General features: G+C 66.0%; 43 protein-coding genes and 1 CRISPR repeat array (1 of these 44 running past the window's edge). Of the genes, 29 read left to right on the top strand and 14 right to left on the bottom strand.

Going from position 1 to position 57,671, the window contains the following annotated elements; translation table 11 throughout:
- Positions 1–523, top strand: partial view of a helix-turn-helix domain-containing protein gene (locus tag RWR81_RS01415; RefSeq protein WP_314453333.1) — the 3' portion only. Its footprint begins 278 nt before the window's first position; the window shows 523 of its 801 coding nt (coding positions 279–801); the start codon falls outside the window, past its left edge; the stop codon is at positions 521–523.
- Positions 524–624: 101 nt separating this feature from the next.
- Here RWR81_RS01415 and RWR81_RS01410 read toward each other — a convergent pair whose 3' ends face one another.
- From RWR81_RS01410 to RWR81_RS01370, 9 genes are all read right to left on the bottom strand, one after another.
- Positions 625–1,311, bottom strand: a complete 687-nt coding sequence (locus RWR81_RS01410) for a CbiX/SirB N-terminal domain-containing protein (RefSeq protein ID WP_314453330.1) — start codon at positions 1,309–1,311, stop codon at positions 625–627.
- Positions 1,308–2,351, bottom strand: a complete 1,044-nt coding sequence (locus tag RWR81_RS01405; RefSeq protein WP_314453327.1) for a sulfite exporter TauE/SafE family protein — start codon at positions 2,349–2,351, stop codon at positions 1,308–1,310. The genes RWR81_RS01410 and RWR81_RS01405 overlap by 4 nt, the downstream gene beginning before the upstream one ends.
- 41 nt (positions 2,352–2,392) lie before the next feature.
- Positions 2,393–3,184, bottom strand: coding sequence for a uroporphyrinogen-III C-methyltransferase (gene cobA / locus RWR81_RS01400; RefSeq protein WP_314453323.1), 792 nt, complete (start codon positions 3,182–3,184; stop codon positions 2,393–2,395).
- Positions 3,185–3,187: 3 nt separating this feature from the next.
- Positions 3,188–4,546 (bottom strand): GTP-binding protein, encoded by a 1,359-nt coding sequence (locus RWR81_RS01395; RefSeq protein WP_314453320.1) that lies wholly within the window; start codon positions 4,544–4,546, stop codon positions 3,188–3,190.
- The gene (gene cysD, locus RWR81_RS01390; protein WP_314453317.1) at positions 4,546–5,550 is read right to left on the bottom strand and encodes a sulfate adenylyltransferase subunit CysD; all 1,005 of its coding nucleotides are present in this window, start codon (positions 5,548–5,550) and stop codon (positions 4,546–4,548) included. The genes RWR81_RS01395 and cysD overlap by 1 nt, the downstream gene beginning before the upstream one ends.
- Positions 5,547–6,341, bottom strand: coding sequence for a phosphoadenylyl-sulfate reductase (locus RWR81_RS01385; protein ID WP_314453314.1), 795 nt, complete (start codon positions 6,339–6,341; stop codon positions 5,547–5,549). The genes cysD and RWR81_RS01385 overlap by 4 nt, the downstream gene beginning before the upstream one ends.
- Positions 6,338–8,041 (bottom strand): nitrite/sulfite reductase, encoded by a 1,704-nt coding sequence (locus RWR81_RS01380; protein ID WP_314453311.1) that lies wholly within the window; start codon positions 8,039–8,041, stop codon positions 6,338–6,340. The genes RWR81_RS01385 and RWR81_RS01380 overlap by 4 nt, the downstream gene beginning before the upstream one ends.
- Positions 8,042–8,531: 490 nt before the next feature.
- Positions 8,532–9,356, bottom strand: coding sequence for a pyrroline-5-carboxylate reductase (gene proC, locus RWR81_RS01375; protein ID WP_314453309.1), 825 nt, complete (start codon positions 9,354–9,356; stop codon positions 8,532–8,534).
- 118 nt (positions 9,357–9,474) lie between these two features.
- Positions 9,475–10,842, bottom strand: a complete 1,368-nt coding sequence (locus tag RWR81_RS01370; RefSeq protein WP_314453306.1) for a Na+/H+ antiporter family protein — start codon at positions 10,840–10,842, stop codon at positions 9,475–9,477.
- Between the two features lie 107 nt (positions 10,843–10,949).
- Here RWR81_RS01370 and RWR81_RS01365 point away from each other — a divergent pair, with 107 nt between their 5' ends.
- From RWR81_RS01365 to RWR81_RS01260, 22 genes are all read left to right on the top strand, one after another.
- Positions 10,950–11,735 carry an SDR family NAD(P)-dependent oxidoreductase gene (locus RWR81_RS01365; RefSeq protein ID WP_314453304.1) on the top strand — a complete coding sequence of 262 codons (786 nt, stop codon included), beginning with the start codon at positions 10,950–10,952 and terminating at the stop codon, positions 11,733–11,735.
- A gap of 168 nt (positions 11,736–11,903) precedes the next feature.
- Complete coding sequence (locus tag RWR81_RS01360) at positions 11,904–12,749, top strand: hypothetical protein (RefSeq protein ID WP_314453302.1); 846 nt, start codon at positions 11,904–11,906, stop codon at positions 12,747–12,749.
- A 154-nt stretch (positions 12,750–12,903) separates the two neighbouring features.
- Positions 12,904–13,851, top strand: coding sequence for an aldo/keto reductase (locus RWR81_RS01355; protein WP_314453299.1), 948 nt, complete (start codon positions 12,904–12,906; stop codon positions 13,849–13,851).
- A gap of 532 nt (positions 13,852–14,383) precedes the next feature.
- Positions 14,384–17,755, top strand: a complete 3,372-nt coding sequence (gene ileS, locus RWR81_RS01350) for an isoleucine--tRNA ligase (protein ID WP_314453480.1) — start codon at positions 14,384–14,386, stop codon at positions 17,753–17,755.
- Positions 17,756–18,184: 429 nt separating this feature from the next.
- Entirely contained in the window at positions 18,185–21,136 is a 2,952-nt protein-coding gene (gene cas3 / locus RWR81_RS01345; protein ID WP_314453296.1) for a CRISPR-associated helicase Cas3', read from the top strand.
- Positions 21,133–22,800, top strand: a complete 1,668-nt coding sequence (gene casA / locus RWR81_RS01340) for a type I-E CRISPR-associated protein Cse1/CasA (RefSeq protein WP_314453293.1) — start codon at positions 21,133–21,135, stop codon at positions 22,798–22,800. Before cas3 ends, casA begins: the two co-directional genes overlap by 4 nt.
- The gene (gene casB, locus RWR81_RS01335) at positions 22,797–23,525 is read left to right on the top strand and encodes a type I-E CRISPR-associated protein Cse2/CasB (protein WP_314453290.1); all 729 of its coding nucleotides are present in this window, start codon (positions 22,797–22,799) and stop codon (positions 23,523–23,525) included. Before casA ends, casB begins: the two co-directional genes overlap by 4 nt.
- 2 nt (positions 23,526–23,527) lie before the next feature.
- Positions 23,528–24,655, top strand: coding sequence for a type I-E CRISPR-associated protein Cas7/Cse4/CasC (gene cas7e, locus RWR81_RS01330; RefSeq protein ID WP_314453287.1), 1,128 nt, complete (start codon positions 23,528–23,530; stop codon positions 24,653–24,655).
- Complete coding sequence (gene cas5e, locus RWR81_RS01325) at positions 24,655–25,371, top strand: type I-E CRISPR-associated protein Cas5/CasD (protein WP_314453284.1); 717 nt, start codon at positions 24,655–24,657, stop codon at positions 25,369–25,371. Before cas7e ends, cas5e begins: the two co-directional genes overlap by 1 nt.
- Positions 25,362–26,048 carry a type I-E CRISPR-associated protein Cas6/Cse3/CasE gene (gene cas6e / locus RWR81_RS01320; RefSeq protein ID WP_314453281.1) on the top strand — a complete coding sequence of 229 codons (687 nt, stop codon included), beginning with the start codon at positions 25,362–25,364 and terminating at the stop codon, positions 26,046–26,048. Before cas5e ends, cas6e begins: the two co-directional genes overlap by 10 nt.
- A 3-nt stretch (positions 26,049–26,051) precedes the next feature.
- The gene (cas1e, locus tag RWR81_RS01315) at positions 26,052–26,990 is read left to right on the top strand and encodes a type I-E CRISPR-associated endonuclease Cas1e (protein WP_314453278.1); all 939 of its coding nucleotides are present in this window, start codon (positions 26,052–26,054) and stop codon (positions 26,988–26,990) included.
- A gap of 41 nt (positions 26,991–27,031) precedes the next feature.
- Positions 27,032–27,376 carry a type I-E CRISPR-associated endoribonuclease Cas2e gene (gene cas2e, locus RWR81_RS01310; protein WP_314453275.1) on the top strand — a complete coding sequence of 115 codons (345 nt, stop codon included), beginning with the start codon at positions 27,032–27,034 and terminating at the stop codon, positions 27,374–27,376.
- 56 nt (positions 27,377–27,432) lie between these two features.
- Positions 27,433–30,273: direct repeats of the CRISPR family, unit length 28 nt; unit sequence GTAAACCCCGCGCGAGCGGGGATGATCC.
- Positions 30,274–30,821: 548 nt separating this feature from the next.
- On the top strand, positions 30,822–31,763 hold the full coding sequence (locus RWR81_RS01305; RefSeq protein ID WP_314453272.1) for an ATP-grasp fold amidoligase family protein: 942 nt from the start codon (positions 30,822–30,824) through the stop codon (positions 31,761–31,763).
- A 246-nt stretch (positions 31,764–32,009) separates the two neighbouring features.
- Entirely contained in the window at positions 32,010–33,353 is a 1,344-nt protein-coding gene (locus RWR81_RS01300; protein WP_314453269.1) for a polysaccharide biosynthesis tyrosine autokinase, read from the top strand.
- Between the two features lie 816 nt (positions 33,354–34,169).
- Positions 34,170–36,095 (top strand): nucleoside-diphosphate sugar epimerase/dehydratase, encoded by a 1,926-nt coding sequence (locus RWR81_RS01295; RefSeq protein WP_314453267.1) that lies wholly within the window; start codon positions 34,170–34,172, stop codon positions 36,093–36,095.
- On the top strand, positions 36,095–37,306 hold the full coding sequence (locus RWR81_RS01290; protein WP_314453264.1) for a DegT/DnrJ/EryC1/StrS family aminotransferase: 1,212 nt from the start codon (positions 36,095–36,097) through the stop codon (positions 37,304–37,306). Before RWR81_RS01295 ends, RWR81_RS01290 begins: the two co-directional genes overlap by 1 nt.
- Before the next feature lie 2 nt (positions 37,307–37,308).
- A complete protein-coding gene (locus tag RWR81_RS01285) occupies positions 37,309–37,989 on the top strand; it encodes a sugar transferase (RefSeq protein ID WP_314453476.1) in 681 nt (226 codons plus the stop codon).
- A gap of 31 nt (positions 37,990–38,020) precedes the next feature.
- A complete protein-coding gene (locus RWR81_RS01280) occupies positions 38,021–38,803 on the top strand; it encodes a glycosyltransferase family 2 protein (RefSeq protein ID WP_314453261.1) in 783 nt (260 codons plus the stop codon).
- 64 nt (positions 38,804–38,867) lie between these two features.
- Entirely contained in the window at positions 38,868–40,019 is a 1,152-nt protein-coding gene (locus tag RWR81_RS01275; protein ID WP_314453259.1) for a glycosyltransferase, read from the top strand.
- 9 nt (positions 40,020–40,028) lie between these two features.
- Positions 40,029–41,135, top strand: a complete 1,107-nt coding sequence (locus RWR81_RS01270; RefSeq protein WP_314453256.1) for an EpsG family protein — start codon at positions 40,029–40,031, stop codon at positions 41,133–41,135.
- 86 nt (positions 41,136–41,221) lie between these two features.
- Entirely contained in the window at positions 41,222–41,563 is a 342-nt protein-coding gene (locus RWR81_RS01265; RefSeq protein ID WP_253186185.1) for a serine O-acetyltransferase, read from the top strand.
- A 111-nt stretch (positions 41,564–41,674) separates the two neighbouring features.
- Entirely contained in the window at positions 41,675–43,078 is a 1,404-nt protein-coding gene (locus tag RWR81_RS01260) for a polysaccharide biosynthesis C-terminal domain-containing protein (protein ID WP_399497809.1), read from the top strand.
- 20 nt (positions 43,079–43,098) lie between these two features.
- Here the strand turns inward: RWR81_RS01260 and RWR81_RS01255 are convergent, their stop codons facing one another.
- A complete protein-coding gene (locus RWR81_RS01255) occupies positions 43,099–44,421 on the bottom strand; it encodes a UDP-glucose/GDP-mannose dehydrogenase family protein (RefSeq protein WP_314453248.1) in 1,323 nt (440 codons plus the stop codon).
- Between the two features lie 382 nt (positions 44,422–44,803).
- On the opposite strand from RWR81_RS01255, the gene RWR81_RS01250 reads away from it, so the two are divergent.
- A complete protein-coding gene (locus RWR81_RS01250; protein ID WP_314453245.1) occupies positions 44,804–46,603 on the top strand; it encodes a folylpolyglutamate synthase/dihydrofolate synthase family protein in 1,800 nt (599 codons plus the stop codon).
- A gap of 14 nt (positions 46,604–46,617) precedes the next feature.
- Here RWR81_RS01250 and RWR81_RS01245 read toward each other — a convergent pair whose 3' ends face one another.
- A complete protein-coding gene (locus tag RWR81_RS01245) occupies positions 46,618–47,403 on the bottom strand; it encodes a hypothetical protein (protein ID WP_314453242.1) in 786 nt (261 codons plus the stop codon).
- A 203-nt stretch (positions 47,404–47,606) separates the two neighbouring features.
- Between RWR81_RS01245 and RWR81_RS01240 the strand changes: the two genes are divergently transcribed.
- Both RWR81_RS01240 and RWR81_RS01235 read left to right on the top strand, forming a co-directional pair.
- Complete coding sequence (locus tag RWR81_RS01240; RefSeq protein ID WP_314453239.1) at positions 47,607–49,295, top strand: alpha,alpha-phosphotrehalase; 1,689 nt, start codon at positions 47,607–47,609, stop codon at positions 49,293–49,295.
- 112 nt (positions 49,296–49,407) lie between these two features.
- Positions 49,408–51,459 carry a glucose PTS transporter subunit IIA gene (locus RWR81_RS01235; protein ID WP_314453237.1) on the top strand — a complete coding sequence of 684 codons (2,052 nt, stop codon included), beginning with the start codon at positions 49,408–49,410 and terminating at the stop codon, positions 51,457–51,459.
- Positions 51,460–51,623: 164 nt separating this feature from the next.
- Here the strand turns inward: RWR81_RS01235 and RWR81_RS01230 are convergent, their stop codons facing one another.
- Complete coding sequence (locus RWR81_RS01230; RefSeq protein ID WP_314453234.1) at positions 51,624–52,355, bottom strand: UTRA domain-containing protein; 732 nt, start codon at positions 52,353–52,355, stop codon at positions 51,624–51,626.
- A 375-nt stretch (positions 52,356–52,730) separates the two neighbouring features.
- Between RWR81_RS01230 and dhaL the strand changes: the two genes are divergently transcribed.
- Together dhaL and ndk are read left to right on the top strand one after the other, a co-directional pair.
- Positions 52,731–53,411 carry a dihydroxyacetone kinase subunit DhaL gene (gene dhaL, locus RWR81_RS01225; protein ID WP_314453231.1) on the top strand — a complete coding sequence of 227 codons (681 nt, stop codon included), beginning with the start codon at positions 52,731–52,733 and terminating at the stop codon, positions 53,409–53,411.
- Positions 53,412–53,495: 84 nt separating this feature from the next.
- Positions 53,496–53,936 (top strand): nucleoside-diphosphate kinase, encoded by a 441-nt coding sequence (ndk, locus tag RWR81_RS01220; protein ID WP_314453228.1) that lies wholly within the window; start codon positions 53,496–53,498, stop codon positions 53,934–53,936.
- 68 nt (positions 53,937–54,004) lie between these two features.
- On the opposite strand, the gene RWR81_RS01215 is transcribed toward ndk, so the two are convergent.
- Entirely contained in the window at positions 54,005–55,249 is a 1,245-nt protein-coding gene (locus RWR81_RS01215) for an ABC transporter permease (RefSeq protein ID WP_314453225.1), read from the bottom strand.
- Complete coding sequence (locus tag RWR81_RS01210) at positions 55,246–56,199, bottom strand: ATP-binding cassette domain-containing protein (RefSeq protein ID WP_314453222.1); 954 nt, start codon at positions 56,197–56,199, stop codon at positions 55,246–55,248. The genes RWR81_RS01215 and RWR81_RS01210 overlap by 4 nt, the downstream gene beginning before the upstream one ends.
- A gap of 199 nt (positions 56,200–56,398) precedes the next feature.
- Here RWR81_RS01210 and RWR81_RS01205 point away from each other — a divergent pair.
- On the top strand, positions 56,399–57,671 hold a 1,273-nt coding region (locus RWR81_RS01205), incomplete at its 3' end, for an AAA family ATPase (protein WP_314453219.1).

Below are 57,671 nucleotides of genomic sequence, written 5' to 3'. Positions count from 1 at the left end.
GGCGCGGCTCCTGGCCGCCGCCCGGGAGGTCTTCGCCGCCAAGGGCTACGAGGGGGCAGCGGTCAGCGACATCGCTTCGGCCGCTGGATTCACCAAGGGCGCCTTCTACTCCTCCTTTCCCTCCAAGGAGGCTCTGTTCCTGGAGGTCGTCACCTGTGGTGAGGAGAGCTCGGGTGAGGACGCTCAGGAGCCGGCGACTCCCGAGCAGTGGAGTGAGCAGCTCCAGGAGCTTCCCATGGAGGATGTTGTCCTGCACCTGGAGACCTGGCTCTACGCGATTCGTCATGAGGACTCCCGCGACAGGCTGGCCGGCACCTGGCGCCGCTGGCTGAGAGAGACCTCCCACCTGGTGGCCCGTTCCCGCGGGCGCCAGGAGCCGAGCCAGCAGGACCAGGAGACGGCCTTCGGGCTCCTGGCGGTGAGCATCTTCGGCCGCGTGAGTGCCGCAGCCACCACCTCGCAGGAGATCGAGCCCATCATCCAGCGCCTGTCCGAGCGGCTCCTTGATACGGCAGACGACTGACACCGCCACTTGCCGAGGGCGACATGTTTCGCGTATGGGGTGCCGAAAAACGGTCACCCTCCGCGAGTAACGCCCGGCTCGGGGGCAGGGTGCGCTCGCGGTCAGGCGATCTGCTCCCGGTAGCGGCGGGCCACCAGCTCGGCGATTGCCGGGTGGTCGCCGATCGGGGCGGCTACGACGTCCGCGCCGGTGGAGTGCAGCGCGTTGTGGAAACGCCCTTCCGCCAGCAGGAAGGTGGCCACACCCACCCGCTTGGCGCCCCGGGCCCGGGCCGTGCTCACCGCGTCGCGGACGCTGGGACTCGCAGCCGAGAGGTAGGCGGGCGTCACCCTTCGACCCAGGAGCGCCTCGAGCCCGCGCGTGACCGCCTCGACCTCCTCCAGCGCCGCCGCCTGACGTGACCCGGCTGCGCCCAGGACCATGTGATCGAGCGCCTCGAGCCCGCCCTGGGGTACGGCCGCCTCATGCAGGCGCTGGGCGAGGGCCTCCACCAAGTGGTCCTCGACCCCAAGGTGCCCGACAACGGTCCCGGAGCCATGACGCTCCACTGCCTTGGGTACGTCATGGAGCACGTGGTAGCCCCGGGCCAGAAAGAAGGGCAGGACCACCGGATCCGCCAGCCCCTTCAGCGCCGTGGCCGGGTCAGGCGGCTGGAGCTCGATGTAACCGGTGCGCACCTCCACCTCCGGCAGGATCGTGCGGACGCGCTCGGCGGTGCGCGACAGCAGACAGGACGGCCCCGGCCGGCGCGAGCCGTGGGCGAGGAGAACCAGAGGACGTGCACTCATACCGGCTCCACCACCAGATCCGCATGCGTGCGGGAACGAGCCGGCTCGACCGGCATCGACCCGACGGGCCCACCGGCGGTGATCGGCTCGCCCGGTACAGCGGCCTCAGGTGCATGGCTGCGCTGATGAGTGGATCGGACCTCCTCAAGCGCCTGATCGGTGTCCTCGCGGGCGTCCTTGGCGCTAGCGCGCGCCTTGCGGACCGCCAGGGCCAGGAAGGCCGCCCAGACCGCCCCGAGCACGCCGTACAACGCGACCCCGGTTCGGGCAGAGGCCTCGGCCCAGGACAGTACGATGCGCAGATTCGTGGCCAGGATCAACCCGCCGACGGCGGTGCCCAGCACTGCTCCGGGCAGACGGGAGACCAGCCAGGCGGAGATCGGTGCGGCCACCAGCCCGCCGGCCAGCAGGGTCAGGACGATCCCGAGACTGATGCCCGCCGTGCCCAGACCGGTGAGGAAACCGGTCGAGGCCGCCACCGTCACCAGGAACTCCGAGGCCCCCACCGAGCCGACCACGGTGCGCGGCGCCGTGCGACCGCCAGTGAGCAGCGTCGTCGTCACCACTGGTCCCCAGCCGCCTCCGCCGGTGGCGTCAACGAAACCTCCCACCAGTCCCAGGGGAACCAGGAGCCGCCTGCCGTGCGGGGAGCGCCGGCTACCGGATCCCCTGGGTGGGTGCAGGGCGAAGCGCCCCAGGACATAGGTCCCCAGCAGAATCAGCAGGCTCGCCGTCACCGGGGTCGCCGCGCGGGTTGACAGATGAGACAGGACCGTGGCTCCGCTGAAGGCCCCCACCGCGCCGGGAAGCCCCAGCCGGACCACCAGACGGGGGTCGGTGTTGCCCAGCCTCCAGTGGGAGGCCCCCGAGGCCAGGGTCGTGCCGATCTCAGCCAGGTGCACTGAGGCCGAGGCCAGTGCCGGGCTCAGCCCGGCCAGAAGCAGCAGGGAGGAGGAGGTCATGCCGTACCCCATCCCGAGGGCGCCGTCGACCAGCTGGGCGGCCAGGCCGACGAGGGCGAGAAGAACAAGCTTGCGCATCAGAGACTCCAGGACATTCGGTCTGCATGCGCCGAGTGGACTCAAGCGGCGGGACTCTCCGGCCGGGTCACCTCGACGACTCGGTCAGCCCAGTAGGGGCTCAGGGTGACGACGTCGCCGATGACAATGACCGCAGGTGCGGTCACGCCGTACCGGGCGGCGACGTCGGCCAGACATCGCAGCTCGGTGGTGGTCACGCGCTGGTCGGTGTGGTAGCCACGCTCGATGATCGCCGCCGGAGTGGCCGCGTCGCTGCCGGCCTCCAGCAGGGAGGCGACCGAGTCCCGCAGCCGGGAGACCCCCATGAGCAGGATGAGGGTGTGATCGCGGCGCTGGGGGAGCACCCCGAGATCCGCATGAGCCGTGATGACCGAGAAGCCGCGCGACAGCCCCCGGTGGGTCACGGGGATCCCCGCCGCGGCGGGCACGGCGATGGCGCTGGTGATCCCCGGGACGACCTCAACGGCGACGTCGGCCGCGCGGCAGGCGGCTGCCTCCTCCCCACCGCGCCCGAGGACGTAGGGATCGCCGCCCTTGAGGCGGACCACCCCTTTGCCGCGCCGGGCCAGGTCGACCAGGAGCGCATCAATCCCCTCCTGGCTCATAACGTGCCGGCCGCGCCGCTTGGAGGCATCGATGACCTCGGTGTCGGGTCCAAGGTCCTCCAGGAGGTCCCGGGGAGCCAGCGCGTCGACGACGACCACATCCGCCTGGCCCAACAGCTCCAGGCCGCGGGCGGTGATGAGGCCGCTGCTGCCCGGGCCACCTCCCACCAGCGCCACCCAGCCGTCTGTGGAGCCAGTGGGTGCATGTGGAGAGATCTCGTGGGTCATGCCTCAGCCCCTGCCTGAGGATGCGGCGGCAGCCGGTTCGCTGCTGCCTGCACCCGCCAGCTGCACCATGCCCGCCCCGAGTGTGCCGCCCTCGTGGGCGTCGATGAGGAGGAAGGCGCCGTCGGACCGGGAGACCGAGTAGTCGGCCAACGGCACCGGCGAGGCCAGACGCAGCCGCACCAGGCCGATGTCGTTGAGCTCGAGGGCGTCCGCCGGCACCGTGGTCAGGTCATCCAGGTCGAGGCGCCCCTCAACGGCGCGCACGATCGCCTGGACCGTCTGGGCACCGTGCTTGAGCAGCACCCGCGCCCGGGGGCGCAGGGGCTCCTCGCTCAGCCAGGACACGCGGGCGTCGACCTCGGTGAGCACCTGGGGCGCGTCCCCCGCCGCGGCCAGGGTGTCACCGCGGGCGACGTCGACGTCGTCGGTCAGGCGAACCGTCACCGACTGGCCCTCAACGGCCTCCTCCAGGCTGCGCTCACCCAGATCGATACCGGCCACATGCGAGCGCCTGCCCGAGGGCAGGATCACCACGGGATCGCCGACGCGCACCGTGCCCGAGGTGATCTGCCCGGCGTAGCCGCGGTAGTCGCGCAGCTCGGGCCTCGGCGCCGCCCCCTGGGGACGGATGACCAGCTGGACCGGGAGGCGGAAGGCGCCCTCGTCGCGGGCGGTGGGCAGGGACTCCAGAAGCCCCAGCAGGGTCGGCCCCTTATAGAAGGGAGTGCTCGCCGAGGTCTCGACGATGTTATCGCCCAGAAGCGCGGAGGTCGGCAGGACGTGGATCTCGGCCACGCCCAGCTCGGCGGCCACGGCGCGGATATCGGCCTCGATGGCCGCGTAGACCTCGGCGGAGAAGTCCACCAGGTCGATCTTGTTGACCGCCACGATGACGTGCGGGACCCGCAGGAGGGCGGCGACCGCCAGGTGGCGGCGTGTCTGCTCCAGGACCCCGTTGCGGGCGTCCACCAGCAGCACGACGACGTCGGCCGTGGAGCAGCCGGTGACCGTGTTGCGGGTGTACTGCACGTGTCCGGGGCAGTCGGCCAGGATGAAGGAGCGCTGCGGGGTGGCGAAGTACCGGTAGGCGACGTCGATCGTGATGCCCTGCTCCCGCTCGGCCCGCAGACCGTCGGTCAGCAGCGCGAGGTCGGCACTGGTCAGGCCCCGATCCAGGCTGACCCGCTCGACGGCGGCCAGCTGGTCGCGCAGGACGGACTTGGAGTCGAACAGCAGACGGCCTACTAGTGTGGACTTGCCGTCGTCGACGCTGCCGGCCGTGGCCAGGCGCAGCAGCGAGCCGGTGGCGGCGGCGTGCGCCTCGGCCTCGGCGGGGATATCGGTGAGGGTGGGGGTGCTCATCAGAAGTAGCCCTCCTTCTTGCGGTCCTCCATGGCCGCCTCGCTCAGGCGGTCATCGGCGCGGGTGGCTCCCCGCTCGGTCAGGGTGGAGGCGGCGACCTCCAGGACGATGTCGTGGTTGGTGGCGGCGGCGGACTCGACGGCGCCGGTGCAGGACATGTCGCCCACGGTGCGGTAGCGCACGGTGCGGGTGACGATCTGCTCGCCGTCGCGCAGCCGGTTGATGCCTCCGGCGGCCAGCCACATCCCGTCACGCAGGAAGACCTCGCGCTCATGGGCGTAGTAGAGGCCGGGCAGGGCGATGTCCTCGCGCTCGATGTAGCGCCACACGTCCAGCTCGGTCCAGTTGCTCAAGGGGAAGACCCGCACGTGCTCACCGGGGCGATGGCGGGGGTTGAGCAGGTTCCACAGCTCGGGGCGCTGGTTGCGCGGGTCCCACTGGCCGAACTCGTCGCGCAGGGAGACGATGCGCTCCTTGGCGCGGGCCTTCTCCTCGTCACGGCGTCCACCGCCGAAGACGCCGTCGAAGCCGCCCTCCTCGATGGCGTCGAGGAGCGGGATCGTCTGAAGCGGGTTACGGGTGCCGTCGGTGCGCTCGCGCAGACGGCCGTCGTCGATGTAGTCCTGGACGCGGGCCACCACGAGCCGCAGACCGAGGTCCTCGACCGTCCGGTCACGGTAGGCCAGTACCTCGGGGAAGTTGTGGCCGGTATCCACGTGCAGGACGGGGAAGGGGATCGGAGCGGGCCAGAAGGCCTTGCGCGCCAGGTGCAGCATGACCACGGAGTCCTTGCCTCCGGAGAACAGCAGGACGGGGCGGCGGCACTCGGCGGCGATCTCCCGGATGACGAGGATGGCCTCGGCCTCCAGGACGTCAAGGATGTCCAGGGCCTCGGCGGCCGTGGGGGCCTCGTAAAGGTCGGAGAGATCGGCCGGTTCGAGGACTGGTGCCTGCGCGGGGGAGGGAGTAGGGACGGGACGGGTGTGGGGCAGGGTGATACTCATAGGTGGATTCCGCATTCTGTCTTGGTGAATCCGGCCCAGCGGCCGGAACGGGGGTCGTCTCCGGGTTTGACTCGCGCCGTGCACGGGGCGCAGCCGATCGAGGGGTATCCGTCGTAGAGGAGCGGGTTGATGAGCACGCCGTGCTGGTCGGCGTAGCCGGTCAGGTCCGCCATGCTCCAGGCGGCCAGGGGGTTGATCTTGACGATCTCGTGGGTGGTGTCCCAGCCGATCAGCGGCGTGCGGGTGCGGGTCGGGGCGTCCTCACGGCGCACCCCGGTGGCCCAGGCCTCGTAGCCGCTCAGGGCCCGGGCCAGCGGCTCGACCTTGCGCAGACGGCAGCAGGCGGCCGGGTCCCGCGACCACAGGTCCGGCCCGTAGCGCTCGTCCTGCTCGGCCACGCTCAGCTCGGGAGCCACGTCGACGACGGTGACATCCATAGTGGCGGCCACGGCGTCGCGGGTGCCCACGGTCTCGGCGAAGTGGTACCCGGTGTCCAGGAAGAGGACGTCGACGCCGGGCAGAACCCGGGAGATCACGTGCGGCAGGACGGCGTCGGCCATGGAGCAGGCCACGGCCAGTGTGTCGGGGAAGTTCTGGGCCGCCCACTGGGCGACGTCGAGGGCCGGGGCATCGTCACCGAGCTCGCGCGCGCCGGCCTCGGCCAGGTCACGCAACTCCTCCGTGGATCTCAGCGGAGCCCTGCCTGCGCCCTGTGACTTCGAGGCGGCAGCGGGATCGCGGTGTGGCGGGCCCAGGGGCACCCGGGCACTCTCTGCGGTTACGGTATTCACTGCAGGGCCTCCTCATCGGCTCGGTGTGCCCACTGGGCGAAGCTCTCCTCGGGGAGACGCTGGTCCAGGTAGCGACGCACCAGGCGTTCGACGTAGTCGGTCAGGCCGGAGGCTGGAACCTTGAGGCCCCGGACCGTGCGGCCCAGGCCGGCCTCTGCGCGCCCGTCGGTAGCCAGGCCGCCGCCCAGGTGCACCTGGAAACCGGGCATCTGCTCGCCATCGACTGTGATGATCTGGCCCTTGAGACCGATGTCCGCGATCTGGATGCGGGCGCAGGAGTTCGGGCAGCCGTTGACGGTCAGAGTGATGCGTCGCTCGAGCTCGGTGTCAGCCAGGCGCGCGTCGAGCTCGGCCGAAACGCGCGCCGCCAGCTTCTTGGTCTCCACGATCGCGAACTTGCAGAACTCCAGCCCGGTGCAGGCCAGGGTCGAGCGGGTGAAGGCGCCCGGATCGGGATCGAGCCCCAGCTCTCGCAGGCCGGAGACGGCGTCGTCGACTTTGTCAGCCGGCACGTCCAGGAGCAGTAGGTTCTGCAGCGGGGTGGTGCGCACTCGGTCCGAGCCGACCCGCTCAGCCAGGTCGGCCAGGTCCAGCAGGACGTCACCGCTCAACCGGCCGACGGGCGGCTTGGCCCCCACCCAGAAGCGGCCATCATTCTGCTCGTGGACGCCGATGTGGTCGGAGTCTCCGCTCGGCTCCTCAGGTGCCGGACCATCGGGCAGGGTGCGCCCCAGATAGTCGTCCTGGAGCACTTGGCGGAACCTCTCCGGCCCCCACTCGGCCATGAGGAACTTCAGCCGGGCCTTGTTGCGCAGGCGACGGTAGCCGTAGTCGCGGAAGATGCGGATGACGCCATGCCAGACGTCGAGGGCGTCCTCGGGCGTGACGAAGGCTCCCAGCCGCTGGCCCAGACGTGGGGCGGTGGACAGGGCGCCGGCCACCCACAGGTCGTAGCCGGGACCGAGCTCGGGGTGGTTGACGCCGACGAAGGAGATGTCGTTGATCTCGTGGAGGATGTCGAGGCTGGGGGAGCCGGTGATGGCGGTCTTGAACTTGCGGGGCAGATTGGCCAGCTCGGGGTCGCCGAGGTAGGTGGCCTTGATGGCCTCGGCCAGCGGGGTCGGATCGATGACCTCGTCCTTGGCGATACCGGCCACCGGGGAGACCAGGAACCCCCGGGGCGTGTCCCCGCAGCCCTCGATCGTGGTCAGACCCACCGACTCCAGGCGCCGCCACAGCTCGGGCACGTTATCAATCTCGACCCAGTGGAGCTGGATGTTCTGCCGGTCGGTGATGTCCGCCGTGCCGCGGGCGAAGTCGTTGGAGACCGAGCCCAGCACGCGCAGCTGCTCGCGGCTCAGGCTCCCGCCGTCCAGACGCACCCGCTGCAGGAAGTAGCGGTCGGAGAGCTCGGAGGCGTCCAGCTGGGCGGTGCGGCCCCCGTCGATACCCTGCTTACGCTGGGTGTACAGACCCCACCAGCGGAAACGGCCGTTGAGGTCGTCGGGCGCGATGGTCTCGTAGCCGCCAGGGCCGTAGATGTTCACAATCCGTTCGCGTACCGCCAGCGGAGACCCGTCCTGCTTGAAGGCCTCGTTGTCATTGAGCGGATTGCGCCCGTCGAGGGCCCACTGGCCGTTCGACCGGGCCTTGCGCGGCGGGCGCACGGTGCGGACAGGTGGCGTGACGGTGGTGGTCATTGCTCCTCCATGACGGTGGCGTGTCATTGGCACATGAGGAGCGTCCGGGGCCGGCCTGGGGTGCTGCTGCGTACAGAACCTGTGGAGCCGTTCGGTTGGCGTCAGCCGCTTCAACGGGGCCTTCCGGACGCTTCGTTGCGCCGGATACCTCGTTGCGGGGGGCGAAGTCCCCGTGGTGTCAGGCGCTGGTCAGGCCCGACAACACATGACCGCGTGAGCACGCAGAATGTCAGCGGGATAAACACCGCTGAAAAGAACTGCGTGAGAGAAGGTCATGGCCGAAACGATAGCGGCGGGTTTATCTGACAGCAAGCAAGAATGATGTGTGCTTCCGGTCACGATGTCGTTGCTGAGAGCGATCTTTTCGCGTAGGGGTGCGGATGCATGGTGGATGTATGGTGAATACATGGCGGCCCTAGGCGAGACGTGTGTCCGTCGGGGCGCAGGAATGGCTCGGGGCGGGGTGGGACCTGCCGGCTCGTGCTTGCGGTTACGCGCCCAACTCGCGGTCTCGTTCGACGATGGCCTCGAAGGCGCGCACGACGGCGTCGGAGAAGCCGGCCCGGTCCAGGGCCACCATCCCGGCCACCGACGTGCCGCCGGGGGAGCAGACCGCGTCGATGAGGTCGGCCGGGGTGCGGCCGTGCCCGCCCTCGGCGGTGCGCTGGGCCTCGGTCTGCACGGTGCGGGCAGTGCCCAGTACCGCCTGGGCCACGATCTGGACGGCCAGGGCCTTGGGGATTCCGCCCATGACGCCGGCGCGCGCCAGGGCGTCGACGAAGGCGCACACCAGGGCGGGGGAGGAGCCCGCCAGGCCGATGAAGGCGGAGAAGTCCTTCTCCTCCAGGATGACGGTGCGCCCGATGGACTCCATGAGGGTGCGCACCGTCTCCAGGTCATGGGCGCTCACGTTGCGTCCCGGCGCCAGCGCCGTCATGGACTCACCCACGGCTGCAGCCATGTTCGGCATCGTGCGCACCACTCGGGTGCCTGCCGGCAGCAGCGACTCCAGGCGCTCGAGCGTCAGGCCGGCCGCGATGGAGACCACCAGGGGCTTGCTGCGGCCGATGGCCTCGGACAGGCGGGGCAGGACGCTGGGAATGACGTGGGGCTTGAGACCCAGGATGAGAACGTCGCTGCGTGAGACCAGGTCTGCGGCGTCGGGCACGTGGATCGCCCCGACCTGGTCGGCCAGGCGCTCGGCGGAGCCGTGCTTGCTGGTGAGCAGGAGGTGTCCGGCCGGCGTTCCCGCGGCCACTGCCCCTCGCACGATCGCGCTGACCATGTTGCCGGCACCGATGAAACCGATACGCATGAGGCCTCCTGCTCGTGAGACGTGAGACCAATACGGTACCGCGCCGGTGCGCCGGGCGGAGCGACTTCCGGTGAGTCGGTCGATTCGTGGTGAGGGCTCCCGCTGCATCCGGCCGGCTTCAGAGCACCATGGCGGCGATCCACCCGGCGATGAGCAGAGGGATGTTGAAGTGGAGAAAGGTCGGGACGACCGAGTCGCGCATATGGTCGTGCTGTCCGTCGGCGTTGAGACCAGCCGTGGGGCCCAGCGTGGAGTCCGACGCCGGTGAGCCGGCGTCCCCCAGCGCCCCTGCGGTTCCGATGAGGGAGACCGTGGCCACCGGGGAGAATCCCAGGGACAAACACAGTGGGACATAGATCGCGGAGATGATCGGCAGGGTGGAGAAGGATGAGCCGATGCCCATCGTCACAATGAGGCCCACGAGCAGCATGACGAAGGCGGCCGCGGGCTTGGAACCGGCGAACAGGGAGGTGGCGGACTTCACCAGCGGCTCGATCTGCTTGGTCTCCTTGAGGACATTGGCGAAACCCTGGGCCGTGATCATGATGAGCCCGATGAGGGCCATCATCCGCATGCCGCCGGTGAAGACGTCATCGGCCTCGGCAATGGTGACGACACGGGTGGCCATGAACAGCAGCAGGCCCATGAGCGCCCCGACCAGGAGTGGATCGGCCTTGGACTCCGTCCAGGTCAGGAAGGTCTGGACCGCGAAGCAGGCGACGACGGCGATCAGTGCGACCGCCACCTTGCGACGGTTGATCTCGGCGGGACCGGAGATCTCCTCACCCGAGTCGGAGCCGCTGCCGACGTCGACCCGGTAGACGCGGGGCTTGCGGTAGGTGACGAACACCGCGATGAGCAGGCCCGTGATCATGCCCAGCGCCGGGATCCCCATGGCGTGAGTGGCCGAGACGTGGGAGACGTCCAGGCCCGCGTCCTTGATATTGGCGTAGAGGATGTCGTGAAGGAAGACCCGCCCGAAGCCCAGGGGCAGGAACATGTAGGTGGTCACCAGGCCGAAGGTGATGGTGCATGCCACTGCGCGTCGGTCCAGCTGCAGGCGGCTCATGACGATGAGCAATGGCGGGACCACCAGCGGAATGAAGGCGATGTGGACCGGGATGAGGTTCTGACTCATGACTGCCATGGTCGTCAGGCCGCCCAGCACCAACATAGTCGTCATGCGCACCGCCCGCTTGGAGGTGGAACCGTCCTCGGTCTCGATCCTGGCGATGAGCCAGTTCGCCAGCAGCTGGGGCAAACCCGAGTGCGCCACCGCCATGGCGAAGGCCCCCAGTAGCGCGTAGGACAGGGCGATCTTGGCCCCGGCGGCCAGTCCGTCCTGGAAGGCCACCATCGTCTCGCTGATCCCCAGGCCGGCGGTCAGGCCACCCACGAGTGCACCGACGAATAGCGAGAGCACCACATGGACACGCAGCATCGCCAGGATGAGCATGACCAGGACGGCAAGGATGACGGCATTCACGGGCTGCCTTCCGATGGGGGCCGGGTTGTGCGGTTCGATCGGACCGGGGCGGTTAGCCGAACCGAGGCCGATTGTGTCAGGTACACATGACGAGGACGTATCGTGGAATGGTGAGCGAGAACAAGTATGACGTCATCAGCAGCTCTTCCTCGGCCCGCCGCGCCCTCGTGACGGGGGCCTCCACCGGTATCGGCGCCGCCACTGTCCGGCTTCTACGCTCCCACGGCTGGGAGGTCGTGGCCACCGCCCGGCGGGTGGAGCGCCTTGAGGCGCTGGCGGCCGATACCGACTGCACCTGGGTGGCCGCTGACCTCCAGGTGCCGGGCGACGTCGAGCGACTGGCCCGAGAGGTGCTTGCAAGCGGCCCCGTGGATGCCGTCGTCAACAACGCCGGTGGCGCGCTGGGAGTCGACCCGGTCGCCGAGGGCAATGCGCAGGAGTGGACCACCATGTACGAGCGCAATGTCCTGGCGGCCCTACGCGTGAGTCAGGCGTTCCTGCCCGGCATGCGCGAGCGGGGTGGCGACCTGGTCTTCCTCACCTCCACGGCCGCCCACGACACCTACCCGGGTGGGGGCGGCTACGTGGCCGCCAAGCACGCCGAGCGGATCATCGCGAACACGCTGCGCCTGGAGCTGGTGGGGGAGCCGGTACGCGTCATTGAGATCGCCCCGGGCATGGTGGCTACCGAGGAGTTCTCCCTCAATCGTTTCCACGGTGACGCCGAGGCTGCTGCGAAGGTGTACGCCGGCGTGGCTGAGCCGCTCAGTGCCGACGACGTCGCCGCCTGCATCGTCTGGACGCTGGAACTGCCCGCGCACGTCAACATCGACTCCATGGTGGTGCGGCCGCGGGCCCAGGCCTCCAACACGCTGGTGGCCCGGGAGCAGTGAGGGGAGCGGTCCTTCCCTCAGGGCCGGTGATCCGCCGCTGAACTGTTGATGTACTGCTGGACGCTGGACATAGGCGGTCCACAGGTCTGACCTGCTTCGGGCACAGAGCAGGTCCCTAACGTCTGCGCCAGCCCCGGCTGGGCCGGGAAGCAGACTGAAAGGACCCCCATGACCAAGCACGTCTCCTCCAGCGGTGACGATAATGCCCAAACCTCCCTGCATGATGCGGCCACGGAGAGCCTTCCCACCCGGGACAGCACCGACGACGGCACCCAGATCCTCTCGCAAGGTGCGGTCGGTGGCGACGCCGCAGAGTTCGTAACGCAGGGCATAGCGGCGGACTCCGCCAAGGAATCCGCCGTGGAGAGCGCGTCAGAAGCGGAGAAAGGCAGCCAGGACAGTGACGACCGTGGCAACCAGACGGCCACGGATGCTTCGGCCAACGTGGCTCGGGCGGCTGTAGCCGGCAGCAGCACCGCCGACACGAGGCTGGGAGGGTCCTGGATCTCCCCGGATGTCCAGAACGCCGCGACCATCGGTGTTGCCGGTTCCGTCTCCGACACCGTTAAGAAGACCCGCGCCAAGGTGCGTGGGCCCTGGTACCGCCGTCGCGTCGTTGTGGGGGCTGCCGGGGCGGCGCTGCTGGCCGGGACCTTCGCGGCCGGTTGGGGCGCCAACGAGTTGCTCGACCATGACGGTGATGCCCGTGTTAGTCATGCCCAACAGGAGTCCGGCAACGGCCAGGGGGTTCCCGGTGGGCAAGGCGGTCCTGGAGGCCAGGGGGCTCCCGGCGGACAGATGCCCGGAGGCGGTCCCGGTGGTGGCCAGGGCGGCCCTGGCAGTCAGGGACGCCAGGGAGGTCCGGGAGGAGGCTCCGGTGGAGCTGGCCGGACCACGCCCGACGGCGAGGCGTCCGGTGGATCCGGAACGGGTGACGGCAACCAGAAGGGCGGTTCCGGCTCCTCCTCCGGGGTCCTCCAACAGCAGGACGCCGCCCCGAGCACGCAGGGCTGAGAGCGTCAGCCGCGGCCCACAGATCAACATTTTCTTCAGAGACGACGCGTATCCGTGTCGTCTCTGAAGTTCTTGTTGAGGTCTGCAGAATCGGTTACGGTCGCTGGCACGTCTCGCACCGCTCACCCTGATGAAACACGGAGGGAGTACCCCGATGACTGACGTACGTCCCCGCATGGCGCTGGGCACCATGCACTTCGGAACCCGCCTGCCTGCCGCCCAAACCTGGGAGATCCTCGACGCTTACCTGGATCTGGGCGGCCAGTGGATCGACACCGCGAACTGCTACGCGTTCTGGGGCTCCGAGGCCGGCCTCGGAGGCCAGAGCGAGACCGTCATCGGTCAGTGGCTCACTGATCGCGGTGTGCGCGACCAGGTGAGGATCAGCACCAAGGTCGGTGCGGAGCCGACCCGCCCTCACGGATTCCCGGACGCCGTGGAAGGTCTTGGCAGGGACACTGTCAACCGGGCCATCCGGGACAGTCTGCAGCGCCTGCAGACGGAGCGCATCGACATGTACTGGGCCCATATGGAGGACCGGGAGCAGTCGGCCTCGGATGTCGCCGAGACCTTCGGCGACCTGGTTGAGCAAGGACTGACCGCACGGATCGGGCTGTCCAACCACCCGGCCTGGTACGCCGCCGCAGCCAACGTGCACGCCTACCAGCAGGGCTCAGCCGGCTTCAGTGCTCTGCAGCTGCGGGAGTCGTATCTTCACCCGAGGCCGGATATCCCGGTTGAGGGTGAGGACCATCCCCACGGGATGATGACCATCGAGAGCAAGGACCTCGCCGAGCGCTGCGGGCTGGACCTGTGGGCGTACACACCGCTGCTCACCGGAGCATACGAGCACCCGGAGCGCCCGCTGCCCGAGGCATACGAGCACCCGGGGACCCACAACCGGCTGACGGTGCTGCGTCAGTGGTCGGGCAGGCTGGCCGTGAAGCCGAGCCAGGTCGTCCTGGCCCTTCTCAACGTCCAGCAGCCGGCCATCACCCCGATCGTGGGCGTCAGCAGCATCGCCCAGCTCACTGATGCGGTCGAGGCCACCCGTCTCACCCTTCCCGAAGAGGCCCTTGAGGAGCTCAACGCAGCCGGATAGACCGAGCGGCTCCGAGCCGGTGACCAGCAGTATCACCGCCCACAGATCAACATTTTCTTCAGGGACGACGCGTATTCGTGTCGTCCCTGAAGTTCTTGTTGGTGTGTGCAGATTCGGTCACGGTCGCCGGCTCCGGGACAGGTGGGCACCCGGCCACTATTCCAACCGTGAGTGTGGGGAGGACGACGTCGCCGAGGCGGGGTGCGAACTGGCCCCGGATGCATGCCGCCCACTACACTCCCCGGAGCAAAGGCACCGACCCGGCCATCACCGGCGAGCCTCCGGAAGAACCGGACCCCGGCGCACCAGCGTCGTCGGCCCTCAGTAGAACCGGACGGGACAGCCCGTCACAGCTGGAAACGAAGCGGTCGTGCAGGCCGTCCCGATCGGGGCGCGCAGCACGGCAAGCGAGGTGGTACCGCGGTGCGGCACCAGCCGGATGCCAGTTCCGGCCGGGAGCCATCGTCGTCCTCGTCAGGCCCAGGGCTCCCGCTCGGGGCGGCAGGAACGAGTGAGACGAGAGCACACCGCGATGGTTGAGAAGATGGCCGACAGCACCACCGCCGGCGGCAGCGAGCCGACCGGCGCCGCCTTCTACCCCCTTCACCGGCCGGGGGAGCAGATCGACCCCTCGCCCTCCTTCCCCGCCATCGAGGAGGACGTCCTGGCCTACTGGAAGGCCGACGGCACCTTCCAGGCCTCCATCGACAACCGCGGCGAGCCCTGCGACGAGTTCGTCTTCTACGACGGCCCTCCCTTCGCCAACGGACTGCCCCACTACGGCCACCTGCTGACCGGCTACGTCAAGGACGCCGTCGGGCGCTACCAGACCCAGCGCGGCAAGCGCGTCGAGCGCCGCTTCGGCTGGGACACCCACGGCCTGCCCGCCGAGCTGGAGGCCCAGCGCCTGCTCGGTATCGACGACGTCACCGAGATCACCCGCCCAGGTGGCATCGGCATCGAGAAGTTCAACGAGGAGTGCCGCAGCTCCGTTCTGCGCTACACCAGGGAGTGGGAGGACTACGTCACCCGCCAGGCCCGCTGGGTCGACTTCGACAACGACTACAAGACCCTCGACCCCGACTACATGGAGTCGGTGCTGTGGGCCTTCAAGCAGCTGTGGGACAAGGGGCTGGCCTACCAGGGCTACCGCGTCCTGCCTTACTGCTGGCACGACCGCACCCCCTTGAGCAACCACGAGCTCAAAATGGACGACGACGTTTACCAGGACCGGCAGGACAACACGGTCACGGTGGGCCTGCGCCTGGAGGAGCCGCTGCGCCAGGGCGCCGAGCGCCCCGAGCTGGTCCTCATCTGGACCACGACGCCTTGGACGCTGCCCTCCAACATGGCCATCGCCGTGGGCCCCGACGTCGAGTACGTGACCGTCCACGTCGACGAGCACCTCGACTCGCCGGTGGCCGGCCAGGACGTCGTCATCGCGCGGGACCTGCTGGGCTCCTACTCCCGCGAGCTCGGCGAGGACCCGCAGGTGGTCGCCACCTGCACCGGGGCGGACCTGGTTGGGCGGCGCTACCACCCGATCTTCGACTACTTCGACGACGCCGCCCACCGGGCGGAGGGCGCCGCACCTGGGCCGAAGGCCTGGAGGATCATCGCCGCCGACTTCGTGACCACCTCCGACGGAACCGGACTGGTGCACATGGCCTCGGCCTTCGGTGAGGACGACATGATCGCCTGCTCGGGGGCCGGCATCGAGACCGTTGTCCCCGTTGATGACGGCGGCTGCCTGACCGAGGAGATACGTGACTACGCCGGGCTGCAGGTCTTCGAGGCCAACAAGCCCATCGTCGCCGACCTGCGCGACGGCACCGGCCCCCTGGCCCGCCGCGACGAGAGCCAGCGCGCCGTCCTGGTGCGCCAGGCCTCCTACGTGCACTCCTACCCGCACTGCTGGCGCTGCCGTAAGCCGCTCATCTACAAGGCCGTCTCCTCCTGGTTCGTGCGCGTCTCGGCGATCCGCGACCGCATGGTCGAGCTCAACCAGGACATCGACTGGTACCCCGGCCACATCAAGGACGGCATCTTCGGCAAGTGGCTGGCGAACGCGCGCGACTGGTCCATCTCCCGCAATCGGTTCTGGGGCGCCCCCATCCCGGTGTGGGTCAGCGACAACCCCGACTACCCGCGCACCGACGTCTACGGCTCCTACGCCGACCTCGAGCGGGACTTCGGTGTGAAGGTCACCGACCTGCACCGGCCCTTCATCGACACCCTCGTGCGTCCCAACCCCGACGACCCCACGGGCAAGTCCATGATGCGCCGCATCCCCGACGTCTTGGACTGCTGGTTCGAGTCCGGGTCGATGCCCTTCGCCCAGGTGCACTACCCCTTCGAGAACGTCGAGTGGTTCGAGTCGCACTACCCGGGTGACTTCATCGTGGAGTACATCGGCCAGACCCGCGGCTGGTTCTACACCCTCCACGTCCTGGCCACCGCCCTGTTCGACCGGCCCGCCTTCACCTCCTGCGTCTCCCACGGCATCCTCCTGGGCAACGACGGGGCGAAGATGAGCAAGTCGCTGCGCAACTACCCGGACGTCTCCATGGTCTTCGACCGCGACGGGGCCGACGCCATGCGCTGGTTCCTGCTCTCGGCACCGGTCATGCGCGGCGGCAATCTCGTGGTCACCGACAAGGCCATCCGCGACACGGTACGCCAGGTGGTGCTGCCGCTGTGGAACACCTGGTACTTCTTCGCCCTCTACGCGGGCCAGGCGGGGGAGACCGGCTACGTCACCGACGGCGTCGACCTCGACGACGCGAGCCTGTTCGCCAAGCACGGCGGCCTGCACGTCATGGACCGCTATGTCCTGGCCCGCACCAAGGACCTGGCCGGGACAGTGGCCGCCCAGATGGACGGCTACGACATCACCGGGGCCTGCGCCACGATCCGCGACTTCCTCGACGTGCTCACCAACTGGTACCTGCGCACCTCGCGTCAGCGCTTCACCGACGGAGAGACGGCCGCCTTCGATACCCTGGCCACGGTGCTGCGCGTGCTCACCGAGGTCATGGCGCCACTGGCTCCGCTGGTGAGCGAGGAGATCTGGCGGGGCCTGACCGGCGGGCGCTCCGTGCACCTGACCGACTGGCCGGTGCTGCCCGCGCACGTCGCCAACGCCGAGCTCGTCACGGCCATGGACGAGGCCCGTACGGCGGTCTCGGCGGCCCTGAGCCTGCGCAAGGCCGAGAAGTTGCGCGTGCGCCAGCCGCTGCACAGCCTGACCATCGCCACGGCCGACCCGGCCGGACTGGCCCCCTTCCGCGAGCTCGTGGCCGAGGAGGTCAACGTCAAGGATGTCCGGGTCCTGGACGCCGAGTCCGCCGGCTACGAGGCCAAGGCGGACCTGACCCTCAACCCGCGAGCCTTCAGCCCCGAGGTCCGCAAGCTCACCTCCAAGCTCTTCGCCGCCGTCAAGGCGGGCCAGTGGGAGCTCACCGAGGACGGCGACGTGCGCTTCAACGACGTCCTGCTCGACGGCACCCCCGTGGTCCTGGAGGCGGAGGATGCCGCCTTCACCTTGACCACCCGCATCGAGGTCGATGACGACTCCTTGGCCGCCACCATGCTGCCCTCGGGAGCCTTCGTGGTCCTGGACACCGCCCTCGACGACGCCCTGGAGGCCGAGGGCTGGGCCCGTGACCTGGTCCGCCTCGTCCAGGACGAGCGCAAGGCCGCCGGCCTGCACGTGGGTGACCGCATTCGCCTGGAGCTGACCGTTCCCGAGGACAAGGGCGCCTGGACCGGTGCCCACCTGGACCTCATCAAGCGCGAGACCGGCTGCGTGGACGCCTCCGTCATCGCCGCCCCCGGCGCCAAGGAGCCCACCGCCACTGTCGAGAAGGTCACCGAGAAGGCCACGGAGACGGGCGAGGCCTGATCAGGACCCGAACCTGACTACGAGCGGGGCCGGCGGCCCGATTCACTCGGGCCGCCGGCCCCGCTCGTACGTCCAGTCTCCAGAATTCTCGACGTGCACCGAAATACAACGACAGAGACAGTGCAGTAGAAAATTAACCATACCGGTTAAAGTTGCTTCATCGATTGCCTGTCGAGGGGCTTGAGTTTCAGGTCTTCCGCTGCATCGCAGTTCCTATGGCGAGTGGTGTGCGTGCTACTATGACCCGTGGAAACTCGGCTCCTGAGGCCCGTTTGATCGAAAAGTTGAGCTGTCTTTGGGGTGGGCCGCTATTACTATGCGGCAGCACGCGGTTTCCGCTGAAACACTCTCAATCCCCTATGGGCGATCTTCAGTGTTGAGGATTACCCGGTGACCTAAGCGGCCACCTCTCCAACGAAGGAGCTCCCTGTGACGCTCTCAGAGCGCGCGCGGTCCGTATGGGCCAAATTCGGCTACGACCCTGAGAGCCGCCACTGGCTCCCGCTCTGGCTGCATCTGCTCGATGCTGCCGCAGTGGCCGAGTACCTGGCCAGACACTGGTTGGCTCCCACCATCCGCGGACTCATCGAACGCGAGTTCGCGGGCTCCGACTCAGGACTGACCCCGCTGGAGGAGTTCTGTCAGCTCACCTCTTGGATCGCCGGTGTCCACGACATCGGCAAGTGCACCCCGGCCTTCTCCGTCCAGGTCCCGGGACTGGACGACCGCATGAAGGAGGCAGGGTTGATCCACGAACCGGTGGATCCTCTCGAGCGGCGCAAGGTCCCTCACGCCCTGGCTGGGCACTTGATCCTGGAGAGCTGGCTCATGAACGAGCACGGTTGGGGCTGCGGTCCCGCCGAGGCCCTCGCCTCTGTCGTTGGCGCCCATCACGGCATCCCGCCCACGACGGCGGCTCTCGGCCAGGACTACTACGGGCATGAGCACCTCCTCGGCGAGGGTAAGGCGTGGAGCGCGACCCGCCAGGAGCTCCTCGAGCTCGTCACGCGACGCACCGGTACCGCAGCTCTTCTTCCTCACTGGGCGCGTCACCGATGGACCCAGCCCTTCCTCGTCGAGCTCTCGGGACTGCTCATCGTCTCGGACTGGATCGCCTCGACCGAGGCCTACTTCCCGCTGCTGCCCCTCGAGGACGATGGCGCGTGCCTGCTCGCCCCCGAGGCCCACGCGCCTCGCGTGGCCACTGGTCTGTCACGTTTGGAGATCCCCGCGCCATGGCGTCCCCGCGACGAGGGCACCGCTCCCGACTGTCTGCTCACCAGCCGTTTCAACCTGCCCGTCGGTGCCCGCGCCACCGACGTCCAGGTGCGCGCGCTCCAGGCCGCCCGCACCATGGGGCTGCCGGGCATGCTCATCGTCCAGGAGTCCACGGGAGGAGGGAAGACCGAGGCGGCCCTCATGGCGGCCGAGGTGCTCGCCGCCCGCACTCACCGCTCCGGGATCCTTTTCGCCCTGCCGACTCAGGCGACGACGGACGCCATGTTCTCCCGCGAGCTCGACTGGCTGGAGAGCATTGAGGAGGCCTACGCCGACGAGGGGGCGCCGTCGGAGTTCGCCGCTCAGCTACTGCACGGACGGTCTCGACTCAACAAGGAGGCCGGGCTTCTGCGACGCCGCGGTTACGAGATCCGCGACCGGCTCCTCGGATCGCTTGACGACGCGACCGGCGAGACCCCACGCCCTGTCGGGATCGGATGGGATGAGGAAGAGGCTCGAACGGGCCATGCCGCAGACTCCGAGGACAGCCGCAGAGCCGACCTGGCGATCCTGGCCTGGTTCAGCGGGCGCAAGAAGTCGATGCTGTCGGACTTCGTCGTCACCACCGTAGACCACCTGCTGTTCGGGGCAATGCGTTCCCCGCATTTGGCCATGCGACACCTGGGACTGTCCCGCAAGGTCGTCATCGTCGACGAGGTGCACTCCTACTCCACGTACATGAACGTCTACCTGGACCGGGTCCTGACCTGGCTCGCGGCCTACGGGGTGCCGGTGGTGCTCCTGTCGGCCACATTGTCCGAGGCCCGCTGCTCCGCCATGGTCGACGCCTACCGACGGGGCCTGCGCCTGGCAGCGGGGGAGCGCGTCCACCGTCGTCCCGCCCCTGAGAACGTGCACACTCCCTTCCCCTGCCTGGTCACCGCTGGCAAGGAGGGCACCGAGGTCGTCCCGACCGCGTCGGGACGACGCAGCACGGTCCGGATCAGACGGCTTACGAAGGATGCTCTGATCCCGCTTCTTCAGGAGGCCCTCGCCGAGGGTGGCTGCGCACTGGTGGTCCGCAATACGGTACGGCGCGCCCAGGAGACCTATGAGCGGCTGCGCGAGCACTTCGGCGAGGACGTCAGTCTCCACCATGCCCGCTTCACGATCGGCGACCGGCTCGCCAAGGACCAGGATCTCCTCGACCGCTTCGGTCCTCCGCGCAGGGCCGGGAAGCGCCCGCACCGGGCCGTTATCGTGGCCACCCAAGTTGTCGAGCAGTCCCTCGACGTCGACTTCGACCTGCTCGTCACTGACCTCGCTCCCATCGACCTGGTCCTCCAGCGTATGGGGCGTCTGCACCGCCACCAGCGGCGGCGACCGCCCCGACTCGCTGCACCCATCTGCTACATCGACTGGCTGCCGTCAACGTCCTCCTCCGATCCCTCGTTGGAGCCGGGAGCCAAGACGATCTACGGCGAGCAGGACATGCTCTTGAGCGCGGCCACACTTGACCGGGTGATCAATGGCTCTGGCATCATCACGGTTCCCGACGACGTCCACGACCTCATCGAGGCCGTCTACGGCCCCGATGCCTCAGTGCCGCCGTCGTGGAAGGAGGCCGTCAACCAAGCTCGAGAGAAATACGCGACGAGCAACCGTGCGAAGCATGAGGCCGCTCAGGGTTTTCTTCTGAATGAGCCCGAGCGGAGAGGGAAGAGTGCCTCCCTGATCGGCTGGCTGCATACGACGGCCTCCGACAATGAGGAGAGGGGACGTGCCCAGGTCCGTGATGGCGAGGACTCCCTGGAGGTCATCCTCTTGGACCTGCATCGGGAAGGCGGTCAGGAGGAGCTGCGCACCCTGTCCTCCGCACCGGAGGCACCGGGCGCCATGATCCCCACAGACCGCGCCCCGGACAGGAGGGTTGTGCGCGCCATGGCCCTGTCCGCCGTGAGGCTTCCTCCGCGCCTGAGCAATCCGCACCGGATCGACCAGGTCATCGATGAGTTGGAGAAATACGTCGTACCCGCTTGGCAGGATGATCCGCAGCTCCGCGGACAGCTGTTCCTCCTCCTGGAAGAAGGCCGGGCACAACTGGCCGACACCGCACTCGAGTACTCCCCAACCACCGGGCTCAAGGAGGTCCAATCAGAATGACGCAGCGTTTCAATCTTCTCGACGAGCCCTGGATCCGGGTGACCAGGCTTGACGGCACCCCCGACGAGGTCTCCCTCCTCACCCTGTTCCGCGAGGCGACGGACGTCGCCGGGATCCACGGCGAGATCGCCAGCCAGGACGTGGCCATCCTGCGCCTGCTGCTGGCCATCTGCCACCGCACCATGGATGGGCCGGAGGACCTGGACACCTGGCGGGAGTACTGGGAGGAGCCCGAGCGCCTGGGGCGGGACGCCAGTGCCTACCTGGAGCGCTACCGGGAGCGCTTCGACTTGCGCGATCCGGACCGTCCCTTCTTCCAGGTCGCAGGAATCCACTCGGCTTCGGGCAGGACCTCGGGACTGGAGTCCCTCATTGTGGATGTCCCCAACGGCAATCCCTTCTTCACTACTCGTATCGCTCAAGGGTTGGAATCCATCAGCTGGGCGGAGGCGGCCAGATGGTTGGTGCACGTCCACGCATTCGACCCCTCCGGCATCCGCTCTGGAGCCGTCGGAGACCCTCAGGCCAGGGGAGGAAAGGGATACCCGATCGGCCCCGGTTGGACGGGGCAGATCGGCACCGTGACCGTGACGGGTGAGAGCTTGGAGCGGACCCTGCTCCTCAACACCGTCGTCTGCGAGGAACTCCCTGATCTGGTCGACGTCGACCCGCAGCAGGATCTCGCGTCCTGGGAACGTGAGGCCGACGGCCCGGCGGGCTCGCTTGCCGTGGAACCCGAGGGCCCCGTCGCCTGCTACACGTGGCAGACGCGCCGCGTGCTGCTGCACGGCGACGACGCGGGTGTCACCAGCCTGTTCCTGGGCAACGGAGACAAGGCAACGCCCCAGAACCGGTATCTGGTCGAACCGATGACCGCATGGCGCTACTCCGAACCGCAGACCAAGAAGTTCAAGGCACCTGTCTACATGCCGCGCAAGCTGCCGACGGACCGGGCATTCTGGCGAGGACTGTCGAGTCTCGTGGCCCAACTGAGTCCGAGGATCACGGTCAAGGGTGCAGGGGAGGTGACACGGTACCGTTCCCCCGGTGTTGTCTCCTTCTACCAGGAGCTCATGCGTCGCAGAATCGTCCCCGCTGGCGGCCTCGTCCCCCTGCACGCCGTCGGCATCGAGTACGGGGCTCAGGAAGCGGTTGTCACCGAGCTCGTCGACGACGTCCTCTCCCTGCCCGCCGGTCTACTCGACTTCGAGAACAAGCGACTGCTCGCCGTCGTGCGCGGTGCCATGGAGGAGACGGAACAGGTCGCCTCCGCACTGCGGAACCTGGCCGGGAACCTGGACCGTGCTCGCGGCGGGAGCCCAGACACGGCGTCGGCTGCGCGCGAGCATGCCAGTGCCGCCTTCTACCAGGTCATTGATGAGCGTTTCCCCCGATGGCTCGCCTCCCTCGACGAAACGGACCCGGTCAGGGCCCGAGACCAGTGGCGCAGGCTGCTGCGCTCCGAGGCCTGGAGGCAGCAGGAGATGCTCGCATCCGCCGTGCCGGACACCGCCTTCGCCGGACGCGGGGAGGGGAAGGGACGGATGGACGTCGGCAAGGCGTTGTTCTTCTTCCGCCGTGCTCTGAACGTGGCCGTACCGGCATCTGCGCAGCAAGACAGCACCGCTGAGAACAATAAGAATGAAGAAAGGACACCGGCATGACTGTGTCGGATACCAGTACACGTGCCAACGTGGCAGATGCAGTACCGCCCGGAGCGAGCCGGCGGCCCTACCGTCCGCGGCTGGAGGAGAATGCCGGCCGCCTCGTCGACCAGCGCATTGGCGGAACGAAGAGGCAGGAGGGGCTGCAAGCCCGCTATCGGCGCAATGAGGCTCGAGCTCGCGGAGATCTGGCCGCCCTGCGCAAGGGGGCGAACAGGCTTCCAGGTGAGCTCCCCGAGATCTGGGAGCTCACCAGCGTCCACGTTCCCGACTATGCGGGCGACGCCCCCACCTGGGAGGAGACCGCTGTCCACGCAGCCATGACGCTCTACGCCGTGCACCAGCAGTCGCGGACCGAGCCCATGTTCGCACCCGGAAGAGGGCTCGGCCATGCTGCTCGCAGCCTGATCGGTCCGCCGGACGAGGAGAACCCCTCGGCCCGGGCGCGCTTCAACGCCCTGGTCACCTCGACGACCGTCACCGAGTTGCTCCACCATCTGCGGGGTCTCATCTCGCTACTTCGTGCTCGGAGCATTCCTTTGGATCACGCCATGCTCGCTGACGACATCCTCCACTTCCAGCAGCCAGGCGGAGCCAGACGGATTCGCCTGACCTGGGCACGGCAGTACCAGTCCCTGCCGGCCGAATCCCTAGCCTCTTCCGACGATGCCACCCCGGCATCTGCAACCAACTCAACCGCCACCGCGCCGATCCCGGAGAACTGACAATGAGCACCTACGTCGATATCCACATCATCCAGAACCTGCCGCCGTCCTGTGTCAACCGGGACGACTCGGGCTCCCCAAAGTCCGCCGTGTACGGCGGTGTCCGTCGCCTGCGGGTCTCCAGCCAGTCCTGGAAGCGGGCCACGCGCCTGTACTTCAATGATCTGCTCGACGCCGAGGACATCGGTGTGCGCACCAAACGGGTCGTCGAGGTACTGGCCTCGTCAATCGCCAAGGGTGCTCCGGAGTTTGCGGAGAACGCCACCGCGCTCGCCGAGGGCGTGTTCAAGGCGGCCAAGATCAAGCTCTCGTCTCCTCGCGGCAAGAAGGACGGGACTCAGGAGTCCGGCTACCTTCTGTTCCTGTCCACCAGCCAGATCGCGCGCTTGGCTGAGCTGGCCATCGCCTCGGCCCGCAGCGGCGAGACGCTCGACGCCAAGACGGTCAAGAAGATCTTTAAGGAGACGCACGCCGTCGACATCGCGCTCTTCGGGCGCATGGTGGCTGACGACACCGACCTCAATGTCGACGCCGCCTGCCAGGTGGCCCACGCTATTTCTACGCACGCAGCCGAGAACGAGTACGACTTCTTCACCGCTGTCGACGATGAGAAGAGCCGCTCCGAGGAGGAGGACGCCGGTGCAGGCATGATGGGCACGGTCGAGTTCTCCTCAGCCACCATGTACCGCTACGCCACCGTTAATCTCGACATGCTGGTCGAGAACCTCGGGGATGGCGATGCAGTACTGCGGGCACTGGAGGTCTTCATCAAGGGCTTCTGCCTGTCCATGCCCACCGGTAAGCAGAACACCTTCGCCAACCGGACCCTGCCCGAGGCCGTCGTCATCTCCGTCCGCGATGACCAGCCAGTCTCCCTCGTCGGCGCTTTTGAGGAACCGGTGCCGGAGGCCTCCGGTCTTGGGTACATCGACCGTTCAGTAGGTGTGCTCGCGCAATACGCCAAGACGATCGAGAAGAACTACGGGTTGACGCCGCTGAGCAGCTTCGTCGTCGCCCTCAAGGACTCAGACGCCGTCTCCTCGCTCGGCGAGCGCGTGTCCTTCGCCGACCTGCCCGACCGGGTCCGCCAGGTCGTGGCTCCGCGTGTGAGCCGTGAGGAGCGGGCCTGATGACCGTCCTCCTCCTGCGACTCGCAGGACCTTTGCAGGCCTGGGGGGTGAAATCGCGCTTCACCGTTCGTTCCACCGAGCTCGCGCCGACCAGGAGCGGCGTCATCGGCATGCTGGCGGCCGCTGTCGGCCGTCGCCGGACGGATCCGATTGAGGATCTCCTGTCCCTGCGGTTCGGGGTGCGTAAGGATCAGCCTGGCCGAGTCATCAGGGACTTCCACACGGCACGCACCCTCAATGGCAAGGAGTCCATGCCTCTGTCGAATCGGTACTACCTCGCCGACGCCGTTTTCCTCGCCGGCATCGAAGGCGATCGGCCTCTCCTGGAGGGCATTGACGAGGCGCTTCGGTGCCCGGCCTTCCCTCTGTATCTCGGGAGACGCTCCTGCACACCGACACCACCGGTGTCCCTGGGCCTTCGGGAGACGACGCTGCTTGATGCGCTTCGAAGCGAGCCCTGGCTCGCCTCGCCATGGTTCCGCAAGCGGCACCGCGGTCATGTCTTCGACGCGGAGATGCTTCTCGACCAGGATGCCGTACCCGTCGAGGAGCGGGGATCAGCATGGGGGAGTCGTGACGTACCGGTCTCCTTCGATCCGCGCCGCCGCGACTACGATTTCCGCCAGGTCGAACGGCTCATGACACAGGTGGGTACTCCCAAGCCGGACGTCCACGATCCCATGCTTGCGCTGGAGGAGGCGAACCGGTGTTCCTGACTAAGATTGATCTGGCTCCGCAGCGCCGCCTCACGCGAAAGTATCTGGGTTCGCCTCAGGCCATGCACGCCGTGGTCATGGGAGCCACCGGAGGCAATGTCGGGGACGGCCCCGGACGTGTCCTGTGGCGGGTCGACCGAGGTACGACGACGGCGCTGTACATACTCTCGCCGGTGGAGCCTGACTGCTCTCAGCTCGTCGCGGAGGCGGGAACAGCCGGTTCTCAGGCGCGGACTCTGGATTACTCGCCTTTCCTCGCTTCGCTGGACGCCGGGCAGCTGTGGGCCTTCCGCCTAGCGGCGAACCCGTCCTACTCGGCCTCTCGAGGTCCAGGGGTGCGCGGACAGCGCTACGGTCACGTCACCGTTGAGCAGCAGCGGCAGTGGCTCATTGAACGCACCACACGATTCGGGTTCGAGCTCATGCCTGTGGACCACACCGATGGTGGGGTCATTGACGGGGCTGTCATGGTCGCTTATCGGGAGCGTCCTGTCTTCAACCGGCGACGGCCAGGGGAGCAAGGACGTGATCGGGTGACCATTAACCGGACCGTCTACGAGGGGAGTCTGCGTGTCACCGATCCCGAGTCCCTACGCCGCGCACTCATCGCCGGGGTCGGTAGGTCCAAGGCCTACGGCTGCGGGCTCATGACGCTTGCCCGGGTGCGACAGGACTGAGACATGGTCAGAATGCTGCCGGTTCCGGTGACGGCTCTGCCCCGCGTCCAGGACCGGATGTCCTTCCTCTACCTGGAGCACTGTGTGGTGCACCGGGAGGATGGTGCCTTGACCGCACGCAACGATCAGGGCACCATCCGTGTCCCCGCGGCCTCGCTGGTCGCCGTCCTCCTCGGCCCGGGAACGTCGGTCAGTCACCAGGCGATGAGCCTGCTCGGTGAGTGCGGGACGACGGCGGTCTGGGTCGGTGAGCGCGGCGTGCGCTACTACGCGCATGGACGATCCCTGGCGACGTCCACCCGGCTGCTGGTGGAGCAGGCAACCCGGGTCTCCTCTCCCCAGAAGCGGCTGCGGGTGGCTCGCGAGATGTACTGCATGCGCTTCAGCGGCGAGGATGTTGATGGGCTCACCATGCAGCAGCTCAGGGGGCGGGAGGGGGCCAGGGTTCGCGAGGTTTACCGTGAGAACTCCAGGCGCACTGGGGTCCCCTGGACCCGACGTGACTACCGTCCTGATGACTTCGAGGCGTCGGATCCGATCAACCAGGCACTCTCAGCTGCGCACGCAGCCCTGTACGGCGTCGTCCACGGCGTGATCGTCTCCCTAGGGTGCTCTCCGGGTCTCGGCTTCGTCCACACGGGCCATGAGCGATCCTTCGTCTACGACGTCGCCGACCTGTACAAGGCGGAGACGACGATACCTATCGCCTTCGACGTTGTCTCTGAAGGGATGGATGACCTCACCGGGACCACGCGACGGCGTGTTCGGGACAAGGTCTTCGAGCTCAAGGTCATCGAGCGGACGGTCAAGGACATCTACCGCCTGCTTGAGGTCGATGATCTGGAGGATATGGGTGTCAACGTGGTCTCCTTGTGGGACTACCAGCGGCGTGCTGTGGCCGGTGGAGCGAATTATGCCGGAGAGGACGCAGGAGAGTGGTAGTCCTGATTCTTTCTGCCGCCCCTGCCTCATTGCGGGGCTCTATGACTCGTTGGCTGCTTGAGGTCTCTCCCGGGGTCTTCGTTGGTCATCTCTCAGCTCGAGTACGGGAGCAGCTGTGGGAACTGGTTCGGGCATACATAGGGGAAGGGCGAGCGTTGCTGATCTGGTCGGTGCGGTCCGAGCAGCGTTTCGCGGTTGCGTCACTGGGGCATGATCGCGAACCGGTTGATATCGAGGGGTGCCTGGTGATGAGGACGCCATACCGGCAGATTGAGGGATCGCAGGCGATCCCTGGCGCCGTTAAGCCTCCGAAGGAGTCGTGGTCGATCGCTGCGAGACGACGGCGCTATCGGAGCTCTGCGGAGCGAGCGCTAGGTCGGCAGTGAAGGTAAACATGGCCTGGTAGGGTAGCTCATCGTTGGGATTCCTAGGATCCGCAAGTGTAAACCCCGCGCGAGCGGGGATGATCCTGGCAAGCCCACCGCCATGCTCCTCCTCACTAGCGTAAACCCCGCGCGAGCGGGGATGATCCCAGGGCGGGCGGCAGGGACGTCTCCACAACCGGGTAAACCCCGCGCGAGCGGGGATGATCCCGCCCAGGGCGAGAAGACCCCGCTCTGGTCCTGGTAAACCCCGCGCGAGCGGGGATGATCCCCGCCCGAGCCTCATCCTCCTGGCTCGGGCGGTGTAAACCCCGCGCGAGCGGGGATGATCCGCATCTTCATCGTGATCCGGCATGGCTGGCAGTAGTAAACCCCGCGCGAGCGGGGATGATCCCGGAGTGGCGTACCGAGTGACTCGGGAGTGGGCGTAAACCCCGCGCGAGCGGGGATGATCCTGATCGAATCGATGTCTTCCTTGGAGTACGCGAGTAAACCCCGCGCGAGCGGGGATGATCCTGCAATCCTGGTCCTGGACGGTGGGCGGGAAATGTAAACCCCGCGCGAGCGGGGATGATCCGGTGCGGCCGTTGTAGACGTAGATCTCGGTGTCGTAAACCCCGCGCGAGCGGGGATGATCCTGGGGGCAAGAACTTCATTATGCGAGTTCCCCGGTAAACCCCGCGCGAGCGGGGATGATCCCACCCCCATCAGCAGATCGCTGACGGGGGTGTTGTAAACCCCGCGCGAGCGGGGATGATCCTAAGATGGTCCTGGATGTGTGCTACCACCATATGTAAACCCCGCGCGAGCGGGGATGATCCCGACCTGCTGCCGCGCGAGCAGCAACGGACCAAGTAAACCCCGCGCGAGCGGGGATGATCCACCACTGCCGAGTACGAACCAGCCTGGGCACGAGGTAAACCCCGCGCGAGCGGGGATGATCCCCTTTCCCTCCTCCATGGCGGCCAGCGCCTCCAGTAAACCCCGCGCGAGCGGGGATGATCCCACCACACGGTCGATCGGCTACGGCCTGAACCGGGTAAACCCCGCGCGAGCGGGGATGATCCGGGCACCGTCGGCGCGGGTATTCAGACTGCCAGGTAAACCCCGCGCGAGCGGGGATGATCCTCTCGCGACTCGCTGGCGCAACCCGGCCATGCCGTAAACCCCGCGCGAGCGGGGATGATCCGGTATAGGTCTTGCCCACCTGGCGCGGCATCGAGTAAACCCCGCGCGAGCGGGGATGATCCCGACTCACGAAGTCCACGAAGGACTACGCCGACGTAAACCCCGCGCGAGCGGGGATGATCCCACGAAGGGCCAGGCGCATTGCCTGGCCCGTGGGTAAACCCCGCGCGAGCGGGGATGATCCCCTCGTGGTGCTGGAGAGCGGGCAGGCCGCGCCGTAAACCCCGCGCGAGCGGGGATGATCCGGTAAAGAAAGGGTAAAGAAAAAGGGTTAAAACGTAAACCCCGCGCGAGCGGGGATGATCCTCGCGCGACTCCGATTTCCCGCCCACCGTCCAGGTAAACCCCGCGCGAGCGGGGATGATCCGGCAGCGGCGGCCATCTCCCGCGCGACGGCGGGGTAAACCCCGCGCGAGCGGGGATGATCCGGACCCGGTCGCTCTGGAGCTGAACTGGTCACCGTAAACCCCGCGCGAGCGGGGATGATCCCGGGTACGTCGTCCACGACGTCACCGTCCGTCGGTAAACCCCGCGCGAGCGGGGATGATCCGCCGGGTGATGTGCTGGGATCGTGGCTGCTGCTGTAAACCCCGCGCGAGCGGGGATGATCCGGAATACTGCTGCTCGGGGTCGAGGAGGTCGGTGAGTAAACCCCGCGCGAGCGGGGATGATCCCCCGGCCGACATGCGCGCCCTCGACCGGGCGCAGTAAACCCCGCGCGAGCGGGGATGATCCCGCACCCCATCCCTGTAGCCAAGCCGCAACACGGTAAACCCCGCGCGAGCGGGGATGATCCGCCGCATGCGATCGTTTCTCCTGCACACTCCCCGTAAACCCCGCGCGAGCGGGGATGATCCCGTGATGTCCGTCACGACTTGTCCTTTCAGGCTGTAAACCCCGCGCGAGCGGGGATGATCCGCCGCATGCGATCGTTTCTCCTGCGCACTCCCCGTAAACCCCGCGCGAGCGGGGATGATCCCATGGTGATGGTCTCGTCTGCGATGGCATCGACGTAAACCCCGCGCGAGCGGGGATGATCCGCCAGGCGTTGACCGAGCCGCGATCCGCCGTCGGTAAACCCCGCGCGAGCGGGGATGATCCGTTTCTCAGCGGCTGATTCTAGGTCGACCTTGGGTAAACCCCGCGCGAGCGGGGATGATCCGTGGCGGCCCTCCCCCGGTTCCCCAGGCGCCTGGTAAACCCCGCGCGAGCGGGGATGATCCGCGACAGGCGCTCTCGCAGCATGGCACCGTGGCGTAAACCCCGCGCGAGCGGGGATGATCCGACAATCGGCGAATCGATCGGCAAGAAGCTCGAAGTAAACCCCGCGCGAGCGGGGATGATCCGGAGTAGGCAGTGAGTGCCGAGACGAAGCGGGCGTAAACCCCGCGCGAGCGGGGATGATCCGGGTGCCGAGGGGGGAGGCAGCCGGGCTGGCGCGTAAACCCCGCGCGAGCGGGGATGATCCGTCCTTCGGCGTCGCAGCACCGATCTCCTTGGCGTAAACCCCGCGCGAGCGGGGATGATCCGGCCGTGCGCCGCGAGGCGCTCCGGCAGGCCGGGTAAACCCCGCGCGAGCGGGGATGATCCCGTTGACGGGCTGCGGGGCGAGTGGTCGTCCGTGTAAACCCCGCGCGAGCGGGGATGATCCGTGGTTCTCGAGTGAGCATCGGCTGCCCGATGTGTAAACCCCGCGCGAGCGGGGACGATCCTGACCGCAATGGAGACGGTGCTGCCAACGTCGCATAGACCCCGCGAGAGGTCAGGTGACGTTGGCGCCGTTGATGTCGTTGGGGTTCTCAGATGGGTTTTGTCCGTTTAAGAACAGGCGAGGTCAGCGGTTGAGGTGGTCCTGGACGCCTTGCACACGGGCGACCGGATCCGTCTGGAGCTCGCCGTCCCAGAGGATGAGGCTACCTGGACTGGTGCCCAGGACCTCATCAAACCAGAGATCGGCTGAGTGGAGACCTCGGTCGTCAGCCGACTGCCACGGTCGACATGGCCGCGGCGACAGTCGAGGCCTGACATTCGACACTCCCAGTCGATTAACTTTACAAATACACCTGGTGTAATGCAGGATAAAGCCGTTGCTTGGTCACCAGGGTTTGGCCGGGTAACGGCGTGCTCCTGTTCCCCGGGACCGCCTCTCTCGTCTCCCTATCCGGTACTTTTCAGGCCGCCGATACGGTGGCCTGAGAGGCGTTGCGCGCGTCCCCTCCCTGGGTGGGCTGCCGGTCACCCTAATTGAGAGGTGTCGACAATGAGTGTCAGAGGTGCTGCTGAGGTCATCTTCTCCCCGCCGGTTCAGAACTGGTTGAAGCGCGCGATCTATCGTCATAACTGCCGATTGTCACCAGACCACTACCGTTCTGCGCTCAAGCACTGGTACTGGCTGTTCAAGTGCCGCCCCTGCCATGTGGAGGAGCCTCGTACCATGACTGAGAAGATCCATTGGCTCAAGCTCTACGACTCCACTCCGCTCAAGGGGCGCCTGGCGGATAAGTACCTGGTGCGCCAGTGGGTTGCCAGCAAGGTGGGGGAGAAGTACCTCGTTCCCCTTTTGGGCGTATGGGACTCCCCCGACGAGATCGACTTCGATGTCCTCCCGCACAGTTTTGTCCTCAAGGCCACGCATGGCTCCGGGTGGAACATCCTCGTGCCCGACAAGGGCGCGCTCGATGGGGAAGGTGCTCGTCGACGCTTGCGGGAATGGCTTGGCCTGCGCCAGGCGATGAAAGGCGGCTTCGAGTTGCACTACGAGTACTGTGAACCCCGTATCGTGTGTGAGCCCTTCCTGCGTGACGCCTCAGGAGGGTTGCGGGACTACAAGTTCATGGTGTTCGACGGCGTCGTCCAGTTCATCTTCACCGTGGACAGGTCTCCAGGGCGGACGCTGCGGGGCACCTACCTTCCGGACTGGACCCGTGCGCCTTTCGAGTACACGTGCGAAGCCGACCGTGCTCCGGACATCCCGGCACCAGCCGGCCTGGAGACCATGCTCTCGTTGGCCGGCAAGCTCGGAAAGGGGTTCGCCTGCGCCCGCGTAGACTTCTATGAGGTGGATGGAAACGTCTACTTCGGCGAGATCACCTTCACGGATGCTGATGGACTGTCTGACTTTGCTCCTTCGTGCTACGACCGCGTTTTCGGAGACCGGATCGTCCTGCCGGAGAAGAAGTCCTTCAGGGGTGTCATGCTGTGACGGGACAACCGTGCGGTGAAGGCTATTCGTAGATTTCCTACGAAACAACATCGCTCCAATGAGAAGAATTCTTCAAAAAGTTGTCGACGGCATGAGTCCTTTCTCATCGAATCTGCCAGATAGTTGCGTGTCTTGGTCTCAGGTATGTTACTGTCTTGGGCGTTAATTATGGCGCTTCTTCGTTGAGCATTCACGTTGAAGAGCGTCCTGTCCTGTCGACCTCGATTATTGCCTGGTGGTACGTAGATGACGCTTGAGGACCTTCTTCATCTGACCCGTCGACGTATTGGTTCCTTGGTTCTGGCGCTTGTCGTGTGTGTGCTGGCCTCAATGCTGTTTGCATTCGCCTCTCCCAGCTCCTATACGGCAACGGCACAGACCTATCTGCGTGTGAAGATAGCGGGGGATCCCACGCAGAGCGCGCTGTCTCATTACAATGCGGCACAGCTCGCTGCCTTGAAGACCGACGCCGTGGTCCCCGTCTTCACCTCGGCTGCGGTCGCGCAGCGTGTCGTGGACTCGCTCAAGTTGGATGAGACGGCGGAGGAGTTCGCGTCCTCGGTCTCTGCGGAGCGGGTCCCAGAGACGGTGTCGGTGAAGGTCTCCGTCACCGCCTCGTCGTCGCACCAGGCTCAGGTCCTGGCTGATGAGGTGATCCGTCAGGCCGCTGTCGAGGTCAAGGGCCTGGAGGGGGATGAGTCTCCCGTGGAGCTCGTTCTCCTGTCCTCGGCTGAGCTGGTCAGTGCGACTCGTTCTCCGGCCCTGGTGACCTGTGTGGCCGTGGGGCTGCTTGCCGGGATCGTCCTGGGTTACGTGTGGATCCTTATCCAGGAGCTGCTCGACAAGAGCCTCAGGGGGCCGGAGGAGGTTCGTGAGGCGCTGTCAGTGCCGTTGCTTGGCGCCCTGCCGCGGGTTCCCTCGTTGCGGTGGCTGAGTCGGGGGGCGGAGATCAAGATGGAGGAGCAGTTGCGCGTTGCTCGGACCAACGTGCTTCATGCCATATCTCAAGGGGATCGACGAGTCATTGTCATCACCTCGGCCGGCCCGCAGGAGGGAGCCTCGGTGACTGCCGCCAGCCTGGCGCGGGTTCTGGCCCTGTCTGGCCACCGGGTGGTCCTGGTCGGCGGTGACCTGCGCGCACCGAGTACGACCGGACTTCAGGACAGTCCTGGGCTTGCAGACGTTTTGACGGGCTCGGCGTACCTCAGTGAGTCCCTGGTCAAGGGGCCGGTGACGGATCTGGAGCTCCTGCCTGCAGGCCGTACGCCGGCGAACCCCTCCGAACTGCTGGGCGCTCCCATGATGCGCGACCTGCTGCGAGAGCTGGCGGCGGACCGTCTGGTGGTCATTGATGCACCACCGATCCTGAGATTCACTGACGGTGTCGTCCTAGCTGCCCACGCTGGAGGAGTCATCCTCGTTGCACGTGCCGGCCGTACCAGCGCGGATGATCTGCGGGAGGCGGCTCTGGCTGTGGAGCAGGGAGGTGGGCGCATGCTCGGTGTGGTGCTCAATAACGTGTCGGAGCCCGGAGGTAAGCGCAAGGCCGTGCGAAGCAGCGCCGTCTCCACTGAGAGTGTGTCTGTCTAGTCTCCTTACGGGGTTGCGATCAGCGCTCGGGGGAATGGGCTCAGTAGGGGATGTGGTCGGCCGGCGACGTTTTGATCGGCCTGATTTCATTCCTCAACTTTGATGGCATGATGCGTTCAGTTCTTTCGCGTTATGAAGCATGGCATGTTGAATATGTGATGATGTCTCCAAGGTGATTATGCAATTGTTTTGTTGAGGTTATGAGTCCTCTCTTTCTATTGTGTGTTATCAACAGTTTCTGGGGTTATAATTTGTTGATTAAAGCAATCCGTCGGGTTTGGTTCGTGATTCTATAACATTAATCGACGATGGATCTGTTGGTAAACGATGATTGTGGTGGAGTTGCATCAGAATCTTCCAATTGGTGGCCTCTAGTGTTAGATTGACGTCAAGCCGTAAAAAAGCGGCAGATTCTCATGATGGCTGAGTGTGTTCCAGTTGTCATGTTGTTGACCTGCTGATGCCTGTTTCGGTGATGGCAGTCGTATTCTCAAGTCCGTCCAGCGAATCAGCTATCTTGGTTCGCCCATCCGCAGATTGAAACCCTGATGACATTTGAATTCTGTCGCTCCTGCCAGCGTGAATTGCTTGATCAGAGTTCTTCGCTCGCAAGTGGTAGGCCCCTTACCCGTCGGCCGGCACGGTGGAGCGTGATGACCCATGACTGAAACGTGCCAGGGCTCCTCTGGTGTGACCAGTCATCTCGCTGATACTGCCGGGAACCGGGAGCCGGATTCGAAGCAGCTGTCGCCACGCGCACCCGCGGGACCCGAGGAGAAGGTCTTGTCCGATGCTTCGCCGGTTGACACCGTGCCCATGCAACAGTCTGCTCGCGGCCCGGCGTGGCCGAGCCTGCCGGTGTGCCGGATTGAGTCGATCACCCTGATGGCTGTTGATGTCCTAGCCACCTACCTGGCCCTGTACTGCGCGGCGTGGGGAACCACGAAGTGGGCGACGGCCACGGGTGCTACCGGTGGTCTGCTGGCGGTGGGTGGCCTGGCGGTTGTCAACGTCGGGGTCTTCGCCGCCTTCAAGATGTATAACAGCCTGTGGCGCTACGCGTCGATGACGGAGGCACTGCGGATTCTTTATGCCACTATCGTCGGTTCGGTGTGCGGGGACCTGCTGTTCTCCTTGGTCTTCGAGGGCGGGCTGTCGGTACGCTCCTACGTCATGGCCTGGGCGCTGCTGGCCATCATGGCCGCCGGGGCGCGTCTAGCAGTCCGAGCCCTGTGGAGCACCCGGGTGCAGCGTAGTGCGCGAGCAGGAGCACATGACGACCGTCCCCGCACACTCATTGTCGGTGCGGGGCAGACAGGTTCGCTGACCATCAAGCGAATGCATCTGTGCGATGAGGACATGTGCGGCAAGCCAGTGGCCCTGGTCGATGACGACGTGACCAAGCACGGTCGTCATGTCCACGGCGTTAAGGTTTACGGTACCTGCGAGGATATCCCTCGTATTGCTGAAGAGTGTAGGGCTGAGCAGATCGTACTGGCCTGCCCTTCAGCGTTGGCCTCCCAGCGCAAGCGCATCCTGTCTATCTGCTTGACGACGGGTCTGCGGATTCTCACTCTGCCCAACGTACGGGACCTAGCTCGGCAGGATGATGGAAAGATAGCGCTTCGGGAAGTGGAGATCTCCGAGCTGCTCACACGTGACGAGGTCGCCTTCGACACCATGAGCATGGGGTACGTGCGCGGAGAGGTCGTCCTGGTGACCGGTGGCGGCGGTTCCATTGGCTCCGAGCTGGTCCGCCAACTCATTGAGACCCGGCCGCGCCGGATCGTCATCTTCGATATCTACGAGAACACGGCCTACGAGTTGCTCCATGAGATGCAGCCCAAGGCCGCCGAGTTTGGAGTCGCTCTCTCTGTTGTCATCGGCTCGGTGACGAATGAACGGGTCATTCGTGAGTGCTTCGAACAGCATCAGCCGAAAGTCGTTTTCCATGCGGCTGCGCACAAGCACGTCCCCCTTATGGAGAACAACGCCCGTGAGGCGGTGGAGAACAATGTGCTGGGCACCTGGATGATGTGCCGTCTGTCTGAGGAATTCAGATGCAGCCACTTCATCCTGGTTTCCACCGATAAGGCCGTCAACCCAACCAATGTGATGGGCGCTACCAAGAGGCTGTGCGAACTGGAGGTTCAGGCTCTGGCCCGGACATGCCGCACCACCGTTTTCGCTGCCGTACGATTCGGCAACGTGCTCGGCAGCCACGGCTCTGTCATTCCCCTGTTCAAGCGACAGCTGCGATCGGGCGGGCCACTGACTGTCACTCATCCGGACATCACCCGCTACTTCATGACAATACCCGAAGCATCCCGTCTGGTCATCGCCGCAGGCTCGATGGCTCATGCCGGAGAGATCTTCATCCTGGAGATGGGGCGGCCCGTGCGGATCTACGACCTGGCTGTCAACCTCATCAAGCTGTCAGGCTTGCGGGTCGGACGTGACGTCGAGGTGGCTTTTACCGGGCTGCGACCAGGTGAGAAACTCTACGAGGAGTTGCAGATGCATGATGAAGACTTGCGCCCCACTGCGAATAAGTCCATCCTCGTGTCCACTGCGGCACCGCCCACCAGGCAGGAGGTGGAGGACAAGATTTCCCGGCTGACGGCCTGCCTGCCTGAAGGAAGTGACCGGATCAAGCAGGAGTTGGCTCATGTGGTGCCCACCTACCACCCGAGCCTTGATCACACTACGAGTATGCCATCGACGATGAGGAAAGCTGGCTGATGCGCGTCGAGTTCTCGCCCCCGGACATCACTGATGCCGAGTGCCAGGAGGTGGTGGCCGCGCTGCGCTCCGGCTGGATCACCACAGGGCCGCGAACCAAGGCCCTCGAGAAGCAGGTGGCGGAGCGCTGCGGCACCGCCCGGGCAGCCTGCCTGAACTCTGCGACGGCCTCGCTGGAACTGACCCTGAGGGTGCTGGGTATCGGTCCCGGCGACGAGGTGATCGTTCCCGCCTACACCTACACGGCCTCGGCATCGCCCGTCGTGCACGTGGGCGCCACCCCGGTCCTGGTCGACGCCGGCGAGGCCGACGGCGACTACGGGCTGGCCCCCAGTGTCCTGGCAGGTGCCATCACGCCGCGGACCAAGGCCGTCATCCCGGTCGATATCGGTGGTCGCATGTGCGACTACGCGGCATTGCGCGAGGTTGTCGACAGCCAACGCCACCGCTTCGCTGTGAGCAACCAGGTTCAGGAGGCGCTGGGGCGCATCGCCCTGGTCGCCGACGGTGCTCACAGCTTCGGCGCCCAGCGTGACGGCATGCCGTCGGGCAGCGCCGCCGATTTCACGACCTTCAGCTTCCACGCCGTGAAGAACCTGACCACTGCAGAGGGCGGTGCGGTCACCTGGAGACCGGAGCTCGGGCTGGATGAGGATCTCTACCGCCAGTACATGCTGCTGTCCCTTCACGGGCAGAGCAAGGACGCCCTGTCCAAGACCCGCATGGGGGCGTGGGAGTACGACGTCGTCAGTCCTGCCTACAAGTGCAACATGACCGACGTGTGCGCCGCGATCGGCCTGGCGCAGATGACTCGCTACGACTCCATGCTGGAGCGACGGCGCCAGATCATCACCCGCTACGACGAGGCCTTGGCCCCGGTGGGCGTGACGTCGTTGCGGCACTACGAGGACGGGATCGTCTCCTCCGGGCACCTCTATCTGGCGAACCTGCCGGGTCTGGATCAGGAGGGGCGCAACGCGTTCATCGAGCACATGGCGAGTGCGGATGTGGCCTGCAACGTCCACTATAAGCCGCTACCCATGTTGACTGCCTATCGGGATCTCGGTTTTGGCATCGAGGACTTCCCTCGGGCTTACAATCTCTACGCCAGCGAGGTGTCGCTGCCTTTGCACACCTCCTTGAGCGACGAGCAGGTCGACTACGTCATTAGCTGTGCGGTTGAAACACTTGCGGCAGTGGGTCGATCGTGAGGATGCCTCCCTGGGAGGAGCTGCCCCCCTCCCTGCAAACCGAGGACGTGCGCCCCTACTACGAGGCGCTGACTCGGCGCGGACTGCAGTTACGGCTCAAGCGCCTGCTCGACGTCGTTGGTGCGGCGGTCCTGTTCGTGCTCCTGGGGTGGCTGTTCGTCATCCTGGCGGTCCTCATCAAGCTGGACTCTCCCGGGCCCGTGTTCTTTCGCCAGCGGCGGGTCACCCAGTTCGGGCGTGAGTTTCGGATCGTCAAGTTTCGTACGATGACGCACCGGCCGGCTGATCCGGGGGACCAGATCACCCGGGAGGACGACCCTCGGGTTACGCGGGTCGGTGCCGTCCTTCGCCGGTACCGTCTTGATGAGGTCAGCCAGCTCATCGACATTCTGCGCGGCACCATGAGTTTCGTGGGTACCAGGCCGGAGGTTCCTGACTACGTCCGCCAGTACACCCCGCAGATGCGGGCCACGTTGCTGCTACCGGCGGGGGTCACCTCCACGGCCTCCATCGAGTTCAAGGACGAGGCCGAGATTCTGGCAGCCGCCCCGCCGGGCCAGGACGCGTACGTCACGCAGGTCCTGCCGGCCAAAATGCGCCTCAATCTGCGCGATGTCCAGGAATTCAGCATCGGACGGGACCTGCGGATCGCCTTTCGGACGGTCTTGGCGGTCGCTACATGAGACGCGAAACGATGACATGTAAGGAGCAGCCATGACAGCAGGCGCACAGCGGGACTGTGACCTGGATTCTGATCTGGTGTCGATCATCATGCCGACATATAACTGCGGCGCCTTCATCGGTGAGACTATCGCCACGGTACAGGCACAGACCCACTCCCACTGGGAACTGCTCATCGTGGACGACTGCTCGACCGACGACACCGCCGAGGTGGTGGCGGCCTTGGCCGAGAACGACCCACGCATCCGCTACGTACGCTTGGAGATCAATAGTGGTGCCGCCATGGCTCGCAACCGGGCCATGGAGCTGGCGCAGGGACGCTACATGGCCTTCCTCGACTCCGACGACCTGTGGCACCCCGACAAGCTCAGGCGTCAGATCGACTTCATGACCTCGCGCGGCGTCGCCATGTCCTGCACCGCCTACGCCCAGATCGACGAGCAGGGTGAGCCCACCGGCAGGATCGTGCGCAGTCCGGCCAGGATCGGCTACAACCGGCTGCTTCTGGACTGCCCGGTCGGCAACTCGACGGTCATGTACGACGTGTCGCGTCTGGGGAGGTTCGAGGTACCCGATATCAGGAAGCGCAATGATGATGCCCTGTGGCTACGCATGCTCCGCACCGAGCGCTACATCTGGGGCATGCCAGTGGTCCTCATGAGGTATCGGCTCCGCTCAGGGTCGGTGTCGGCGAACAAGCGGAGCCTGATCAAGTACCACTGGACGCTCTATCGCGATATTGAGCATCTCAGCGTCCCCCGCTCCATCTTCCACATCGGCGTGTGGGTCCTCATCAAGACCCTCAAGGTGAAATGAGGAAGTGTATTCACAGAACAATCGGTTCCCCGGCCGGGCCGGGATCAATGGAGGGAGACTGCCAGTGAGTCAGGAACAGTCAGCGGCCCCGCAGGACTCCGGGGACGGGCCCCTAAGAGTCCTGCAGATCAACTCATCGATCTCTCGGCGCTCCGGAGTTATGAGCATGCTCATGAACTACTTCAGACACGTGGACCGCTCCCAGGTCGTCTTCGATTTCTTCTGCTACGCCACCCCCGACGAGACCCACCGCGCGGAGATCGAGTCGCTGGGAGGGCGTTGTTACGTCACCAACGCCGGAGGCAGTATCGGACGCATCCGATCATTCCTGGGACAGCTGCTGAGCAAGCACGCGGGACAGTATCCTGTGGCGCACCTCCATGACCCTATCCTGTCGCGCTTCCTCTACCCGGTGGCGCATCGTCAAGGGGTTCGCTCCTTCGCTGTGCACTCCCACGCGACCGCGTACTCCGACTCCCGTCTGCGAAGCGTGCGTAACTGGCTGGTCTGTCGCAACATTGGTGCCTACTCCGACGTGCGCCTGGCCTGCTCTCGGGCGGCCGGCGACTTTCTTTTCGGTCGTGGCGGCTACGAGGAACTGCCCAACGCGATCGATGTCGAGACCTACCGGTTCAAGGAGCCGGTACGTACGGATGTGCGAGCCCGGCTGGGGCTGGATGACGCACCGGTTGTCGGCCACGTTGGTCGCTTCAGCGAGCAGAAGAACCACCGCTTCCTCATCGACGTTTACACCGAGTTGGCGCGTTTGAGGCCCGGGACTCGCCTCATTCTCGTCGGCGACGGACCGCTGCGACCAGGCATCGAGGAGATTGTGGCTGAGCGCGGTCTGGCGGATCGCGTCCTGTTCCTGGGGGACAGGAAGGACGTCGCTGCCCTTTACCAGGCCATGGACATGTTCCTCCTGCCCTCCCTCTATGAAGGTCTGCCGATGGTAGGAGTCGAGGCGCAGTGCGCAGGACTCCCGCTCGTATGCTCTAAGGAGGTGACCGACGAGGTCGCGATTGGGGAGGCCACGTTCCTTCCGTTCGAGACGCCAGTGCGTCAGTGGGCTCACCACGTCAGCCAGGCTCTCGAGCGGGGCAGAGACCTGAGTTTCAGGGCACAGGGCGCGGCGATGACAAGCGCCGCGGGCTTCGATATCACCCGTGAGGCTGACCGGCTCACACGCCGGTACCGGGCTCTGGCGGAATGGTGACGCCCGAGCATGTGGATCCACTTCGCGCTGTTCGCCACCCTTCTCCTGTCTGCAGCTTTGCTGGGGCTGCGAGGGCACGCCGGCCGTCGCGGTTCACCGGTACTTCTAGGGGTCGCCTTCATTTCCTTTGTGGCCTTCTCCTCGTTGCGAGCCGTGAGTGTTGGCAACGATACGATCGAGTACCATCGCGTCTTCGAGGCGATCAAAGCGACCACCTCCTTCCAGGAGGCCTTCACCGTCAGCCGCTTCGAGTACGGCTACGTCCTGCTGAACTACCTGGTCAGCCGCGTCACGCAGAGCTTCAACATCCTGTTGCTCATCATCTCGGTGTTCGTCTACGGCTCGGCGTTGCTCTTCATCAAGCGGTATGCCGCCAACTATTCCCTGGCGGTACTTTTTGCCTTCGGTATGTCGGTCTTCTATGACTTCGCACTCCTTGCTCGACAGGGTGTTGCGGTGGCGATCTTCCTACTGGCCGTCCCTGCGCTCATGGAGCGCAGGCTACTGCGCTATGTTCTGCTCATCGCGCTCGCATCTCAGTTCCACATGAGTGCGGTATTGTTGCTCATTGTCTACCTCGTACCAATCATGAGACTGAGCACCTTTGGAGACTGGCTCAAGTGGGGAACGCTCATTGGAGTCAGCATGTTCTCACTCAGCTGGGTGATGAACTCCCTCGCATCAAGTTCCGCATACTACGGCCACTACCTCAACACCGACTATGCCGATGGCGGGGTGCGGTCGGCAACTGTTCTCCTCATCGCTGTGCGCATTCTCATCATGCTTCTGGCAGCGACCTGCGGCTGGAACGCCGCAGTGGAAGCCGACCCTTCCGGGCGTACCCGCAACCTCCTGGGACTTGCTGTTGCTGATATCGCCATGGTGACGGTGTCACTGGGCTTCAACCTCGTCGATCGTCTTGAGATGTACCTGACGTTGCCCTTCGTTGTTGGCCTGGCGAATATCGCCGTGCGGGGCCGGAGGCCTGAGAGTTCCTATGTCAGTGCTCTGCTCGTCGTCGTCGCCTTTGCGGCTACCACGATCTTCTTCCTGTACCGCCCCGACTGGTTCCACTTGTTCCCGTACCACACGTTCCTCGAGAAAGGGTTTCCATAATGGATCCTGTGTACGTCGCATACTCGGCCGCCCGGTGGCTCTCACGCCATCGTCTCGCTCCCGCGGCATATGTCGTTCGAGGCGCTATGCGCGTGCTGTTCGCCTGCGATGTTCCCTATGCTGCCCGCATCGGCAAAGATACCGATTTCCCGCACCACGCCCTGGGCGTTGTGATCCATCCTCGCGCTGTGATTGGTCCGGGGTGCCATATCGGGCACGGGGTGACCATCGGTGGTCGCAAGGGCATCGAGACGGTTCCTGTGCTGGGGCGGGGTGTGGCCGTGGGCTGTGGAGCGACGATTCTCGGGCCGATCAACATCGGGGACGGCGCGATGATCGGGGCGGGCGCCGTCGTGATCCACGACGTCCCTGCCGGCGCGACGGTCGCGGGAGTTCCGGCCAGGATCATCAAGGAGAAGGCTGCATGAAGTGGGTCCCGCGGCTGGACACCTCCGTCGGCTCGCTCAACACGGGCGATGAGAACATCAGTATTGAGGCGTGGAAGGCGCAGTTTGGTGTCGGTGAGTCATAAGGGCCGTATTGCGTTCTTGCTGGGCAATACTCTGGTCTTTGCTTTGGGTGGGCTGGCGGTCAAGGCGGTGTCCTTGGTCCTCATGCCCTTGTACACGAGTGCCTTGACGGCTGGTGAGTACGGGACGGCTGAGTTGCTTAACAGTGCGGTCGAGATTGTGCTGCCGTTGCTCTCCTTGGGTGTGGTTGAGGCTCTTTATCGTTTTTCGATCGACGATGATGTTCCCAAGGATGAGCTCTTTGCTAACTCTCTGCTGGTTCTGGGTGGCGGCATTGTGGGAACCGGGGTGTTGTGTGTCTTGGGCAGTGCTGTGTGGGGCATGGAGCATGCGGCGTCCTTCTTTGTCTTGTTCTGCTCGGTGTGCCTGTTCAAGGCCACGACCCAGCTTGCCCGTGGGTTGGGGCATGTGCGCCGCTTCGTGGCTTATGGTCTCATCAACGCCTTGGCCATGGTTGTCTCCACTTACCTGCTCCTGGTCCACGCACATGCGGGTGTCGAGGGTTATCTGTGGTCCTTCAGCATTGGTTACCTGGTGGGTGGCTTTGCTGCGTTCCTGGGCTCGGCCGAGTATCGGCTGCTGGTGCCCTTTCGGGGCGATCGTGTGCTGCTGCGCCGGATGCTTGTCTACAGTTTGCCGCTTGTGCCCAACTTGTTGTCATGGTGGTTGGTCAGTGTATCGGGGCGTTACGTGGTCCTGTGGGGCAGTGGCTTGGTGGCTGCCGGGCTCTTCACGGCGGCGAGTAAGATGCCTGCGCTGGTCAATATTGTCGCCTCCGTGTTTCAGCAGGCTTGGCAGTACTCGACTGCCCGTGAGATCAACTCACCCGACCGGGGCGCTTTCTTCGGTGCCGTGATGAGGGGTTACTCCCTGGCGACTCTGTCGGCCGCAGGGTTGGTCATTGCCCTGAATCGACCGATCTCCCGGTTGATGCTTCAGGCTGAGTTCTCAGAGGGGTGGCGCTATGTCCCCCTGCTCATGCTGGTTGCATCCTTCGGGGCGATGACCATCTTCCTCGAGAGCTTCTACCAGGCCTTGAAGAACAGTGGTGTTCTCATGGTCTCCACCATGTTGGGGGCGGTGGTCAACGTGGTGCTCGGTGTGGCTTTCGTGCCGTTCATGGGGCCGTGGGGTGCCGGGCTGGCTGGGGTGGTGGCCTATGCTCTTGTCCTGGTGGTGCGGGCACGTGACCTCAGACGCCGTATCGACCTGCCCATAGACCGTCCTCGTCTCACTTATCAGTTGGTGCTGCTCAGCGGTATAGCCGTGTTCATGTCTTTCGACGGTGGCCTCTGGCTGACTGTCGCGGTCTGGGTCTGCATGGTCCTGCTGGCAACCAGCGACATAACAGTCCTGGCCAGCAGCACTCGAGCCGTGACAGCGTTCCTGGCCCGACGGAACAGGGAACGCTAAACCTACGCTGCCCAGCCCGCTCACCGCCGCCCGATACCGCGGTAGTTCCAGCCGGCCGCCTTCCAGGCCTGCGCATCCAGGCAGTTGCGTCCGTCGATCACGCAACGGGTGCGTGCCAGGTCGGCCACATGGGCGGGATCGAGGTCCCGGTACTCGCGCCATTCCGTTCCAATGAGGACGAGGTCCGTACCCTCCAGGGCCGAGTGTGCGGACAGGGCGACCTCGTACGGGCGATTCGACCGCTCCGCGAGGATCGGGCCGGCAGCAGGGTCGTGCACGACGATTCGCTTGGCCAGGCGCGCCAGTTCCACAGCGAGATCCAGTGCGGGGGAGTTGCGCATGTCGTCGCTGTCCGGTTTGAAGGCCGCTCCGAGCACTGTCACCGTGGCCCCAGTCAGGTGGTCGCCCAGGAGTTCCCTAGCCGTGCGGATGACACCGGCTCGCATAGTGTCATTCACCTTGTCCACCTCGGCGAGGAAGGTCAGGGCATCGCCGACGCCGAGCTCGTCGGCCCGAGCCCGGAAAGCGCGAATGTCCTTGGGTAGGCAGCCTCCGCCGAATCCGATACCGGCGCGCAGGAAACGACGGCCAATACGATCATCCATGCCGATCGCCTGGGCCAGGGCCGTTATGTTCGCCCCTGCGGCGTCGCAGACCTGGGCCATGGCGTTGATGAAGGAGATCTTCGTGGCCAGGAAGGCGTTCGCGCTGATCTTGACCAGCTCGGCAGTCGCATAGTCCATGAGGAGGCGAGGGGTGCCGGAGATTAGGATTTGCTCGTAGGCCGCGTCCATTGCCTCCTGCGCCTTGGAGGCGGCACCCGGATCGTCTGGAAGTCCATAGACCATGCGATCCGGGTGCAGCGTGTCCTGCACGGCGAAGCCCTCCCTGAGAAACTCAGGATTCCACACCAGCAGCGCTCCGGTCGGCTCGACCGTCTGGGCCAGGCGGGAGGCGGTGCCGACGGGCACCGTGGACTTGCCCACGACCACCTCAGGGTCGCTGGTGCAGTGCCCCAGATGGGGGAGCATGGAGGTGACCGCTGCATCGACGTAGGTCATATCCGCCGCCCCGGACTCCGACTGCGGGGTGCCTACACCGATGAAATGGACCTGAGCGCCTTCTATGGCGGAGAAGTCCTGAGTGAAGGTCAGGCGTCCGGCTTCTACGTTGCGAGCCAGCAGGTTCTCTAACTCGGGTTCGAAGAATGGGGGTTGGCCATTACTCAGCAGCTCCACCTTGTGAGCATCAACGTCCACCCCTACCACATCATGTCCCAGCTCCGCCATTGAGGCAGCATGAACAGCGCCGAGATATCCGCAACCAATCACTGACAAACGCATAGCAAAAGACTAGGCAGGTATGCAGGGGGTATGTCTACCCCTGCGCCCGTAAGGTTCCTTGGTGAATTCCTCAAATATTTCACCAACTATTAGGATGTACTCATCGAATTTTGATTCGGCGCTCATTCGGGTCATGATCATAGAGGGGGTGAGATACACTCTGGGCTCAAAATAAACGTTTAAAGGAAAATCTTTAAAATGTATGCCGGTGCCTTTATGCGTTGCCGTGCGGGAGTGGGTGGCGGGCCGCTGGGCAGTGCTCGGAAGGCCGGTGTGAGTGTCCGGCGCGAGTGGGTGTCGCCATCTCGGCTAGATTAGGGCCGGCCAGGAGCGTTTGAGAGCGCGCCTACCCAGTCCGCCGCGTCGAGTAAAGGATGGCACAGTGCCCGCAGGTGATGACTCCAAGCAGACCACGTCGGGTGCCGCCCTTGGTGTCCCCGAGGGTGTCACGGGGGAGGATGTCGTTGATGCCGTCTTCGGTGGGAGTGGGGTCGACCCCGAGCTGCTGCCCTATCTGGAGGCTGTGGGCTCCTCTGACCTTGCGGGCGCAGAGAGTCTGACCGTCTCCGTCTCTGACCTCCAGGAGGCGAGCGCCCAACAGGAGGTGGATGCCGAGACCCAGGATCGCGAGGATCTTGAGGCCCTGCGTGAGCTCGTCGCCGCCAACATGATCCCCGGGGGTGACACCGACCGCCTCGAGGAACTCCTTGCCGAGATCGACGCTGACGACTCCGATGACTGGGAGCCCCGGCTCCCCGATGCCCCCGAGGAGGAGCACCTGCGGGAGCTGGAGGCTGCTGCCCGCGCCGTCGAGGTCTCCGCCCGCATGCGCGAGGTTGAGGCCGAAATCCTCTCCCGTGCACCCGAGCACCAGATCCAGCCCTCCCTGGAGCGCGTTGAGGCTGTTCTCGACATCCTGGGCAACCCCGAGCGCACCTACCGCACCGTCCACATCACCGGCACCAACGGCAAGACCTCCACGGCCCGCATGACCGAGCGCCTGCTGGCGGCCGGCGGCATGCGCACCGGTCGCTTCACCTCCCCGCACCTGGCCACCATCCGTGAGCGGATCAGTCTTGACGGTGAGCCGATCAGCGAGGAGGGCTTCATTGCCGCTTGGGAGGATGTGGCTCCTTATATCGCCATGGTCGATGAGCGGTCTCAGGCCGAGGGCGGACCGCGTCTGTCCTTCTTCGAGGTACTGGCCGTCATGGCCCTGGCCGCCTTCGCCGACTACCCCGTCGATGTCGCCATCATCGAGGTGGGCCTGGGCGGGCGCTGGGATGCCACGAACGTCATCGGCCCCGACGTCGCCGTCGTCACCCCGATCGGGCGTGATCATGAGCGCTGGCTCGGCTCCTCCATCACCGAGATCGCCCACGAGAAGGCCGGCATCATCAAGGACGGCTCCACCGTCGTCGTCGCTCACCAGGTCCCCGACGCCGCCGCCGAGATCGAGCGAGCCGCAGCCGCGCACCGGGCCGTCGTACGTCGCGAGCGCGATCCGGAGGAGGATCCCACCTCGCCGGAGGTCGGCGTCCTGCGGGTCGTCGACCGCCAGCTCGCCGTCGGCGGTCAGCTCGTCACGCTGGCGACCGCTGCGGCCGTCTATGAGGACGTCTTCGTCCCCCTGCACGGGGAGTACCAGGCCCACAACGCACTGCTGGCCCTGGCGGCCGCTGAGGCGATCCACGGCGGGCGCCGGCTGCCGCCGCGCGTCGTCGAGGACGGCTTCGCCTCGGTCACCAGTCCCGGCCGCCTGGAGGTCCTGCGCTCCTCGCCCACGGTCCTGGTCGATGCCGCCCACAACCCCCACGGCATCGAGGCCCTCACCGGAGCCATCGAGGAGGCCTTCGGCTTCCAGCACCTCGTCGCGGTCCTGGGCGTCATGGCGGACAAGGACGCCGAGGGGATCCTGGCGGGGCTGGAGCCCGCGACCGACGCCGTCGTATGCGTCCCCATCGACTCACCCCGGGCCATGAACGTCGACGACCTGAGTGAGATCGCCCGAGAGGTCTACGGCGCCGACCGCGTCGTGGTGAGCCGGCAGCTCGGTGAGGGCGTGGCTCAGGCCGTCGCCCTGTCCGAGGGGCACGACACCCCGTTGACCGCCTCGGGGGTCCTTATCGTCGGCTCCGTGGTCCTGGCCGCCGAGGCCCGTGCTCTGTTCGGCAGGCCCTGATCCGGCCTGGACTTCTAGCCCACTTGATTTCCCCGGGCGTCGTGGATCGTGATGTTCGATTTGTCGAACGATGTCCCGTTCCAGCTCAAGTCGGCGCTGCCCGTGCCTGAGCCGGTGTGCATTCCGGCGGTGTCCGTGGGGAGCTTCTCGTTGCTCCACTCCACGTGCAGGATGTCGCCCCGGGGCTCCAGTGAAGTGATAACCGGCTCGTAGGATTCTGCTCCACTGATCCTCGACAGGTCGTAGGAGGCGACGAGGCTCAACTCGTCATCGTAGAACGCCAGGGAGGGGAATGCTGCCGATCCGCCGCCGTTGCAGGTCAGTGCCACGGCGGCGGTGGGAGTGCCGTCGAGGATGTAGGTGGCCGAGGGGGCCTCGATCCTGGCGAATCCCCCGAAGCTCAGAGAGGCCTGTCCGCCGGAGAAGGAAACGGGTCCGTTGGCTGTGCAGGTTGAGGGCAGGGACAGTGAGGCATTGAGGAGCTTGTTGCGATCAGGGGCGGTGCCTGCCGGTGTAGGGGTGGGGCCGTCAGTGGCCTGCGCCGACAGAGATGATGATCCCGATGCGATCTGCGTCTGTGCTGTGGACCGCTTCTGTCCGTCCCCAGATGGAGAGGCGGCTGCCGAGCGTGGGGCTGGGGGTGTCTCCTGAGCGGATGGGGCGGATGCGGCTTCGGAGGATGTTGTGCCACTCGTGCCGCAGGCGCTGAGTGTCAGGGCGCACAGGAGCAGGAGTGTGGGCAAGGCCCGTCGGGCTCGGGTAGGGAGATGGTGCGGGCGAACGGGCTCACTGCTGCTCATGGGAGACCATCTTTCTTGTGGAGAGAACGAGGGTGAGGGGCCGCTGTGTCCACAGACTTGGGGTGTCGCTTCCGGAAACCAGTCACATGATATATAACACAAAAGGGCGTATCGACAACTTGTGCACACAAGCGCATACTTGTGTGCACAAGTTGTTCGGGGGTGAGTCCTCCGGTTCCATCCCGCTTCCCCAGGAGCCCTGAATGTCATTGACGGACAGCGTCGTCTACCAGATCTATCCCAAGTCCTTCCGTGACTCCACCGGAGACGGCGTAGGTGACCTGCGCGGCATCATCGAGAAGGTCGACTACATCGCCTCGCTGGGGGTGGATCATGTCTGGTTCAACCCCTTCTTCCCCTCGCCGGGCCGGGACAACGGCTACGACATCTCCGACTACTGCGCCATCGACCCAGCCATGGGAACCATGGAGGACTTCGAGGATCTTGTCGCCGCCCTGGGTGAGTGCGGTATCGGTGTCATGCTGGATATGGTTCTCAACCACGTCTCCACCGATCATGAGTGGTTCCAGCGGGCCCTGGCTGGAGACTCCGCCTACCAGGACTACTTCTACCTGCTGCCGCCCAAGGAGGACGGCTCGCTGCCCACCAACTGGGTCTCCAAGTTCGGCGGCCCCGCCTGGGCGCCTTTCGGCGACACCGGCCTGTACTACCTGTGCCTCTATGACCGCACCCAGGCCGACCTCAACTGGCACAACCCGGCTGTGCGTGCCCAGGCCGCGAGGGTCGTCAACTTCTGGCGCTCCAAGGGCGTCAAGGACTTCCGCTTCGACGTCATCAACGTCATCGGCAAGACCTTGCCGCTTGAGGACGCGCCCGCCGACACCGATGACCGCTACATGTACACCGACGGCCCCCTCGTCCATGACTACCTGCGTGAGCTCTCCGCCGCCAGCTTCGGCCAGGACCCCGATGCGATGACCGTTGGCGAGATGTCCTCAACCACCGTCGAGGCCTGTGTTGGCTACTCCAACCCGGCTAATGGTGAGCTGAGCATGGTCTTCAGCTTCCACCACCTCAAGGTCGACTACGCCGACGGCGCCAAGTGGACCCGCATCCCCTACGACTTCGTCGCTCTCAAGCGCATCCTCAACGAGTGGGCCCTAGGTATGCAGGCCGGCGGCGGCTGGAATGCCCTGTTCTGGAACAACCATGACCAGCCCCGCGCCATCGACCGCTTCGCTGATCCCGTGAACTACCACGTCGAGTCCGCGACCATGCTGGCCACTGTTATCCACCTGCTGCGCGGAACGCCTTACGTCTACATGGGAGAGGAGATCGGTATGACCGACCCTGCCTACCTGGCCATCGAGGACTATGTCGACGTTGAGGCTCGTAATGCCTACAAGGAGCTGACGGACGGAGGCATGGAGCCCCAGGAGGCCTTCGCTGTCATCCACTCCAAGGCCCGCGACAACGCACGAACCCCCATGCAGTGGAACGCCGAGGTCCCCGGTGCCGGATTCACCACCGGCAGGCCCTGGCTGCGGCCCACCAACCAGGGAACCGTCAATGTTGAGCGCGAGGAGGCGCAGGGGCGGATCCTGCCCTACTACCGGCGCCTCATCGCACTGCGTAAGGAGCTGCCCGTCATCTCCCGTGGCGCCTATGCCCCCTACCTCATGGAGCACGAGGACGTCCTGGCCTACATTCGCGAGTACGAGGGCAGACGTCTGCTGGTCCTGTGCAACTTCAGTGACCACGACGCCGAGGTCCCTGTCCCAGAGGAGTTCACCACCGCTTGCATCCTCATCGGCAACTACGACGGTAACGACATCTCTAACAGCCTCGGTGAGCTGCCCGTCGTCGCCGACCGTCTCGAGGCGGAGGCGCTTCACCTGCGCCCTTACGAGGCCATCGCCCTGCTCGCCTGAGTCGACTGCCCTCTTCCCCTGTTTTTTCTTCTGTCTTCTGCCCGCCCCGGAGAGCTGCCGAGCCGCCCTCCCCGATACCGCCGCACCCATCCGCACTCTGAAAGGCCCCTCCATGTCCAAACCAGAACAGGACCACGTGGTCCCCGTCTCCGCCCCGATGGCGGGAGCGGTCATCGACCTCACCGACGTCCCTGACCCCGTCTTCTCCTCCAAGGCCGTGGGGGACGGACTCGGGATCGAGCCCGCCGACGACGGCGCGATCGTCTCCCCAGTGGACGCCACCGTCACCATGGTCGCCGGCACCTGCCACGCCATTGGCTTCAAGAGCGAGTCGGGCCTGGAGGTCCTGCTGCACCTCGGCGTCGACACCGTCGAGCTCGAGGGCGCCCCCTTCGACCTGAGCATCAAGGTCGGCGATGCCGTCAAGGCCGGACAGCCCCTGGGCACTATGGATCTTGAGGCCGTCCGCGCCGCGGGCAAGGCAACCACCGCCATCGTGGTCCTGACCAACACGATCACTCACCTGGCCAACCTGAACGTCACCACGGGGAGGACAGACGCGGGTGCCGTCATCGCCACCGCCTCGCTCAAGGTTGAGGGTGATGCTGCGGCTTCGGCAGATGCCGCGAGCACCGAGGTTGATGCCGGTGCTACCGACGGAGCACGCACTGACGGCCTCGACGGATTCGACGCCACCGCAGCCGACATCATCACCGGTATCGGTGGTCCTGACAACGTCCGCTCCGTCCTGCACTGCATCACCCGCGTGCGCTTCTACCTCAAGGACGAGTCCCTGGCTGACGATGAGGCTGTGGCGGACCTCGACGGCGTCATTGACGTGGTCAAGTCAGGCGGCCAGTACCAGGTGGTCATCGGCCCCGACGTCGTCGATGTCTATGACGCGGTCGTCGCCCAGCTGCCGAACTCAGGGGCCGGCGATCAGGTCGCCGATGTCGAGGTCGTCGAGCGACCCACGACCCTGTGGGGCTGGGTCAAGTTCGGCTTCTCCTCCCTCATCGGTGTCATTACCGGATCGATGATTCCCGTTGTCGGTATGCTGGCCGCCTCCGGAATCCTCAAGGGTCTCCTGGCGTTGCTCGTCCAGTTCAAGGTCGTCACCGAGGCCTCCAACACCTTCCACTTCATCGACGCCATGAGCTCGTCGATGTTCTTCTTCCTGCCGATCATCGTCGGCTTCACCGCGGCCAAGCGCCTGGGTGCCGACCCCATCGTTGTGGCCATCGTCGGTGGAGTGCTTTGCTACCCCTCCGTGGTGGACATGTCCAAGAACACCGACGACGTCATCACCGTGGGACGCACCGTCTTCAATGCCGACTTCTTCGGCATCCCGGTCTCCCTGCCCGCCGGCAACGCCTACGCCTACTCGATCTTCCCCATCATCGTGGGGGCCTGGCTCGCCTCCAAGATCGAGCCCTGGCTCAAGAAGGTGCTGCCGGCCGTCATCCGACCGATCTTCGGGCCGCTCATCGAGATCTTCGTGGTGTCCGCCCTCATTCTGCTGGTCTTCGGTCCCATCGTCATGCTCGTCTCAGGTGGGATCGCCACCGTCATCAACGCGGTGCTGGGCTTCAACTACACGCTCGCGGGACTGCTCATCGGCGGCTTCTACCAGTGCCTGGTCATCTTCGGCCTGCACTGGGCGGTCATCCCGATCATCTCCTCCGAGCTCGCCAATCCCGGTTACTCCCACCTCAACGCCATCGTCTCGGCCACGATGATCGCCCAGGGCGGTGGCGCCCTGGCCGTCTGGCTCAAGGTGCGTGACGCCCGCATCAAGCGCATGGCTGCACCTGCCACGATCTCCGCCTTCTGCGGGGTGACCGAGCCAGCGATGTACGGCCTCAACCTCAAGTACGGTCGCATCTTCATCACCGCCTCGATCGGCGGCGCCGTCGGCGGGCTGCTCACCGGACTGCTCAACGTCAATATGTGGGGCTTCACCGGAGGCTTCGTCGGCTTCCCGTCCTTCGTCAACCCCGAGGGGATGGACGCCTCCTTCGCCGGCTTCTGGATCGCCGGGGTCGCGGCTCTCCTGGTCTCCTTCCTGTGCACCTACTTCTTCGGTTTCAAGCAGGCCGACTTCGATAAGGAGCGCACGGTCAAGAAAGTCCGCCTCGGCAACCGCGAGCCTGTCGCCAAGTAGGACGGTGGGGTACTGACACGGACGTGCTCAACGAGCCTGTCGCCACTATCAGTGGAACGGTGGCCCGGCAGCATCGTGAGATGCAGTCGGGCCACCAGCCTGTGTCTACGGGCGTTCGCTGGGCGCTCGGAGCTCGAGGCTCTGTCCAGGGCTGTGCTTTCGGCTCAGCGCTCGGCCGGCAGTCGGTGCGCGGTGTCCTGGAAGGCGAAGTCCACGGGGGAGTGGCGCGAGCGCGTGTACTCGAAAAGCACCCCGGCTGAGTCAAAGGTCACCGAGGAGACGACGACGACGCAGTCCATTCCTTCCAGGTGGATGAGTCGGCGGTCCTCGTCCGTGGCCCGCTTCACTGTGATCCGCCGGGTCGCGCTGGCCACCCGCACCCCGAGGACCTTCTCCAGGTAGGCGTAGATCGAGGACTCGACGATCTGCTGGGTCAGTTGAGGAACCATCGAGGTCAGGAAGTAGCTGGTGTCCACGATGAGGGGGACGTCGTCCAGCAGACGAAGCCGCTTGACAGAGATGATCTCAGCACCCTCGGTCATACCGGAGGCCACGGCCATCTCGGCGTCGACCACCCCCTCCTCCAGGGAGATCATGTGGGTGCTCAGAGGGATCCGGTTGCGTGCGGCGGCCTCCTGGAGCGACTCGATCCCCCCGACCAGGAAGGTAGAGGTTGCGCGTGGTCGGGAGATCACCTGGATGCCTCGCCCCTGCATCGTTTGGACGTAGCCCTGGGCCACGAGCAGAGCGAGCGCTTTACGCACCGTGTTGCGGGTGCACGCGAACTCCTCGGCCAGGGTGTTCTCCGAGGGGAGCAGCTCGAGGAAGCCGTAGGCGCCTGAATCGATGCGTCCGCGCAGGGTCTGAAAGATCTGGTTGTACTTGGCCTGGGCCACGGGACGGCTCCTCTTCCTGAGGCTTGGCGACGGTCGGTGGGCGACTGGTGCTGCACCTGAACCTGTGCATACAAGTATCACGTTGTCGGACTCCTCCGTGCCACCTTTGGAGGCGTGTTCGTTCGTGCTGGTCGAACGCTACTTTCCTGTCCCAACGAGCGAGGTCGTCGGGTGCGTGGGAGGATGGAAGCGCGAGTGGGCAGTGAGCACCTCGTCGGCCTGCTCCAGCGCGTCCTACGGACGTCTCTGGGACGTGTAAGGATCCACAGGGTCCGTGCAGAGCCCGCTCAAAGCCGCATGGTCGTCTTCCATCCTCCGGGTGCATGGCGGTCAGGCCTGGAATCAACACCTGCCAAGAGCTGAGAAGGAAGCACCATGTCCTTGGACGCCGCCTGGGCCCTCGACTGGACCCGCCGTACCGCCATGCTGATCGCCGAGAACCGGGCTGAGTTGACCGAACTGGATCGGGCCATCGGCGACGCTGACCACGGGGACAATCTGGACCGTGGTCTGCGGGCCGTGGTGGCGAAGCTCGACGCCGCCCAGGAGACCGGAAGCCTGCCATCTTCTCCCGGGGGAGTTCTCAAAGTTGTCGCCACCACCCTCATGGCCACTGTTGGCGGTGCCGGCGGTCCGCTGCTGGGAACCGCCTTCCTGAAGGCCGCCCGTTCCAGTGACGCCTCCGCCTGGGGGACTCAAGAACTGGTCCGTGCTCTGGAGGAGGCCACCTCGGGCCTGGAGGCCAGGGGGCATGCCACCAGTGGAGACAAGACCATGGCTGACGCCTGGCGCCCCGCAGCAGTGGCTGCCAAGGAGGCAGCGGAGATCGGGGAGGATGAGATCGGAGTCCTTGCCGCGGCCGCGCAGGCCGCTGCCAAGGGGGCTCGGGACACCGAACCGCTCCAGGCCCGTCGTGGCCGGGCCTCCTTCCTGGGAGAGCGCTCCTGCGGGCACCGCGACCCCGGCGCCCAGTCCTCGGCTCTCATTCTCCAGGCCGCCGCCGACGCCGCCCGTGACCGCTCCTCCGACCCGTTCCTGGTGGTCGAGCAGGCCTGAGTCCGGCACTGCCATGGCCTTGAGGGGGCCAGACCCGTTATGGTCCACTCGGTCCCTCAATAGCCAACCCAGCAAGGAGCTCCCATGGCCAGCACGTCCCAGACCGGTCGCATCCTCGTTCTCATCAAGCCCGACGCCGTCGAGCGCCGTCTGACCGGCGAGATCCTGCGCCGCATCGAGGCCAAGGGGTACGTGCTAACTGCCCTGAAGGTTCTGACCCCCACCGAGGAGATCCTTGCCGAGCACTATGCCGAGCACGTGGACAAGCCCTTCTACCCCGGTGTCGTGGAGTACATGACCTCCGGCAATGTGGTGGCCGCAGTGGCTGAGGGGCAGCGCGTCGTCGAGGGCGTGCGCAGCCTCATGGGCCCCACCGACCCCACCACGGCCGCCCCCGGCACCATCCGCGGCGACCTGGGACGCGACTGGAGCACCCCCGCCATCCTCAACCTCGTCCACGGTTCGGACAGTGATGAGTCCGCAGCCCGTGAGATCGCCATCTGGTTCCCCGAGCTGGCCGACTGAACCTTGGCGACGACGATGCGCCTCCCGCACTGGGGGAGGCGCACCGTCGTCGTAGGAGGAAGTTGCGGTTAAGCCCGCTCCGCCCGCCTCAGGACCTCCTTGAGCGGTACGCGGGCGCCGGTGCGGGTGACGGCCCGGGTGTAGATCGCGGCCGCCCCGCGCACCAGTAGTGGCAGGAAGACGAGTGCGATCCCCAGAGCGATCGCCTGCTCGGTCCAGGAGGAGACTCCGAGCACCAGGCGTGCCGGCATCATGAAGGGCGCGAAGGTCGGTAGGAAGGACAGGACCCGGAAGGTCGTGCTGTTGGCGTCCCCGGTGGCCATCAAGAAGCTCAGAACATAGGGGATCATCGAGAGCATCACCAGGGGCATGCTCACCGAGCTGACGTCCTCCTGCCGGCTCACGAGTGAGGCCGCGGCCCCGAAGGCGACTGCGAAGATCGCGTAGCCCACGATCATCCACACGATCATCGCGACGAGCACACTGTCCAGATTGAGACTGATGTCTGGCATAACTCCCGTTGCCTTCGCAGTGACGACTCCGGCGATGGCGACGACCCCGGTGGTCAGGACCGAAGCGATGCCGATCCCCAGGATCTTGCCGGCCAACAGCGAGCTGGGGCGCACGCAGGCCAGGAGGATCTCCACGATCCGGCTCGACTTCTCCTCCACCACTCCCTGGGCGATGAACTGACCGCCGCCCATGATGGCGAACAGCAGCAGGACGTCGATCGTCATGAGGATGGCGTAGCGCGAGCCGAAGTCGGCGGAATTGCGCTGGGGGGCGTTGAGTACCGTGACCTCCGGCTTGGCGGCGCTGAGCTGAGAGGCCACCTGAGCGGGGTCCCCACCCAGCGTAGCTATCTGCCGGCCCAGGGCCGCCTGCTGGAGGAAGGCCGTGACCCCTGAGACGACCGCGTCATCGGCCGACTTCTCCGCAGTGATGGTGGGGGCGGAGCCGGAGACGTCGAGAACCATGTCCACGTGCGGCGTGCCCTCGGGGGTGTTGTCGTCAAGGACGTCCTTCGCCTGGTGTGCGGAGACGTCAACGAGTTCGATCGTCTCCCCATTGGAGGCGGCCACCTTGTCCAGTCCTGCGGCCTGGGCAACCGTCACGCCCTTGAGTCCGACTCGGTAGGCCTGGCCTTGACCCGAGGAGTAGAGCTTGATGCCGATAATGCTGCCGATGGCGGCGATGAGCAGCACCAGGGTCAGGATGATGGTCGACTTCTTCATCAGGTGCGCCCGCAGCTCGCGGCCGGTGACCAGGGCGATCTCCTGACGGCGAGTGATGGGGCTGGTGTGGGCGCTCATCGGTGCGCCTCCTTCGTCTCGTTGGTGTCTGCGGTCCCCTCGTGGGAGGTAGCGGTGAGGACGTCCCGGAAGATCTCGGTAAGCGGGTGACGCACCGGGCCGAGCTCGCGCACCGTCCCCAGTCGCTGGGCAGTGCTCAGCAGTGCCTGCTCATCAGTGCCCGCGGCGGTGATGACCAGACGGCCCTGGTCATCGACCTGCACGTCCGGCGCGGTCAGCGCGCTCAGGGAGGCCGCCTCCAGCGGGGCGGCGTCAAGCGGCGGCTCGACGACCACTCGCCAGCGGGGCGTCTCGGTGGCCTGCAGCTCGGGAACCGTGCCGTCGGCCACGAGCCGGCCCGAGCGAATGATGACCACCCGGTCGCACAGGCGCTCGACGACGTCGAGCTGGTGGGAGGAGAAGAGCGTGGGCACGCCCGTGTCCGCCCGTTCCAGGAGCACCTGGCTCATGACGTCAACGGCCACCGGGTCCAGGCCGGAGAAGGGCTCATCGAGGATGAGCAGCTCGGGGTCGCTCACGAGTGCGGCGGCCAGCTGGACGCGCTGCTGGTTGCCCAGCGACAGGCTCTGCACCTCGTCGCCGCGTCGCTCCTCCAGGCCCAGACGCTCGGTCCACTGGTTCGCGGCCGCCTTGGCGGAGGAGGCGGACAGCCCGTGGAGGCGGGCCAGGTAGACGAGCTGCTCGGCCACCTTCATCCGGGGGTAGAGGCCGCGCTCCTCGGGCATGTAACCGATGGCTCGCCGGGTGGCGGCGTCCACGGGGGAACCCTTCCAGGTCACAGTGCCGCAGTCGGCGGCGAGCACGCCCATGACGATGCGCATCGTGGTGGACTTGCCCGCCCCGTTGGCTCCGACGAAGCCGACGATCTCGCCGGCTTCCAGTGACAGGGAGAGGCGGTCGAGGGCCTGCAGGCTCCCGAAGCGTTTGGAGAGGTTGGACAGGGTGAGCATCGTGGCTCCTTGGGTCTCGGAAACGAGGGGTGGTTGGGCGACGGGGTGATGAGGAGAGGAACGGGGTCTGCGTTCGGAGGGTCCAATGGCGTATCCAGCTTTCTTGACATGGAAAGTTTGCTTGTCCAAAGCGTCAATGTCAAGTGTCTTTGTCGTTTCTGTCGTCGCGCAGGCCGTTCGCGCTGTTAGGGTGGCGCCCGTGCACCTCAAGACGTTGACGATCAAGGGATTCAAGTCCTTCGCCTCGTCAACCACCCTGCGCCTGGAGCCCGGAATCACCGCCGTAGTCGGCCCCAACGGGTCCGGCAAGTCCAATGTCGTCGACGCCCTGACCTGGGTCATGGGGGAGCAGGGCGCCAAGAACCTGCGCGGTGGCTCCATGGCCGACGTCATCTTCGCCGGAGCCGGGTCGCGCTCGGCGCTGGGACGCGCCGAGGTCTCCCTGACCATCGACAACACCGACGGCGCCCTGCCGATCGACTACACCGAGGTCACCATCTCACGCACCCTGTTCCGCGGGGGTGGCTCGGAGTACCGGATCAACGGCACTCCCTGCCGCCTCCTCGACGTCCAGGAGCTCCTCAGTGACACCGGCCTGGGTCGCCAGATGCACGTCATCATCGGGCAGGGCCAGCTCGACGCCGTCCTGAGTGCCACCCCCGACGACCGTCGTGGCTTCATCGAGGAGGCCGCCGGCGTCCTCAAGCACCGCAAGCGCAAGGAGCGCGCCCTGCGCAAGCTCGAGTCCATGGCCGCTGACCTCGCTCGGGTCTCCGACCTCGCCCAGGAGCTGCACCGTCAGCTCGGTCCCCTGGCCCGGCAGGCCGCCATCGCCCGGCGTGCCCGGACCATCCAGGTCGAGGTCCGCGACGCCACCGCCCGGCTTCTGGCGGACGACGTCGTCCAAGCCCAGTCCCTCCTGGAGGCCGGCGACGAGGACAAGGAGGCACTGACCAGGCGCCGCAGCGCTGTGGAGGAGGCCGAGCGCGTCGCCAGAGCGCGTCTGAGCGAGCTGGCCGCCATCGAGACCACCTCCGCCCAGCGCCTGGCTCGGGCCGGCGGTGTCTGGGAGGAGCTCACCGGGGTGGCCCAGTCCCTCGGTGCGCTCGCGGACGTGGCCGGTGAGCGGATCCGGCTCCTGGCCTCCGCCCCTGCGCCGAGCCACGGGACCGATCCCGAGGAGCTCGAGCGGCGGGCCGAGACGGCAGGCAGGGAGGAGGCCGAGCTCGCCGACGCCGTCGAGACCGCCCGTACGGCCCTGAGTGACGCCACCCGGGTGCGCACCGACGCCGAGACCGCTGAGAAGGCCGCCGACCAGGAGCTCTCGGCCGCGCAGCGGCGCGTCTCGGAACGACGCGAGACCATCGCCCGCGCCGGTGGGCGCGTCGCCTCGGCCCGCAGCCGTCATGAGGCCAGCCTGGCCGCTCTTGAGCAGGCCCGCAGCGCCCTTGAGGCCGCGCAGGACCGTGAGG

The sequence above is a fragment of the uncultured Actinomyces sp. genome (assembly GCF_963526355.1).
Classification (GTDB): domain Bacteria; phylum Actinomycetota; class Actinomycetes; order Actinomycetales; family Actinomycetaceae; genus Actinomyces.
This window is presented reverse-complemented; position numbering and strand designations above follow the sequence as displayed.

Excerpts from the sequence above, each read along its gene's own strand:
- RWR81_RS01305 (WP_314453272.1), top strand. The coding sequence starts at position 30,822 with ATGAGTGTCAGAGGTGCTGCTGAGGTCATCTTCTCCCCGCCGGTTCAG.
- cas5e (WP_314453284.1), top strand. The coding sequence starts at position 24,655 with ATGACCGTCCTCCTCCTGCGACTCGCAGGACCTTTGCAGGCCTGGGGG.
- ileS (WP_314453480.1), top strand. The coding sequence starts at position 14,384 with ATGGTTGAGAAGATGGCCGACAGCACCACCGCCGGCGGCAGCGAGCCG.
- RWR81_RS01245 (WP_314453242.1), bottom strand. The coding sequence starts at position 47,403 with ATGAGCAGCAGTGAGCCCGTTCGCCCGCACCATCTCCCTACCCGAGCC.
- RWR81_RS01215 (WP_314453225.1), bottom strand. The coding sequence starts at position 55,249 with ATGAGCGCCCACACCAGCCCCATCACTCGCCGTCAGGAGATCGCCCTG.
- RWR81_RS01300 (WP_314453269.1), top strand. The coding sequence starts at position 32,010 with ATGACGCTTGAGGACCTTCTTCATCTGACCCGTCGACGTATTGGTTCC.
- cas7e (WP_314453287.1), top strand. The coding sequence starts at position 23,528 with ATGAGCACCTACGTCGATATCCACATCATCCAGAACCTGCCGCCGTCC.
- RWR81_RS01280 (WP_314453261.1), top strand. The coding sequence starts at position 38,021 with ATGACAGCAGGCGCACAGCGGGACTGTGACCTGGATTCTGATCTGGTG.
- RWR81_RS01290 (WP_314453264.1), top strand. The coding sequence starts at position 36,095 with ATGCGCGTCGAGTTCTCGCCCCCGGACATCACTGATGCCGAGTGCCAG.
- RWR81_RS01235 (WP_314453237.1), top strand. The coding sequence starts at position 49,408 with ATGTCCAAACCAGAACAGGACCACGTGGTCCCCGTCTCCGCCCCGATG.
- cas1e (WP_314453278.1), top strand. The coding sequence starts at position 26,052 with ATGGTCAGAATGCTGCCGGTTCCGGTGACGGCTCTGCCCCGCGTCCAG.
- casA (WP_314453293.1), top strand. The coding sequence starts at position 21,133 with ATGACGCAGCGTTTCAATCTTCTCGACGAGCCCTGGATCCGGGTGACC.
- RWR81_RS01265 (WP_253186185.1), top strand. The coding sequence starts at position 41,222 with ATGCGCGTGCTGTTCGCCTGCGATGTTCCCTATGCTGCCCGCATCGGC.
- RWR81_RS01295 (WP_314453267.1), top strand. The coding sequence starts at position 34,170 with ATGCAACAGTCTGCTCGCGGCCCGGCGTGGCCGAGCCTGCCGGTGTGC.
- ndk (WP_314453228.1), top strand. The coding sequence starts at position 53,496 with ATGGCCAGCACGTCCCAGACCGGTCGCATCCTCGTTCTCATCAAGCCC.
- RWR81_RS01355 (WP_314453299.1), top strand. The coding sequence starts at position 12,904 with ATGACTGACGTACGTCCCCGCATGGCGCTGGGCACCATGCACTTCGGA.
- RWR81_RS01240 (WP_314453239.1), top strand. The coding sequence starts at position 47,607 with ATGTCATTGACGGACAGCGTCGTCTACCAGATCTATCCCAAGTCCTTC.
- RWR81_RS01380 (WP_314453311.1), bottom strand. The coding sequence starts at position 8,041 with ATGACCACCACCGTCACGCCACCTGTCCGCACCGTGCGCCCGCCGCGC.
- proC (WP_314453309.1), bottom strand. The coding sequence starts at position 9,356 with ATGCGTATCGGTTTCATCGGTGCCGGCAACATGGTCAGCGCGATCGTG.
- RWR81_RS01360 (WP_314453302.1), top strand. The coding sequence starts at position 11,904 with ATGACCAAGCACGTCTCCTCCAGCGGTGACGATAATGCCCAAACCTCC.
- cas2e (WP_314453275.1), top strand. The coding sequence starts at position 27,032 with ATGACTCGTTGGCTGCTTGAGGTCTCTCCCGGGGTCTTCGTTGGTCAT.
- RWR81_RS01405 (WP_314453327.1), bottom strand. The coding sequence starts at position 2,351 with ATGCGCAAGCTTGTTCTTCTCGCCCTCGTCGGCCTGGCCGCCCAGCTG.
- RWR81_RS01210 (WP_314453222.1), bottom strand. The coding sequence starts at position 56,199 with ATGCTCACCCTGTCCAACCTCTCCAAACGCTTCGGGAGCCTGCAGGCC.
- RWR81_RS01410 (WP_314453330.1), bottom strand. The coding sequence starts at position 1,311 with ATGAGTGCACGTCCTCTGGTTCTCCTCGCCCACGGCTCGCGCCGGCCG.
- cobA (WP_314453323.1), bottom strand. The coding sequence starts at position 3,184 with ATGACCCACGAGATCTCTCCACATGCACCCACTGGCTCCACAGACGGC.
- cysD (WP_314453317.1), bottom strand. The coding sequence starts at position 5,550 with ATGAGTATCACCCTGCCCCACACCCGTCCCGTCCCTACTCCCTCCCCC.
- RWR81_RS01285 (WP_314453476.1), top strand. The coding sequence starts at position 37,309 with ATGCCTCCCTGGGAGGAGCTGCCCCCCTCCCTGCAAACCGAGGACGTG.
- RWR81_RS01395 (WP_314453320.1), bottom strand. The coding sequence starts at position 4,546 with ATGAGCACCCCCACCCTCACCGATATCCCCGCCGAGGCCGAGGCGCAC.
- dhaL (WP_314453231.1), top strand. The coding sequence starts at position 52,731 with ATGTCCTTGGACGCCGCCTGGGCCCTCGACTGGACCCGCCGTACCGCC.
- RWR81_RS01365 (WP_314453304.1), top strand. The coding sequence starts at position 10,950 with ATGGTGAGCGAGAACAAGTATGACGTCATCAGCAGCTCTTCCTCGGCC.
- RWR81_RS01255 (WP_314453248.1), bottom strand. The coding sequence starts at position 44,421 with ATGCGTTTGTCAGTGATTGGTTGCGGATATCTCGGCGCTGTTCATGCT.
- RWR81_RS01270 (WP_314453256.1), top strand. The coding sequence starts at position 40,029 with ATGTGGATCCACTTCGCGCTGTTCGCCACCCTTCTCCTGTCTGCAGCT.
- casB (WP_314453290.1), top strand. The coding sequence starts at position 22,797 with ATGACTGTGTCGGATACCAGTACACGTGCCAACGTGGCAGATGCAGTA.